Origin of the sequence: Flavobacterium suzhouense, assembly GCF_042684765.1 — a bacterium.
GTDB lineage: Bacteria > Bacteroidota > Bacteroidia > Flavobacteriales > Flavobacteriaceae > Flavobacterium > Flavobacterium suzhouense.
Genome location: NZ_JBHUMD010000026.1, coordinates 115344 through 173014, shown reverse-complemented (window position 1 = coordinate 173014; position 57671 = coordinate 115344). Strand labels below are relative to the sequence as shown.

44 protein-coding genes and 1 tRNA gene (2 of these 45 cut by a window edge) are annotated in these 57671 nt (G+C 40.3%); 17 read left to right on the top strand and 28 right to left on the bottom strand.

Going from position 1 to position 57671, the window contains the following annotated elements; genetic code table 11:
• Window positions 1–207, top strand: the 3' portion of a protein-coding gene (locus ACFSR3_RS11540; protein ID WP_379821123.1) for a mechanosensitive ion channel family protein. 870 nt of this gene lie to the left of the window's left edge; 207 of the gene's 1077 nt are visible here — the last part of the coding sequence; the start codon falls outside the window, past its left edge; it ends in the stop codon at window positions 205–207.
• 5 nt (window positions 208–212) lie between these two features.
• Here ACFSR3_RS11540 and ACFSR3_RS11535 read toward each other — a convergent pair whose 3' ends face one another.
• From ACFSR3_RS11535 to ACFSR3_RS11500, 8 genes are all read right to left on the bottom strand, one after another.
• Window positions 213–1451, bottom strand: coding sequence for a cation:proton antiporter (locus tag ACFSR3_RS11535; RefSeq protein WP_379821122.1), 1239 nt, complete (start codon window positions 1449–1451; stop codon window positions 213–215).
• Window positions 1452–1610: 159 nt separating this feature from the next.
• The gene (locus tag ACFSR3_RS11530) at window positions 1611–3122 is read right to left on the bottom strand and encodes a right-handed parallel beta-helix repeat-containing protein (protein ID WP_379821121.1); all 1512 of its coding nucleotides are present in this window, start codon (window positions 3120–3122) and stop codon (window positions 1611–1613) included.
• 202 nt (window positions 3123–3324) lie between these two features.
• Complete coding sequence (locus ACFSR3_RS11525) at window positions 3325–11448, bottom strand: LamG-like jellyroll fold domain-containing protein (protein ID WP_379821120.1); 8124 nt, start codon at window positions 11446–11448, stop codon at window positions 3325–3327.
• Between the two features lie 342 nt (window positions 11449–11790).
• Window positions 11791–13764 carry a cytochrome-c peroxidase gene (locus ACFSR3_RS11520; RefSeq protein ID WP_379821119.1) on the bottom strand — a complete coding sequence of 658 codons (1974 nt, stop codon included), beginning with the start codon at window positions 13762–13764 and terminating at the stop codon, window positions 11791–11793.
• A gap of 208 nt (window positions 13765–13972) precedes the next feature.
• Window positions 13973–15367, bottom strand: a complete 1395-nt coding sequence (locus ACFSR3_RS11515) for a TolC family protein (protein ID WP_379821118.1) — start codon at window positions 15365–15367, stop codon at window positions 13973–13975.
• Window positions 15367–16719 (bottom strand): HlyD family secretion protein, encoded by a 1353-nt coding sequence (locus tag ACFSR3_RS11510; RefSeq protein ID WP_379821117.1) that lies wholly within the window; start codon window positions 16717–16719, stop codon window positions 15367–15369. The genes ACFSR3_RS11515 and ACFSR3_RS11510 overlap by 1 nt, the downstream gene beginning before the upstream one ends.
• 5 nt (window positions 16720–16724) lie before the next feature.
• The gene (locus ACFSR3_RS11505; RefSeq protein ID WP_379821116.1) at window positions 16725–18380 is read right to left on the bottom strand and encodes a peptidase domain-containing ABC transporter; all 1656 of its coding nucleotides are present in this window, start codon (window positions 18378–18380) and stop codon (window positions 16725–16727) included.
• 93 nt (window positions 18381–18473) lie between these two features.
• A complete protein-coding gene (locus ACFSR3_RS11500; RefSeq protein ID WP_379821115.1) occupies window positions 18474–18938 on the bottom strand; it encodes a hypothetical protein in 465 nt (154 codons plus the stop codon).
• 327 nt (window positions 18939–19265) lie between these two features.
• Between ACFSR3_RS11500 and ACFSR3_RS11495 the strand changes: the two genes are divergently transcribed.
• The 14 genes from ACFSR3_RS11495 to ACFSR3_RS11430 all read left to right on the top strand — a co-directional run bounded on the left by ACFSR3_RS11495 (window position 19266) and on the right by ACFSR3_RS11430 (window position 38072).
• On the top strand, window positions 19266–20489 hold the full coding sequence (locus tag ACFSR3_RS11495) for a DUF4856 domain-containing protein (protein ID WP_379821114.1): 1224 nt from the start codon (window positions 19266–19268) through the stop codon (window positions 20487–20489).
• Between the two features lie 66 nt (window positions 20490–20555).
• Window positions 20556–21668 (top strand): imelysin family protein, encoded by a 1113-nt coding sequence (locus ACFSR3_RS11490; RefSeq protein WP_379821113.1) that lies wholly within the window; start codon window positions 20556–20558, stop codon window positions 21666–21668.
• A gap of 138 nt (window positions 21669–21806) precedes the next feature.
• Complete coding sequence (locus ACFSR3_RS11485) at window positions 21807–24278, top strand: TonB-dependent receptor domain-containing protein (protein WP_379821112.1); 2472 nt, start codon at window positions 21807–21809, stop codon at window positions 24276–24278.
• Between the two features lie 57 nt (window positions 24279–24335).
• Window positions 24336–25703: an HTTM domain-containing protein gene (locus ACFSR3_RS11480; RefSeq protein WP_379821111.1), complete on the top strand. Its 1368-nt coding sequence runs from the start codon at window positions 24336–24338 to the stop codon at window positions 25701–25703.
• A gap of 331 nt (window positions 25704–26034) precedes the next feature.
• On the top strand, window positions 26035–27051 hold the full coding sequence (locus tag ACFSR3_RS11475) for an alpha/beta fold hydrolase (RefSeq protein WP_379821110.1): 1017 nt from the start codon (window positions 26035–26037) through the stop codon (window positions 27049–27051).
• A 64-nt stretch (window positions 27052–27115) separates the two neighbouring features.
• Window positions 27116–28507 (top strand): alginate export family protein, encoded by a 1392-nt coding sequence (locus ACFSR3_RS11470; RefSeq protein ID WP_379821109.1) that lies wholly within the window; start codon window positions 27116–27118, stop codon window positions 28505–28507.
• A 137-nt stretch (window positions 28508–28644) separates the two neighbouring features.
• The gene (locus ACFSR3_RS11465) at window positions 28645–29115 is read left to right on the top strand and encodes a Dps family protein (protein ID WP_379821108.1); all 471 of its coding nucleotides are present in this window, start codon (window positions 28645–28647) and stop codon (window positions 29113–29115) included.
• A gap of 102 nt (window positions 29116–29217) precedes the next feature.
• Window positions 29218–31413, top strand: coding sequence for a tetratricopeptide repeat-containing sensor histidine kinase (locus tag ACFSR3_RS11460; RefSeq protein ID WP_379821106.1), 2196 nt, complete (start codon window positions 29218–29220; stop codon window positions 31411–31413).
• Between the two features lie 11 nt (window positions 31414–31424).
• Window positions 31425–32795: a sigma-54-dependent transcriptional regulator gene (locus ACFSR3_RS11455; protein WP_379821105.1), complete on the top strand. Its 1371-nt coding sequence runs from the start codon at window positions 31425–31427 to the stop codon at window positions 32793–32795.
• Window positions 32796–32812: 17 nt separating this feature from the next.
• Window positions 32813–33109, top strand: coding sequence for a GNAT family N-acetyltransferase (locus ACFSR3_RS11450; RefSeq protein WP_379821104.1), 297 nt, complete (start codon window positions 32813–32815; stop codon window positions 33107–33109).
• 46 nt (window positions 33110–33155) lie between these two features.
• Window positions 33156–34697: a sigma-54 interaction domain-containing protein gene (locus tag ACFSR3_RS11445; RefSeq protein WP_379821103.1), complete on the top strand. Its 1542-nt coding sequence runs from the start codon at window positions 33156–33158 to the stop codon at window positions 34695–34697.
• 347 nt (window positions 34698–35044) lie between these two features.
• Window positions 35045–35734 carry a hydrolase gene (locus ACFSR3_RS11440; protein WP_379821102.1) on the top strand — a complete coding sequence of 230 codons (690 nt, stop codon included), beginning with the start codon at window positions 35045–35047 and terminating at the stop codon, window positions 35732–35734.
• Window positions 35735–35827: 93 nt separating this feature from the next.
• Window positions 35828–37633 (top strand): amidohydrolase, encoded by a 1806-nt coding sequence (locus tag ACFSR3_RS11435; protein ID WP_379821101.1) that lies wholly within the window; start codon window positions 35828–35830, stop codon window positions 37631–37633.
• 4 nt (window positions 37634–37637) lie between these two features.
• Entirely contained in the window at window positions 37638–38072 is a 435-nt protein-coding gene (locus ACFSR3_RS11430) for a DoxX family protein (protein ID WP_379821100.1), read from the top strand.
• A gap of 210 nt (window positions 38073–38282) precedes the next feature.
• On the opposite strand, the gene ACFSR3_RS11425 is transcribed toward ACFSR3_RS11430, so the two are convergent.
• Window positions 38283–38795, bottom strand: a complete 513-nt coding sequence (locus ACFSR3_RS11425) for an adenine phosphoribosyltransferase (protein ID WP_379821098.1) — start codon at window positions 38793–38795, stop codon at window positions 38283–38285.
• Window positions 38796–38908: 113 nt separating this feature from the next.
• On the opposite strand from ACFSR3_RS11425, the gene ACFSR3_RS11420 reads away from it, so the two are divergent.
• Window positions 38909–38982: transfer RNA gene (locus ACFSR3_RS11420), tRNA-Arg, on the top strand.
• On the opposite strand, the gene ACFSR3_RS11415 is transcribed toward ACFSR3_RS11420, so the two are convergent.
• The 17 genes from ACFSR3_RS11415 to ACFSR3_RS11335 form a co-directional block, all read right to left on the bottom strand.
• On the bottom strand, window positions 38948–40498 hold the full coding sequence (locus ACFSR3_RS11415) for a recombinase family protein (RefSeq protein ID WP_379821096.1): 1551 nt from the start codon (window positions 40496–40498) through the stop codon (window positions 38948–38950). The two genes, ACFSR3_RS11420 and ACFSR3_RS11415, sit on opposite strands and share 35 nt — an antisense overlap.
• A gap of 501 nt (window positions 40499–40999) precedes the next feature.
• Window positions 41000–41797 (bottom strand): hypothetical protein, encoded by a 798-nt coding sequence (locus ACFSR3_RS11410; protein WP_379821095.1) that lies wholly within the window; start codon window positions 41795–41797, stop codon window positions 41000–41002.
• A gap of 15 nt (window positions 41798–41812) precedes the next feature.
• Window positions 41813–42640 (bottom strand): conjugative transposon protein TraN, encoded by an 828-nt coding sequence (traN, locus tag ACFSR3_RS11405; protein ID WP_379821094.1) that lies wholly within the window; start codon window positions 42638–42640, stop codon window positions 41813–41815.
• A 16-nt stretch (window positions 42641–42656) separates the two neighbouring features.
• Entirely contained in the window at window positions 42657–43907 is a 1251-nt protein-coding gene (gene traM, locus ACFSR3_RS11400) for a conjugative transposon protein TraM (protein ID WP_379821093.1), read from the bottom strand.
• Window positions 43894–44367: a hypothetical protein gene (locus ACFSR3_RS11395; protein WP_379821092.1), complete on the bottom strand. Its 474-nt coding sequence runs from the start codon at window positions 44365–44367 to the stop codon at window positions 43894–43896. The genes traM and ACFSR3_RS11395 overlap by 14 nt, the downstream gene beginning before the upstream one ends.
• Before the next feature lie 2 nt (window positions 44368–44369).
• On the bottom strand, window positions 44370–44993 hold the full coding sequence (traK, locus tag ACFSR3_RS11390) for a conjugative transposon protein TraK (RefSeq protein WP_379821091.1): 624 nt from the start codon (window positions 44991–44993) through the stop codon (window positions 44370–44372).
• A complete protein-coding gene (traJ, locus tag ACFSR3_RS11385; RefSeq protein WP_379821090.1) occupies window positions 44990–46159 on the bottom strand; it encodes a conjugative transposon protein TraJ in 1170 nt (389 codons plus the stop codon). The genes traK and traJ overlap by 4 nt, the downstream gene beginning before the upstream one ends.
• Window positions 46160–46202: 43 nt before the next feature.
• Window positions 46203–46838: a TerB family tellurite resistance protein gene (locus ACFSR3_RS11380; protein WP_379821089.1), complete on the bottom strand. Its 636-nt coding sequence runs from the start codon at window positions 46836–46838 to the stop codon at window positions 46203–46205.
• 2 nt (window positions 46839–46840) lie between these two features.
• Entirely contained in the window at window positions 46841–47452 is a 612-nt protein-coding gene (locus ACFSR3_RS11375; protein ID WP_379821088.1) for a hypothetical protein, read from the bottom strand.
• A gap of 12 nt (window positions 47453–47464) precedes the next feature.
• On the bottom strand, window positions 47465–48145 hold the full coding sequence (locus tag ACFSR3_RS11370; protein WP_379821087.1) for a conjugal transfer protein TraI: 681 nt from the start codon (window positions 48143–48145) through the stop codon (window positions 47465–47467).
• 6 nt (window positions 48146–48151) lie between these two features.
• Window positions 48152–50620 carry a TraG family conjugative transposon ATPase gene (locus ACFSR3_RS11365; protein ID WP_379821086.1) on the bottom strand — a complete coding sequence of 823 codons (2469 nt, stop codon included), beginning with the start codon at window positions 50618–50620 and terminating at the stop codon, window positions 48152–48154.
• A 6-nt stretch (window positions 50621–50626) separates the two neighbouring features.
• Window positions 50627–50941 (bottom strand): DUF4133 domain-containing protein, encoded by a 315-nt coding sequence (locus ACFSR3_RS11360; protein WP_379821085.1) that lies wholly within the window; start codon window positions 50939–50941, stop codon window positions 50627–50629.
• 2 nt (window positions 50942–50943) lie between these two features.
• The gene (locus ACFSR3_RS11355) at window positions 50944–51258 is read right to left on the bottom strand and encodes a DUF4134 domain-containing protein (protein ID WP_379821084.1); all 315 of its coding nucleotides are present in this window, start codon (window positions 51256–51258) and stop codon (window positions 50944–50946) included.
• 114 nt (window positions 51259–51372) lie between these two features.
• On the bottom strand, window positions 51373–51852 hold the full coding sequence (locus ACFSR3_RS11350; RefSeq protein ID WP_379821083.1) for a hypothetical protein: 480 nt from the start codon (window positions 51850–51852) through the stop codon (window positions 51373–51375).
• A gap of 134 nt (window positions 51853–51986) precedes the next feature.
• Window positions 51987–52676, bottom strand: coding sequence for a hypothetical protein (locus tag ACFSR3_RS11345; protein WP_379821082.1), 690 nt, complete (start codon window positions 52674–52676; stop codon window positions 51987–51989).
• A 2-nt stretch (window positions 52677–52678) separates the two neighbouring features.
• The gene (locus tag ACFSR3_RS11340) at window positions 52679–53533 is read right to left on the bottom strand and encodes an AraC family transcriptional regulator (protein WP_379821081.1); all 855 of its coding nucleotides are present in this window, start codon (window positions 53531–53533) and stop codon (window positions 52679–52681) included.
• Between the two features lie 50 nt (window positions 53534–53583).
• Window positions 53584–54294, bottom strand: coding sequence for a hypothetical protein (locus ACFSR3_RS11335; RefSeq protein ID WP_379821080.1), 711 nt, complete (start codon window positions 54292–54294; stop codon window positions 53584–53586).
• 303 nt (window positions 54295–54597) lie between these two features.
• On the opposite strand from ACFSR3_RS11335, the gene ACFSR3_RS11330 reads away from it, so the two are divergent.
• Window positions 54598–56253: a helix-turn-helix domain-containing protein gene (locus ACFSR3_RS11330; protein WP_379821079.1), complete on the top strand. Its 1656-nt coding sequence runs from the start codon at window positions 54598–54600 to the stop codon at window positions 56251–56253.
• A gap of 32 nt (window positions 56254–56285) precedes the next feature.
• Here ACFSR3_RS11330 and ACFSR3_RS11325 read toward each other — a convergent pair whose 3' ends face one another.
• On the bottom strand, window positions 56286–57536 hold the full coding sequence (locus ACFSR3_RS11325) for a putative phage abortive infection protein (RefSeq protein ID WP_379821077.1): 1251 nt from the start codon (window positions 57534–57536) through the stop codon (window positions 56286–56288).
• A gap of 12 nt (window positions 57537–57548) precedes the next feature.
• A protein-coding gene (locus ACFSR3_RS11320; protein ID WP_379821076.1) for an SIR2 family protein crosses the window boundary here: on the bottom strand, window positions 57549–57671 show its end. 1434 nt of this gene lie beyond the right edge of the window; 123 of the gene's 1557 nt are visible here — the last part of the coding sequence; its start codon lies beyond the right edge, outside the window; the stop codon is at window positions 57549–57551.

Below are 57671 nucleotides of genomic sequence, written 5' to 3'. Positions count from 1 at the left end.
TTTTCGGGCTTTGGTGACTTTAGCCTTAATTTTGAATTCGTTTATTATGTCGAAGCACCGGATTATAATGTGTATATGGATAGTCAACAGGAAATATTCCTGAACATATTTAAGTCATTCGAAAAAGAAGGTGTTGAATTTGCATATCCTACCCAGACAATTCAAATTGACGGACTTCAAAAAGAAAATGTCTTAAAAAAATCCTGAGAGCATTATTTTTCGCTCAGTCTCTTTGCCAGTTTACCAACGGTTAATCCTTGTAAAAGAATACTGAACACCACACAGAAGTAAGTTGCTATAACAAGCATATCCTTAGCTTCTCCGGCCGGAAGTGAAAGTACTAATGCTATAGACAGGCCTCCTCGCAGCCCACCCCAAATAATAATTTTGGTCTCATTGTTGGTAAACTGTATCAGCCTTTTAAAGGTTAAAGCAGGGATCCAGATTACAATAACCCTTGCAATGAGAACAACTAAAACAGCTAATAAACCTATTAAAATATGTGCAGTTGTAAAATCGATAAATACAAGTACAAAACCAATACTGATGAATAATACCGCATTTAATATTACATCAATCAGTTCCCAAAATTTATGCACATATTCCTGGGTTCTGTCACTCATGGATGCTTCCCTTTTATAGTTGCCTACCAATAACCCCATAACAACCATTGCTAATGCGCCGGACAAATGGAAATAATTGCTCAGGGCATAACCGGACATTACAAAAGCAATAGTCAGAAGCACTTCTGTTTCATAATTATCAATGCTCTTTAAGAGATAGTGTAATGCATAACCAAGCGCAAGCCCAAACAGCATTCCTCCTACAGCTTCCTGCAGGAATAAAACACCGAAATGCCCAAAATCAATATGATCGTTTCCTAGTTTTAACGTTTCAAAAAGTGCCACAAAAATCACCACACCTATTCCATCATTGAATAATGATTCACCCACAATGGTTGATTCTACCTTTTTCGACACATTAGCTTTTGTCAAAATGCCAAGCACAGCTATAGGATCCGTTGGTGATATTAAGGCACCGAAAATAAAACAATGCAGCAAATCTATCTGGGCATCCAGTAATCCTGATACCCAAAAAATTGCACCACCAATAAGAAGCGTTGAAAAAACTACACCAAGAACTGCAAAAAAAGTTATAGGTCTGAGCTGGAGTCGTATGTCTGTCCATCGGGTATGCAGTGAACCTGCAAAAAGCAAAAAGCCCAGCATTACGTCCAGTATCACATTGCTTAATTCTATCTGTGCCAGATAAGCTCTCGTTTCCAGATAACGCCCCGAATCCCACCATCGTTCACTTAAAATCACCAAAGACAGAATAGTAGACAAGAAAAATAGCCCTATAACAAAAGGCATTTTAATAAAACGGTGATTGATATAAGCAAATGCTGCAGAAAGACTTATCAGCGCTACAAGTATAAGATAGATATTCATTGAATATAGTTAAGTTTGGTAGTACAATATACGATAGAGTTACTTTAAATTCTTATACCAATAAAAATTTTAGATAACTATACTTAAATTACACAAATTTGACGAGTCCTAAAATAGGCAGAATATTTTAGGACTTGTCAGATACTATATTAATGTAAATTAAAGACTTACTACAGGTATAAAATCATTATTAGAAGCATTGTTGCTTATTATCATAGGGCTTGTCATATCGGGTGGTAATTCAGAGCAATTATTCATGCTAAAAATCCTTTTTGCGCCAGGCTGCTGCAATACATTTATATCACAATTTTCTGTAGTCCAGTTTTCCCATTTTCCATCGATATGATTCCAGGTGTCAAACCCAACCTGACAAGATATCGCTCCACAGTTTAGATATACAGTGTCTTTTGCATACATATCTACAAAAGGTTTTCGAGGATCCGGTGCCCATCCAAACCCTATTCCGTAACCATATTTATCATAATTATTGGTTGGGTTTCTATTCTCGTCAAATACCAAAACATTATTGGCAACACAAGATTCAAAAGTAATATTGTTGCCGCCGGCACTAAAACCGCAACTCTGCTTATCCTGCGGAACTATTGCGAATATATTTTCGACTACACTAAATTTTACAGTTATATTATTACCATAAACTTCTAATCCCGTTGCTTTTGCTCCGGTATTAACAGGAGCATCTCCGTCTAGTATACCTGTAGCCCTAAAAGCAGTAACAGTAACATCATTTGAATCAAAAATAGACATCCCATGACAATCATCACAACATCCTCTTAAATTGGTGGCGGTACAATTTTCATAATGAAGATTAGAACAGGCAGTAGGTAAAAATCCTAAAACAGTATGCCCGAAAGTGGTAGTTTTTCCTAATGGATTGGCTTGATAATGGGATCTGAATTCAGACGAATGGCAATTAAACGTTGTAACCTTCTTACATCCTTCGACATAACTAAAACCTGTTACAGTTCCATCAAGATTAACCAGATTATTTACATAATTATTAGATATTGTAGCATTTGTCGAAGCAAATAACTGTATCCCTGCATAGGCAGGCGATGTAACCTTTACACCAGTAACGGTACAACGGGTAATATTAACGTAGTTAGAAAATTCAACATAAATACCTGAAGCTGTTACCAGCGGATCTGTCCCAAAATAAGTATATTCAGATCCTTTAACTGTTACATTTACGATATTTAAATTGCTGGTTAAACCTACACTAATACCGTGAAGTGACATATTAACCAACTCACCATTCTGAATTGTAATATTATTGCAACCTTCAAGAGAGCCTGCATTTATTCCAACAATTTCAGCAGTATGATCTAAAGATACTGCGGTAATCTTATGTCCGTTTAAATCTAAGACTACATCGCTACATGTAATGTTAATAGCTATACTTTTTTCATTTGTCCCGGGAAGCCAAATTATATCTTGTGTAAGATAATAAGTCCCGGGTGTATTAATTTTTATTCCGTTGGAAGGAATAGTATTGATATCATTTGTAAGCTGGATTTCTGCTCCTTCTCCAAACAAATGATAAATTATCTTTTTTGCCTTAGCATCAAATTTCTTTATAATTTTTTCAAGAATGACCTCTTCACGGTGTATACCATTAAAAATCTTCTTTACAATAGTTTCTGGATTTGTCATATTTTAAGTTTTTAGTTGTGGTATAAATCTGCTAACCAAAATAAGCCTGAAAAACATTTCTCAACTCAAAACGGTTAGTATGTAAAACTAAAAAAACGTTCCAAGGCCTGTCTGCGTAGTATTACCTGTTTTTACATAAAAAAAGAGCCGGCATTACTGCCGGCCCTCTCATTCAAAAAAACAAATTTCCTAAACTAAACTATTATTGCTTTTTCAGTAGTTTGTAAGTTCCTGTTTTATCACCCACGTGTACGCGGACAACAAACACCTGCTCACCTGCTACTCCTGAAAGGTTAAGTTCAACTTTTTGGTTTCCTGCTATTGACTGGCCTTTGGTTTCAGACACTTTTCTGCCTGTAATATCAAATACCTCAACAATAACATCATTACAAGCTTCATTGTTAACTTCAATAGTAACAGCACCATCAGTAGGGTTAGGATACATTGTTACCATACCTTTAAGTGGGTTTGGTGTATCAGTTCCAAGTACTTCTTCAACAAGTATGTAATCTGCTTTATCAGCAGCAGCACTTGTACCAGCAATATTAGAAGTAATTAAACTTACATTGTATGTACCCGGAGCATTATACGTTACAGTAGGTGAAGCTTCTGTAGAAGTAGCCGGCTCACCACCTTCAAACGTCCATGTCCATGATGTTGGGTTGTTTGTACTAAGGTCAGTAAATGTTACTGTTTCACCTTCCTGTATTGTAGTTACGTTAGCTGTAAAATCTGCGACAGGAGTATGCGCTCCAAGATCTCTATCTAATGAGAACACCACTGTAGCCGAAGCGTTAAATGTAACATTACCAAATGTAGCATCTTGCTGAGCAGCGTTATTTCCGTTTGGATGCTGTACAGAGAAGAAACCATATTTAAAATCTGGTGTAAAGTTAAGTCCTGTAGGCTCTGCACCCGCCGGCATAGAAGCAAACAGTTTAATATTAGGATGGCTTTGCTCATGATCCGGACGAATAACCCAGATATAATTAAGACCACCGTCCTGAAGTACCCAAAGGTTACCTTTATCATCAAAAGTAAGGTTATCATTTCCATCTGCCCATGGTTCACTCATAGTACCATTTGCAGTTTCAATATTATAATTCTTACCTCCGGCAAATACTTCAAACTGACTGATAGTATCTCCATTGTCCTTAAATCTGTAAACTCGGCTTTTGCCTTTAGATGTAAAATAGATCATACCGTTAAGCGGGCTAATCTCGCAATCTTCAACACCGTTAAAGTTAGTACCTCCAAGAGTTGAAGCTACCGTATTAAGGTTGTTACGATCTGCTTTAGTAGTATTAGGTACCTGTACCCATGTAGCTGTAGCTGAACTTGGCTCATCATCAGATAACGGAAGATCAAGCTTAAGTACATAAACCTTACCTGCGCTAAGATCGCCAGGTGTGTCGGCAACGAATTTATAAACACAATGTGTTCCTCCATCCTCACCATAGTAAGCAGTTCTTTGATCGGCAGCAATAACTACGTTCTCGTGGTTCATTCTACCCATAGCCCATAGTTTCTCCTGATAACCGTTTCCGTGCTCTTTAACCTGAGCCGTTTCCGGATCAATTTCTATTAGCCATCCAAGATCCTGATAGCCATCGCCATTTGCATCACCTGAAGCAGTATCCTCTTCACTGGTTACAATAGTACCCCACGGAGTTACACCACCCGAACAGTTTCTTGAAGTTGTTACAAGGTTACTGTTGTATAAATCAACCGCTCTTGAATTATCTACAACCCACAGATCCTGAGTTTCATCAAGATGAAGATTAAGCATAGACACACCACCCGGAGTATTTTCCTGGTTAACTGATAGGTATCCGTTAGTACTACTTCCATTGATACCAATATAAGCAGCAAAGTCATGGTTTCCAGGAACGTTACCGCCTCCTGTCATATAAGGAGTTCCTTCTTTAAATATCAGCTGGAAACGGTGATCTTCAGAAATTATAAGGTGATTTTGCTGAGCAGTTGGCGCAATAGATGTAAAACAGCCAATATGTGGCTCATCACAACTTACCGTAAGATCTTCTGTATTCTGAACATAAAGGTCAAAACCTATATCAGAACTTGACTGATCTCGATTGTGCATCTCGACAGATATTCTATTTACACCATCAACAAATGCTGTCTTAGCAACCTGATAAACGTAGTAACGTTTTTCATCTGCACCATCTATAGTGTTTACAGAGTGTGTTAGATAATCAATAGTACCTGCAGGCATATTTTCTCTTATAACTTCTGTACCGTTTACATAAACAACAGCACCATCATCTCTCCTTAATCCAAAGTTTACCATATCAGTAAGTTCAGAAAGATTAATCTGGATATCTCTTGAGAAATAAGTTGTAATGTATTTATTAGCTGAATCAGAACCAAAAGACACTACAGTTTTCATAGGATCACCATAGCCAAGAGGTGCAATTCCTTTTTTCCATTCTATATTATCAAACGTAAGAGCTGTCCACTCTGTTCCCTGATTTGTACCATTATCCAGATAAGTCCATTCAGAACCTTTAGGTAACGGATAAGCAGCAGGTGCCAATGGTGGCAGGTTAAAGTCTACCGCCATATCAAATCCAAGGTCAGAACTGTTAGCTGCCGCCTGGTGAAGCTCTACAGCAATAACATTCTCTCCTGTTTGTAACAAATTATCAGTAGTAAATTCATAGAATGTAGTTTCTGCAGCATCATTTACAGCAGCAAGTGCTAATGTAGAAGATGTAATTTCTCCCTGAGGCATATTGTCTCTGAAAGCTTCAACTCCATTTACATATACAACTACACCATCATCTCTAAGCACTTTAAATTTAAGAGTTCCTATTGCTGAAGCATCTTCAACATTAAATGTATGTCTTAAATATGTAGTGATGTGTTTGTTTTGTGCATCTGCACCATAACTAAGTGTAGTATTTTGGTTAGGGTCACCATACCCAAGAATACCGTTACCAAATAACCATGCCGAATCATCATACGCATTAGTTCTCCAGTCAGTTCCAAGGTCAGCACCGCTATCGTTATATTTCCATATGCTTTGTGCAGCAATTGGGAAACTACCAACCGGATATTCCGGCTCGTTTTTCCATGCAAGGTATACAGGAGTACCGTCAAGTGGCATTTCGCCAAAAGTAACAATATTACCAATTTTAGTACCTGTGGCAGCTATTTCCAAAGCTTCAGCCGGATTCCCTTTTAATAAGAAATAGGTTTGGGCAATAAGCTGAACATCATTAAGATTTGTAAAAATCTTAGAAAGATCTGCTTTAGGAGAACCCTGATCCATATAAAGCGAAGCCATTTTCCAAGGTGTGCTCAGGTAAAGTGTATCATTAGCCGTTTCATTAAGAATATGAAGCACTTCTCCACCAATCTGTTTACCTATAACAACGTTATTTTCTTTGCTTGTAATAACATCAGCAAGGAAAAGACCATTCCTGTCATCATTCTTAACACTCCAGTTACCGGTAACTTTATTTCGGAACGGAGCCTCCATATCTCTTACCGGAGCCGTAGCAGGAATAATGTGTGCATTAGTATAAGCTACCTCAACCTGTTGTGAACCGCTATTTACGATAAAACCGTTATCATCGTGATTAAAGGTATAGTTATAAGGCAGGTTAGCTGTAGCTACAGGCATTGTAAGATACATATCCTCACGTATCTCTTCGATAGTCTTGGCTTTAGTCCATATCCTGAACTCATCAATTGTGCTTCTCGTAGGCGAGTTATTAGCCACGTTTTTACCTAATGCAAGGTTATTTGCATTTGGCGTAAACTGGGTTACAGGCATACTGCTCATCAATTCACCATTAATGTAGAATTTGAATTCTCCATTCGGTGTATAAGTAACAGCAGCGTGATTCCACTCATTAACAGCCCATACCTTTGTAGAGTTAAGGCTGTTCCAGCCTCCAGCAGCACCTTTACCCATAATAGTTTGAAGAGTCTGGTTACCAAGGAATTCCATTTCCCAACCAAAGTTACCACCTGTAAGACTCGTGAAACCTACAAGTTTTGTATTTGCTCCGGCTGTTTGTGTTAAACGACCCCAAAGCTCAATTGTAAACGGACCTGAAAGTGCCTGATTAACTCCTTCTTTAGGGATAAGCACTTCGTGTCCCTGACCTAATTCAAGAGTACCTCCCTGCTGTGCAATAACCGAATTTACATCCGTTTCAAAAGCAAGGTAATAGTTACCAGAAGTAAGAGCTACGTTTTCAAAATCAATTTTACCATCTACAGATACTCCTGTAGCTACCGTTTGATAGTTACTTTCCGGATCACCTTTTATCAGCATAAACTGCTCGGCAAGGTTATCTATCTGTGTAGGATTCGCAAATATTTTAGAAAGATCAGCCTGTAGTGTGGCCGTTTCAAGGCTAAGAGCATTAAGGTTCCATCCTCCTTTTACATAAGACGTATTTTCAACAGTTCCTAATGGCAATACAGTACTATCTGTATTACGACCTGCTATAAGGTTAGATGAGAAACTGTCAATATCAGCTTTAACATATAAACCGTTATCAGTTTCGTTTTTAATACTCCAGTTACCTGTCACTTTAGGGAAAGCCTCTGTAAGATCGGCAACAGGGCTTGTCGCATCAATAATTTGTGCACTTGTGTAAGTTACATCATTAACCTGAGTACCAGTATTATCAATTATTCCGTTATCCTCCTGATCGAAAGTAAGGTTATAAACAAGATTATTATCTGTTGTTTTGATGCCATAGTGCATCTGTGCCTTAATTTCTTCAGCAGTTTTAACTTTATTCCAAATACGGAATTCATCCATTTTAGAAATAGTTTGACTATTGTAGTTTATACTTTTTCCAATGGCAAAATCCCAGTTAGTATTAGTTACAAATCCAGTGTAAGCGTTCGTTGCTTTTAGCTCACCGTTAAGATAAAGTTTGATGTTCTCTCCCGGTTTAGCAGTAACAGCAACGTGGTTCCACTCGCCCACTATAAGCTGGGTACCTGAATTAATACTGTTCCAGTTGTTCGTGTTTGTACCAAATACAGCAGATACACTGTTGTTATCCGGCATTTCAATTGAAAGTCCGGTAGTATTATTATTAACCCTGCCATGGTTAGATACTAATGGCGTGTTACTACCCGGATCCTGTGTCATGTTTACCCAGAACTCTAAAGTAAACTCACCTGATAAAGTAGGATTGATATCAGCTTTTGGTATAGTAACAACGTGACCGCCTGTTAATGATAGTGCTCCACCCCTGCCTAAGCTAAAGGTTGCTATATCCCATCCAAGGAAATACTCACCTTCAGTAAGGTTTGCATTGTGGAAAGTAACATTTTGTCCGTCAAAATCACCTTCGCTAACGTCTAGATAAGATGTATCACTTTCTTTCTTAAGAAGGTAATATTTACCGGCCACATTAGCAACCGAATCAAATTTAGTTGCAAGAACCTCTGAAAGATTCATTTTTACTGAAGCAAAAGGAGTGCTTACAGGATCAATTTTCCAACCACCTTTAGCATAAGAAAGTGTAGAACTTCCCGGAACTGCATCAAGAGTAGCATCATTCTTTTTACCCACAACTACATTACTTGCATAGTTAGTAATGTTATCAGGCATTGAAAGACCAGCAGCGTTCATTGCGTTGTTTTTACTCCATTTACCTTTTACTGTAGTTTGGTAATCAGCCGGCATAACAGCTACCGGCGAAGTCGCAGGAGCAAGTGTACCACCGTTAAGTGTAACAACATGAGGAACACTCCCTTTACTTGTAATAGTATTTGCACCTTCTGTTGTAGGGGCAAAATCATAATACAATGCAAGGTTTTCTTCTGTACCTTCAAGAGCATAATGCATTGTTTGCTTAATTTCTTCTGGTGTAAGTGCTTTTTGCCAGATGCGTAGCTCATCAAGTTCAGCCTGAACAGCACCTGTATATGCCGGACTGTAACCAAGACCAAGACCCCAACTGTTACCCACGTATTGCGTAAAGTTAGTTTGCGCTACAAATTCACCGTTTACATAATATTTAAGCTGACCATTATTAACAGCGGTAACTGTTACCTGATTCCACTCTCCTACATTCCATGCAGCACCCTGCTCAGAAATAGTGTTCCATCCGGAACCATTATTACCAATAACGACATTAAGCTTATTACTATCCGGGAATTCAAAAGATATACCTGTAGAGTTACCATTTACCCTTCCGTTACTTGCAAGCATTTTAAAGTTAGTACCCGGATCACCGTTAAGCTTAGCCCAAAACTGTATTGTAAAGTTGTTAGCTAATAAAGGATTAATTACCGATCCCGGAATTGCCATTTGCGGAGCGCCAGCTACTTTAAGTACTTCACCGCGTGTAGTTTCAAAATCAGCCTCAGTAAGAATAGCCTCATCAGAGATAATTCTTCCGTAAAGAACCAATTTATCAAGGGCACCAATGAACTTTTTACCTTCAAAGTTATTACCCACTTTTAATTCAGATGCAGATGCAACCGGAGAGATTACGTTAGTCCATGACTGGATAACAAAACCATTGTAGTATAGAGACAGTTTTCTCCTAACATTATCATATTTCCACACAATATAAGCCCATGTATGTGGCAGTAGGCTGTACTGACTTGTATAAGTTGTATTAGTTGCATGGTCTTTATACGTTAATTTACCATTAGCATCCAACCCAAAAGAAACACCTGTTTCGGCAGCCCCGTTAGAAAGTATTGTAGAACCGTTAGACTGGAAAGCTTCTGGTTTTACCCAAAATGCAAGACTGAACGGACGATCATGGAAATTAAGAGAAAGTGCATTTGGAATACTTACCGAAGTATTTTGCCCAAAACTTACTGCTTCATTAGTTACACCTTCCCTGTCACTTACATAAGCTACATCTGTTGCAGTAATAACATGATTGTAAGTCGATGCATCAGTAATAGAATTACTCATGTCTAACTGAAGTTTAAGTGCATCAGCATTCTGACTTGTAAGCATGTCTTCGTGTATGATTGTCTCAAAATATGGAACCCCGGTAGGACCCACATATTCAACTTTCATTCTACGATCATCTTCTGCTCCAAAAACATTAATTCTCAAATACGTTTGCTTTACACCTGTCATCAGGTAGTCGCTACCGTAGTTTACATTGTGCTGACCGTTACCTATGTCAGAGTTAAGGTTACCAGACAAGATATCATAAAGTGGATACTTAACATCACTACCTTCACGTATCATGAACTTTTGCTCATGGATATCAGCACTTAGGGATAACACACCGTTGATATTATTATCTCGGATGTAGTTTACAAGTTCTGCAGATTGTGTTGTCGCGCAAAAGTTTCTTCCACCACAGTTACGTTCAAATGATGGTGTACCGTTAATAAGCACTTTAAATTTAGCTGTAGAAGCTAAAAGTGCACCTTTAAGCCACGCCATCTGGTCAGGACCAAGGTGAGCCAGGGTACCATCACGGTAGCTACGGTTATCAAGTAAGAAATACTCAACATCTTTGTACTTGTACGAAGAGAAAAGCCCGGGACCTTCAGGAGTACTATTGTATTCCGGGTTAGGCCACCAGTCTTTAAATATCTCTTTCATTTCGCCTAACGTTGGCATTGTTTTGTTAAACTCGTTAGGACCAGTGTCATGATTATCAGTAATAGCCAGCTGAGGCATAGCCTTAGTCAGGTTATCATGAAAATCCCTGTAGAACATGTAACGTGCAAACGCCATGTCTTTGTTTGCCCAGTCATCAACTCCATCAGGACACTGCCCCATAGCATGCTGAAGACCTAAAAGGTATACGGCATCACCTAACCATACCATCATGTCGCTACCTTCCTGCGCCATAACGTTAAACATGTTCGGGTCACCGTTAATATGTGTCGCAGACTCCGGTATGTCTATACAACGTGAAAGGTCGTATATTCTACCACAGCCGCCAGAAAGAAACTCAAAATCATCTATGATCTCCTGTTCATTTCTGATAGTTGCCACTCTGTTTGAAGCAACACCATTTACCATTACCTTAGCAGTATAATTACCGCCAGGCAACAGGTTAGTGTACTCAAAAGAGCGTAGGTTATACCCTAAACGGGTATCAGAATTGTAAGCCGTCCCGGTTAGAAGAGTGCCCGGTGCAGCATTTTCAGACATGGAAATGGACAAAGCATTTCCGGAGCCTGTGTTGTTTTTGGTAAGCACCCATACCCTTACCTTATTGTTATAAGGCGGGCTCATCATGGGGCCATACACAATTGAATCTCCAGGAATGATCTGAGCCTGCAGGCTATAGCTCACCCCAAGGAAAAACAATAAACTTAGAAAGAGAAAATTCTTTTTCATGTTTGGCATTTGTGAAAAATTAATGATTATTAAAGCGCCAAAAGTAGCGCTGCCAAATGCCCGCAATCCCATAAAGCATTTTAAGGTTGCATTACCCAAAAATGATAATTAAGGGAATTTTATGTTAAGGTAACTTTGAGGAAATAAAGAAAAATTCTACCTCAAACTATAACTAACTACAGTATACTTAAAATTATTATAGTCGAAAAACTATAAGTTTAGAAAATTCACAGTTTTAATTAAAAATATATAAAAATATAAGTTTTAATATTAAATTAACCTAAAACTGCTCTATTACCTCAAGCTTAAGAAGAGTAAGATTTTACTTAACATTAATAATTATTACTGCTTAGAATAAGTAGTTCCGGGATTATCAGTTAGCGACTCCATAAAAGCAATAAGAGCAGCAATTTCCTTTTTAGAAAGATTAAGATGATCAGCAGGAAGCGTCTGATTTGGCACCTCATATATTAGACCAAGGCCAGCTGCACCTCCTTTATTATAAAAACCAATAACCTCTTCGAGTGTATTATATGCTCCATTATGAAAGTAAGGAGCCGTCAGTTTTACATTACGCACTGTCATGGTTTTAAAAGATCCCCTGTATATCTCTTCATTATCTTCAGTAATCATATTGCCTATTCTTCCAAAATCCTGGTCAACGTCAAGTGTATTTGGTTTTGCTAACACACCAAGCACTTCACTTTCATTCTCATGGTACAATGGCGGTACAAGTCCGCTAAAAGTAGGCGCATAATGGCAGGTTGCACATGCTGCTTTACCGGTAAAAAGATTAAAGCCGAGTTTAACCTGTGCAGAAATATCTTTTACCTCACCACGCGCATAGCGATCAAAGCTGCTGTTAAATGATCTAATTGACGCTACATAAGACGATAAGGCTGCCGAGAAACGATAGCGATTAATCTCAGTATTTGTCCCAAAGGCTTTTTCAAATAAAACTCTATAGATAGTATTGTTACCTAACTTTTTGATGAGTTCGGGAAAGTTTGTATTAAATTCCATATGGTTTTCTATAACGTGCTCAGCCTGCTCTTCAAGATCAACAGCTCTGAGATCATAAAAATATCTATCAGAGAAAACTGCATTAATCAATGATGGCGAATTACGCAACACACTTTTTCCTTCTACACTCGCTAATGATTTAGCAACACCATCTGAAAAAGCCATTTCAGGACGATGACACGATGCACAACTCATTTTTTCATTATTACTCAACGATGTATCGTAAAATAGTTGTTTCCCTAAATTACGTAATGCTTCACTGTCATCCGATTCTTTAAGTAAGGTATAATAGTATGGATTAAGAAAATCTTCAGCAAATATCCCTTTGCTGTATGCATTCCATGAAGATGTTTCACCGCTAATTTCCTGTGTACTCTTTATATGTAGATTTATCTGCATTTTTCGAAAAGAATCATATAACGGATTAATATGTTCCATTAAAAAAGTAAGCCTGTCAAAACTGTCAAAGTCATGGTTTTTTTCCAGGTAAGTGACAGCAGTTTTTATATTCAGTTCCAATTGCTGCCTTTCTGCTTCAGGTAGCCTTTGCAATAATGGCTTTAAAACCTCCTGCATACCCCTTAGTGAAGCCGCAGCTTCCTCCATCGCATTAAGTGACCCAGGTGTATCAAACCCGGTAACCCCCATTGTAAAAACACGAACAAGCTCTAATCGTACGGCTTCCATAATTTCATGCTCATAGAAGTAGTTACGTTTTTTTACGGCTTCAACCAACGTTGCATAGGTATCTTTCAGTCCGGCAGTCAGTTTTACAACCTCTCCGGCATCAACATCACCATCGGCAAAAACAGTTTCATCAAGTACCTGTAGGCCAACAGGAGCTACTACTCTTTGCGCTCCGCGATAATGATCCGTGTTCAGATGATCTATAGGTAGGGTTTTGCTATATGCTTCAGGACTGATGCCGTAATAATTATTAGTATTGAATTCTTCCTTTACAGGATATGGATCCAGGTGATGTAAAGGAGCACCATTTATATAAGACTTTATATGTTTCGGAAAATAGTATTCTAAAACACCCTCTGTTCTTTTAAAAGCTAACCTTGTTTTTATTAACTGTTGTCTTAACTGCTTTAGCGTACCATCGCCTTGTCTGTATAAAACAGCTACATTATTTAAACTAATGATTTCTTGGTTTAATAAATCTGTTTGAGATACAATTATATTCCGAAAATGATCTGAATAGTATTCACACTGAGTATGGTGAAATGATGGAAAAAACCAAGCAATTATAACACAAATCAGTATAGGAAAAGAAAGCTTAAGACTCATTAGTATTTAGATAAGAATTGCAAACTTATACTGATTGGTAGTGCAAAATGTTATCTCTATATTAAAGAATAATTAACTCATACTTTTCAGCAAAAGTCAATAACGCTTTTATTTGTTTAAATAGAAGTTACATTAATAAAAAACACCCGCCGTAAATGGCAGGTGTTTGTTTATGAGTTCAAACTCTTAAGTTCATTAACTAAGGGGCTTAATCAGGATTAGCCATAATCCTGAAAAGCTCAGCATTGGATGTAAAATATTGATAATCCAAACCTATTTGCGATAGTTTGGCGTTAACCAGATTGTTCTCCCTTGAATTGATAAGGAACATCGAACTTTCTCCAAATGAGAAAAGTTTTTCTTCTGAATTCAATAGCGCGGTATAATTGGCAACTAGTGTATCAATTACATCCTTTTGCTTTTTTAGTGATTCTATTTCAAGTTGCTGCGATTTAATCTTGTTTTTTAGCTCCAGTCTTTGCTGGCTTAAATCGAACTCCATATCTTTAATCTTCAGTTTGGCCAACTTAAGATTTCCCCGTTCTTTTCTAAGGAATACAGGCACGCTGAAATTAAAATTGAATTTGTAGTCATCTGCATTAAAACTGCTCAGATAGTCAGGCTCAGAAATATAATTATATCCCAAATTCAGCTTCGGCAATAGCATATTAGCCTTTAATTTTCTGTTTATTTCAAGCATTGATAGTTTTGTTTCCATTGCCTGAATCTTTGGATGAAAATCAAGTACATCAGATTTTTCCATTAATGCACTTGTCTGTAGCGTTGTCTCTAATGTTTTTACAAGATCCTGCTCCGGTATTATATTAGCTTCAAGTTCAACCGGAACATTCTCAATCCATAAAAAATTAGATAACTTTAGTTTAGCCTTTCCCAATTTTAAGTTTGCATTTTCCAGATTCAGCTCACGGCTTTTTACTGTTATTCCGGCTTCTATACTGTCTATTGCCGGCGAATCACCCAGTTCAATTAATTGCTGTACCCCTTTAAAGCGGGTTTTAGCAAACTCCATGTAATCTTTATACAGTTGCGCTTCAGAATAACTTCGTTTCCATTCAAAATAGGCTTCACTCGCTTTATATAAAACTTCAATGGCTTTAAGCTTACGTTCTGCATCACCTAACTTTAACATCAATTTTCCTTCCCTTACATCTGCCATACGCTGATTTATAAATAATCCCTGTCCTAATGGCACATTGATACCCAAAGATGTTAACCCCGCTTCAGGCGTACGGTTTTGAGGATTTATATATTGCCCTGAAGTATCATCAAAACCGGCTTTAAATTCTATCCCATACCATGTAGGGATTTTGAAGCTACTATTAAGCAGCGAATAATATTCTGTTCCTTTAAACTCTTTTTTATCATAATCCATCTCTATTTTAGGATCAAAACCACCCCTGGCCGCCATTAAAGTTGCTTCGGCCTTGCTAACTTCAATCCCTGCCTGTTTTAATAGCGGATGGTACTTTTTTACATATCCTAAAAATTCGCTATAGCTTAGCTCGTCTGAATTCAGTTCCTGAGCATAAACGGGGATAAAAACTATCGAGAACAGAAAAAATAATATAAAACCTTTCTTCATTACTTCTTTTCTTTATTATCATCTGCCTTAGCATTGGCCTTGTAAAAATTTGGCGGAAAGCCATTAAGATTACGCCATATTTCATACCAAACCGGAACTGTTTCTAAAAGCGCAATGCTTTGTGCACCTGCACCTATGCTTAGCTCTTTTGGCCACTTATTATCTTTACCTGAAGGGGCAATAAGCACCCTGTATTTTCCATTGGGGCTGATAAAGTTTTCTATAGCCACAACGCGTCCGCCAAAAGTTCCGTATGATAAACCCGGCCAGCCTGAGAATACTACTCTGGGCCATCCATCAAACCAAACCCTTACTTCAGCTCCCCTGTGTACCAACGGCAAGTCTATTGGGTCTACAAATGTCTCAACAGCAATGTCGTATCCTGCCGGCATTATGCTAACTACAGATGTACCTTCTTTAATAGTCTCACCCAATCCGGCCAATAAAGCACGGTTAACATAACCGCTTTGGGGTGCAGTGATATAGTAAAGTCCACTTCTTATATTATAATTTACATACTGATTGTGCAGCTTATTAACCTGTGCTTCAGTATCATATTGTGTACTTAAAGCTGTAAACTTATCACTACGCGATTTAGATATCTTTTCAGCATATTCAGCATTAATACGGTTAATTTCAACATTAGCATTTATATACTCATTTTTACTGCTTAAAAGTTTATTTTCCTGTGTTATTATATAAGCTTCAGCTTCCTGCAGTTTTAACCTTTTTTGCTCTACATCGGTAAGAGGCTTTAAGCCTTCCTTATTCAATGCTGTAGAACGATTGAACTGTGTTTGAGCAATTTTCAACTGAGTCTTTATTGCTTCAAGATCCATACTGTCACTCTTTATCTTAAGTTGAGCCTGCTTTATTTTATTTTGTGCCTGCTGTAACTTAAGCTGTCTTTCTTTAGCAAGGGACAGCGCCTGTACTTCCAGGGAATTCACTTTGTCTCCATAAGAATCCAGTGCCATTTTTTTGGCATCTACCTGCTGTTTTGTATTAGAAACCAGGTTTGGGTCAAAGTAATCTTCTTTTATTTCAGAGATAAAAAGTATAGTATCCCCTTTATTCACATAATCTCCCTCCTTTACGTACCATTTTTCAATTCTACCGGCAATAGCATTATGAACTGTCTGTGGCCTTTGATCCGGCTTAAGAGTAGTTACCGATCCGGAACCCGATATATTTTGTGTCCATGGCAGGAAAAGGCATCCAACTATAAACAAGAGAAAACCCACTATAATCCTGTTAAGAAATTTATACTCAGGCCTGCGCGCTACCTTAGAAATTGAGGAATAATCACACGGAGTTATCAGTACATGATTATCTTTAGATATATTAAGCATAGTGTTTACAGTTTAATGTCGTTAATTATTTTTCCTTCATCCATTGTAATCATACGGCTGCTTCCCTCTCTCCATATCTTGTTTTTTGAAGCTACGATTACTGTCCAGTCATTTTCATCAGACAATAAAAAGTCAACTACCTTTCGTGAAGTTACTTCGTCCATCTTATTTATAGGATTTTCCAGAAAAAGAATATTTGGCTTATTTACAATGCTCCTTGCTAAAAGGATTTTTTGCACATCAGAATCAGAGAGCTGTCCACCTCCGGGATGTATATGTGTTTCCAGTCCATTAGAAAAAGTCTTAATATGAGGCGTAAGATGTACATTATCAAGAGCCCATTTTAAATCATCATTGTTAACACCTTTACTTCCAAAAAGTATATTATCACGAATAGTGCCGTCAAAAAGAGTATCTGCCTGTAAAAAAGTACCGGCCTGAGCCCTGTAATTATCCTCATCAAGACGGTTCATGTAATTATCAGTTATATATACACTACCGCTTTCAGGCTCAATAAGACCTGCAAGAAGTCTAAGCAAAGAACTTTTGCCTGCACCATTACTACCCGTAAGTATAATTTTTTCTCCCTGTGATATCTTGAGATTAATATTTTTAAGCGACTTTTTGTCAGAGTCAGGATATTTATAACCTACTCCTTCAGTTTCAATATTAATTCCATTTTCACCCTTGTTGGCTATTTTTGGGACACAAGAAATTTCCATATCAGTAACCTGAGCAATTTTTTCTACAGAAGTAAGTACATCATAAAAAGAATCAAGACCGAAAATTATTTTCTCAACAGAGTTGATCAATAGGACGATAACAATTTCTGCAGCAACAAACTGACCAATATTCATCTGATGATGAATAACCAAAAAACCACCAACTGACAGAAGAGCAGCGGTAACAAGTATTTTAAAAATTACAAGATGTACATATTGCTTTTTCATTACCTGAAAATGTTTTTCCCGATAATCTATATAGTCAGATACATACTTGTCATTTCTGCTAAGAGCATAGTCAAAACCATTCTTTTTTCTAAAGCTTTCACGGTTGCGTGCTATTTCCTGAAGCCATGCCGCTACCTTATACTTAAACTTAGATTCGTTTAAACTTGTATCTAAACCATCTGTATACGAAAACTTAAATATTATGTACAGAATAACAATAAAAAACAAACCTATCACCATAAAAAAGGAATGATAAAGCGTTAACAGTATGATTCCAAAACCTACCTGCAAAAAAGCTGTAGAAAAATCAAGGAGCAATTTTGCCGTACCTTTTTGAACCATAAGCGTATCAAAAAATCTATTAGCTTTTTCAGGAGCAAAGTTTGAATACATTTCTTTGAACTTAATAAGAGGCATCTTATACGCAAATTCAAATGAAGATCTAACAAATATCCGCTGTTGAAGATTTTCAACAATGCGTAATTGCATAATTGTCAAAACTCCACCAAAACCAACACCAATAGTAACCAAAATAACAAGTATTATCCAGGATACACTTAACTGCCCGCTTTGAATAAAATTAATGATAGCCTGTATGCCAAGTGGCAATGATAAATTAACCAGACCTGCAAAGGCCGCGTAAAAAATTATTTGATATACATCACGCTTATCTAGTTTAAGCAGATTGTAAAATCGTTGAAATGGAGTCATAAATCAATTTATAAATAGAATAATATTTGGGAGCAAGCCCATAAATATGAGTATACCAAAACTTTAAACATTATAAAGTTCTGAAAAAAGTATTTATAAAATAAACTCCGGAGGAGGTAAATGTATTTTTGTATAGAAATTAGGTAAAATTACCAGATTATAATTATGAGTTTTTTTATCACCTTCATTAATAGAATAATTACAAGGCAAAGCAGTATAAACCGGAACCAGATAATCAGCAAGTTGAAACCCCTTTGTACTTTTGTCAGTTTTAGTTTTGCTGGTTTCATAATCTTCCATTTCTTCTAACAAAGTATCAGGTTTTAAAAGTTTTTTAAGTATGTGACAGGTTTTACCTATTAAACAATGGCTTTCAGTATTATTAGCAATGATACCATCCAGACTGGCTGATATGTTGATACTATTCAATAAAAAATAGCCAATCAGCACCATACGAAGGCACTTTCCAAATACACCATTTTTTATTTTTTTCAACATAGCACTCCTAAAGCAAAAGATGTACCAAAAAACACGAAAAATGCCTGCAAACACTAACATTAGAAAGATTTAATGTACAGATTAGAAATTCTAATCTTGAAGCATTAAATTTTTAAAGATTTTACTTATAAAATATTTAATCAAGATTGTAAATACTTTATCATTGACTACTATTAAGTTAAGTTAACACATACAATCAGTCAATGAAAACTTTACTCCTTCCCTATCAATAAATGACTTTTTTTCTATTTAAATCGAAATAAAATCGACAATAAATAACTAAAAGACAGCACTTTAAAATTATTTAGATTTATTTTAAATAACCTTTTGGATTTCAAAAAACCTTTATATATTTGCACTCCAAACTTAATTAATCTAAATAAGACAATGAGATTCAAATCAATCTTTTTTTATGTTTTGCCTGTTGCAGCATCACTAGCACTAACATCATGTTCAGATGACGATTCGTCATCAAATGAACCGTCATACAACATTCCTTCCACCTATACTTTTGAAAGAGACGGACAAAGTACTGTAGACTTTTCAGGACAGACTACCAGACTAAAAATGCTATTGGAATTTGATGCATATTCTAAAAATAAAGCAGGTTTTCCAACATTTGATAACAATCTGGTTTTAAACATGTTTTCAAATACAAATAATCCATTTTCTGAAGAAGCACTTAACACTTCCGGTAAGCAGTTAAGAGATAAAACAGCTGCATCTGCTGATTATTTTGCTTCAAACTCTGTAGAAGCTGCTGAAATTAAAGCTTCTTTCGACGGATTGTTTACAGAAATGGGACAAGCTGCGGCTAATTATGCTACAACAGCTACTCCGGGTACAGCTGGTTCTATTGAAGATGGAAAAAGACTTGTAAACGGTAAAGGGCTTGAGCCTAACCAGGCAATAATCAAAGGTCTTATGGGTGCTTGCTTTATGGATCAGGCATTAAATAATTACTTAAGTATAACCGTTCTGGATGAAACTAAACTTGCTAACGATGCAGGTACTTTAGAGGCCGGAAAAAATTATACTACCATGGAGCATAAATGGGATGAGGCTTATGGTTACATCTTTGGTTACCAAACAACAAATACTGACGGTACAACAAAAGTATATTTTTGGGAAAGCTACCTGAACACTGTTAACGGTAACCCTTTCTTTGAAGGTATAACTGACAACATTAAAAATGCATTCATTAAAGGTAGAGCAGCTATCGTAAATAAAGATTATACTACCAGAAATGCTCAAATCGCAATTATAAAGGAAAACCTTTCTAAAGTTGGGGCAGTTAGAGCTGTTTACTACTTAAACGAAGGTAAAGCTTTACTATCAGGAGATAACACACAGACTGTTAAAGGTTTCCACGCACTTTCTGAAGCATATGGGTTTATAACCGGATTACGCTACACTAATAATCCGGCAAAAAACACATCATACTTTACAGCACAGGAAGTAAAAAACATTCAGGAAACCCTTTTAGGAGGAACTGATGGTTTTTGGGATGCTAACTATACTTCTCAAAAAGCTACAGAATTAATGGAGACAATTGCTCAAAGATTTGGCTTTACAGTTGAACAAGCAATCCACGAAGGTGGTAGCCACTAATAAATTATGAGGGCAGCTAATGCCCTCTTTTTTCTTTTTAAAATTTCAACACTTAATACGACTTTCATGAAAAAACTGATTCTGTTTTTTTCTTTTACAATTCTTCTTACTTCATGTTCATCTGATTCTTCTCAGGGACAATCTGATCAATATGACAGAGGTACAATGCTACAAAACTGGGCTAATAATTTAATTGTACCTGCAATTCAAAATTATGACCAAAAATTAGCATCTCTAAAAACAGCTACAGTAAACTTTACTTCAGAACCTACAACATCAGGACTTGAAGATTTGAGATCAGCATGGTTTGAAGCGTATAAAGCATATCAATATTCGGCTATGTATAATATTGGAAAAGCCGAAGAATTACAGTTCACAAAGTTCTGTAACACTTACCCTACCAACACTACTCTGATTACAACCAAAATCGGTAATGGTGATGTAAACCTTGAAGGCCCGGGAAATGATGTGGCGCAAGGATTTCCTGCTCTAGATTATTTACTTTTCGGTCTTTCCGATACTGATGTTCTGTCATTTTATACTGAAAATGCTCTTGCCAATAACTACAAGAGCTACCTGACTGCAGTTGTTGATAAGCTTATAAATCTGAATAGTGCAGTACTTAATGACTGGAATGGTAGCTTTAAAAATACTTTTATCTCAAAAACAGATAACTCAGCCACAGGAAGCGTAAATAAAATGGTTAATGCCTATGTGCAATATTTTGAAAGAGACGTTAGAACCGGAAAAGTAGGTATACCTGCAGGCCGCTTTTCTACAGCTCCACTTCCTGAAAAGGTTGAAGGTTTCTACAGTAAAGTATATTCCAGAGAACTCCTTCTGAATGGGTTGCAAGCTAGTTGGGACTTCTTTAATGGAAAACATTTTAACGCAACTACTAAAGGCCCTTCTCTGGTCTCTTATCTTGATTTTTTAAAAACACAAGGATACGGATCAGACTCAGAAACACCTCTTAGTGAGGTTATGGATAATCAATATTCTCAAGCCTATACAGCTATAATGGATATGCAGGAGAATCTTTATCAACAAGTACTAACCGATAATAACAAGATGCTTACAGCATACGATAAAATGCAACGTAATGTTACATACATGAAAACAGATATGATGTCTGCAATGAGCATATCAGTTGATTATGTTGATACCGATGGTGATTAATACACAAGAATACACACTATAATCAAAAAAACGTATAAGCTGTCAGATATTGGCAGCTTTTCGTATTATTTTTGCCACCTGTTTGCGGACCTTCCTCTTAAAAGTAAAATTTATAAAGTCCGCATAAACTCTATAAAAATGAAACTGAAGGATTTTTGCCTGTACTTTATTTTTTTATTTTCAACTACAGTTTGTATTGCCCAATACAATTTGTCAGGAAAAGTAATTAATCAAAATACAAATCAACCCATACCTCAAGCTGAGGTATACAATCGTACCACAGATAAGCTTATTAAAACAGATGATAAGGGTGAATTTGTATTTACAAATCTTAAGCCTGGAAAATATACGCTTGAATTCTTATCCGATCAATTTGATATTGCTACAATTGAAGTTGCAATCGCGTCTTCCAGTCAGCAAATTACAGTGCAAATGAAACCGTTACTGATACAACTATCAGAAGTTATTATTGAAGACAGACGTAATGAGGTACTGGGACTTACAAGACTGAAAGATATTGAAGGAACTTCAATATATGCAGGCAAAAAAACAGAAGTAGTTGTACTTAATAAACAAATGGGAAATATGGCTGCCAATAATGCCCGACAGGTATTTTCTCAGGTTGTAGGTTTAAACATTTATGAAAGTAATGATGGTGGACTTCAGCTAAACATAGGAGGAAGAGGCCTGGATCCTAACCGTTCAGCCTATTTTAATGTTCGCCAGAATAATTATGACATTAGTGCTGACATATTGGGTTATCCGGAAAGTTATTACACACCTCCTGCCGAAGGTCTTGACCGTATTGAGGTAGTAAGAGGAGCAGCCTCACTACAATATGGTCCTCAGTTTGGTGGATTAGTAAACTTTAAAATGAAAACACCGGTAAGCAACAAAAAAATGGAAGTGACAACACGCCAGACTTTTGGATCTTATAACTTTATAACCAATTTTACAAGTCTTAGCGGTACAGTAGACAAATTCAGTTATTATACCTACTACAATTATAAACAAGGTGACGGATTCCAACCTAATTCTGAATTTAAGTCCCATAATTATTTTGGAAATTTTAATTATCAATTTACTGAAAGAACCAGTCTTAGCTTAGATTATACCTACTTCACTTACCTGGCAAAACAACCGGGAGGCCTTAGCGACACAATGTTTGAAGAAAATCCTATGCAGAGTAACCGCAAAAGGAACTGGTTTGAAGTTAACTGGAATCTTATGACGCTTAAATTTAAACACAAGTTTAACTCATCAACCGACTTAAGCTTTAATTTGTTTGGTCTTTATGCTCAACGAAATACAGTCGGCTACAGATCAAACAGGGTATCAGATGCCGATACACCAGGCACGGTACGTGATCTTATTACAGGAAAATTCTCAAACTGGGGCTTTGAAACTAAACTATTACATCGCTATAATTTCTTTGGCAATAAAAATGCTTTTGTGTTGGGAGCCAAATACTATGATGCACATAATACTGCCAAACAAGGTCCGGGAAGTTCAGGTAGTGATGCTAACTTTAATTACGCAACAGATGAGTTTCCTTATTACAAGAATCAATCAGATTACACCTATCCCAATAAAAATATAGCTTTATTCGGAGAAAATATTTTTAAAATAACTCCAAAGTTTACAATAACTCCCGGTGTACGATTCGAATATATTGACACCAAAGCTATTGGTTCATACAGAACAATAAACCTTGACTTTGCAGGTAATGTTATACTGGATGAGACAACAAATGAAAACAAAAATCTTAGCCGCTCTTTTGTACTACTGGGAACAGGGCTAAGCTATAAACCTGTTGACGGCCTGGAATTTTATACTAACTTTTCGCAAAATTACCGATCGATAACTTTTAACGACTTACGAATTATAGAACCCTCCTATGTAATAGACAAGAATCTTAGTGATGAGAAAGGTTATACTTTTGATGGAGGAATAAGAGGAAAAATATCAAACAAGATTAACTATGATATAAGCGCTTTTGGGCTTGCTTATAATGACAGGATTGGACAGATAATAACCCGATATAACGAAATTTTCCCTGAATCTGAGGATGAAAGACCTGTAAAATACAGAACAAATGTTGGTGATGCTTTTATGTACGGACTTGAGTTTTTCACTAATGTTAGCCTGCAAAAAACTTTCTTTAATGAACAGAATGAAAATTACAACTGGAATATCTTTGTAAATGCAGCCTTTACAAAATCAAAATATACAAAATCAAGATTATCAGGAATAGTTGGTAATGAAGTTGAATTTATTCCACTTGTTAACTTAAAGACGGGAATGTCTTTTGGCTATAAGAAATTTATGTCTAACCTGCAGTTAACTTACTTGAGTGATCAATATACCGACGCAACAAATGCTCCGTTAGACGTTAAAAATCAAAACGGAATTATTGGTCAAATCCCTTCATACCATATAATGGACCTTTCTTTCTCTTATATCTTTACAAAATCGATTAAGCTGGAAACCGGTATAAATAATTTAACCGATAATAAATATTTTACGAGAAGAGCTACCGGATATCCCGGTCCCGGAATTATTCCTTCTGCACCAAGAACATATTATGCAACGTTGCAATTACAGTTTTAAAAACCGATAAGTCAATAATAAGCTAACACTGTTACGCCGAAATTAAATCTTACTAAAATGGTTTACCGTATCAAAGAATATCTTAATTCATATACAAATGCCTCAACACTGGCTTTTTTCAGGCTTGTATTTGGATTTATGATGCTATTGGGGCTTGTACGTTTTGCATTAAATGGCTGGATCGATAAATTTTATATTCAGCCGGGGTTTCATTTTACTTACTATGGATTTAGCTGGATAAAGCCCATCGGGGTATATACTTATCTGATATTCATAATTTGTGCACTTGCGGCCATTGGTATTAGTATAGGTTATAGATACAGAATATCAGCCATAATTTTCTTTCTAAGTTTTACTTATATAGAACTGATGGATAAGACAACCTATCTTAACCATTATTATTTCGTATCGGTTATAAGCTTTGTGATGATATTCCTTCCGGCAGGCAATTACTTTTCTGTAGATGCCTACAGGAATCCAGTACGGTCATTTGGACAAATACCACGATGGACTATTGACATTTTAAAGCTTTTACTGGCTATGGTTTATTTCTATGCCGGTCTTGCAAAACTAAACTCCGATTGGCTTGTTAATGCAATGCCTTTAAAAATATGGCTTACAGCTCATGCTAACTTACCCATTATTGGTCCTTTAATGTTGAAAAGCTGGGTACACTACACCTTTAGCTGGTTTGGAGCAATATATGATCTCTTTATCGTATTTCTTCTTATAAACAGAAGAACAAGACTATTAGGTTTTATATTGGTACTCTCTTTTCATTTAATGACTTCGTTATTGTTTCCTATCGGTATGTTTCCATATATTATGATAGTTTGTTCACTGATTTTTTTCAGTAACAATTTGCATACGAACGTCCTTAAATTTCTATCCAAAATTTTTAAATTACCTGCAAAGCTAGCAGAAACCCAACAGATTTATGCTCCCCGTTTCAGGTCACTTTATCGCTTGAGCCTTTATCTCTTGGGAATTTTTCTTGTAATTCAGTTATCATTTCCTTTCAGGTATATTTTATATCCGGGGGAATTATTTTGGACCGAAGAAGGATTTCGATTTTCATGGAGAGTTATGCTCATGGAAAAAGCCGGCTCCGCACAGTTTAAAATTACAGACAGGAAAACAGGAAAAAGCATTTATGTAAATAATGAGGATTACCTAACACGATTTCAGGAAAAGCAAATGGCGTTTCAACCGGATTTTATACTGGAATATGCTCATTTTTTACATGACCATTATGAATCGCTGGGAATGTATGATCCCATTGTAAATGTTGAATGTTATGTTGCCCTCAACGGACGATTGAGTACCCTTTATATTAATCCTGAAACAGACCTTTCACATATACCGGAATCATTTGAACATAAAGAATGGATACTTCCTTTTAAAGGCTCAATATGGGGGCTTTAAAACAGCTTGATCATAATTAAATTCAGTATAAAGAGCGGCTATCTTAAAAGGTAGCCGCTCTTTTTCTTTATCCAGATAAAGTACTGAAATATAAAACACTAACATCTTAGGAGTAAGCTACATTCCAATAATAAACATCAACATTTTTTCACGAAATATCGTAATTAAAAAATTTAGTTTAAAATATAAATATTTAATAATCAAGAAGTTATTTAAAAAGTATGATTTTAGATAAATAGTTATATGGAAGGCAAATTGCAGTTGTTTGTAATAACATAAACAACATCTGACAAATCCTTACATATTAATCAACAACTAAATCTTTTTAATTATGAAAACTAAATCAAATCTCTCTGGAGTCTTCAATTTTAAGACAAAAGCCTTTACTATTTTACTATCCTGTTTTTTATTACTTTCTATCATTTCCTGTAGTAAAAAAGCAGAAACGGCAACTGAGGAAAATACAAATGCAATAGTAACCGATACTATACAAGTTGCACCTGCAAATCCACCTGAGAACTTTAAGCATGAAACAGCTACGGTAAATGGTATTAAGATACATTATGTAATAGGTGGAAAAGGCGAACCGCTTGTATTGGTACATGGTTTTGGACAAAACTGGTATATGTGGAACAGATTACTGCCGGAACTGTCAAAACATTTTACAGTAATCGCTCCCGATTTAAGAGGTGTCGGAGAATCCGGTAAACCCGAAGGAGGTTATGATAAAAAAACAATGGCATCAGACATCCATGAACTTGTAAATCAACTGGGATATAAAAAGATAAATCTGGCCGGTCATGATATAGGGCTTATGGTTGCCTATGCCTATGTTGCCCAATATGAAGACAGCGTAAACAAAGTAGCGATTATGGATGCCCTTTTACCGGGAGTTGAGCCGGTTTGGTCGTCGGTTTCTGCATCGGCATGGTGGTTTGGCTTTTTTGCATGGCCAGCTTCAGGTGACATCGTGAAAGGTAAAGAAAAAGAATTCCTAACCAATTTCTGGCCTGTAGTAGGTCATGTAAAAGAACCTTTTACACCAGAAGAAACTACAGAATTTATCAGGGCTTATGCTGTTCCGGGCGGAACCACAGCCGCTTTTAAATGGTTTGGTGCATTCCCTCAGGATGGAAAAGACAATCTTATATTCATGAAGAAAAAAATAAAAACACCTTTATTAGCCATGGGTGGAGAGTATTTTGCAGCCGCTTTCCTAAAAGATCATTCCAAATTAGTAGCCGAAAATGTAACCGAGTCAAAAATTGCAAACTCAGGACACTGGCTGGTTCAGGAAAATACTGCACAGGTACAAAAAGACTTACTTGACTTTTTCTTAAGTAAATAAATATAGCCTCCGGATTAGATTAAGAGGTATTCGGCTTCAATACAAGAATCTTAAAAAGATTATCATGAAAAATAAAAACATCACCCTAATACTTTTAAGCATCCTTGCTTTCACGATTATACAGCAAAGCTATGCACAATCCTATCCGGAGTTTAAATCCATGCGATTTGAAGAAGACTATTCTGTTTTGGCTAATGATACAATTAAAAAAGACTGGTACAGAGAGGCAAAGTACATCCCCCTCACCTCTTCAGGAAAAACATTTCTAAGCTTTGGTGGAGAGGTTCGGTATCAATATTTCTACATTAAGAATGAAAAATGGGGAGATGAACCTAAAGATGCTGATGGTTATATACTTAACCGTTTATTATTACATAGCGATTTTCATGCCGGGCGACACTTTAGAGCTTTTGTACAATTCCAAAGCAGTAATGCCAGTGGCAGATTAGATCCGAGCCCGGTTGATAGTAATCCACTCGAAATACATCAGGCTTTTGTTGATTTGAATGTATTTTCAGAGAAAGACCGACAATTGATTTTTAGAACGGGAAGACAGGAATTTAGTTATGGTTCCCAACGCCTTGTAGCATTACGTGATGGCCCTAACAACCGACAATCTTTTGATGCTGTAAAAGCGATAGCCGGTTTTAAAAATTATCACGCCGATCTTTTCTACAGCCATTATGTAGTAGCTGAAGATGGAATTTTTGATGACTACTCAAATAAGGAAAAACAGTTTTGGGGAAGCTATTTGGTTATTAATAAGATACCTTTAATAAAGAATATCGATTTCTATTATTTAGGATACAAAAGGGCAAAAGCTCATTTTGATGATGCTAACGGAAAAGAACTTAGACATTCATTAGGAACCCGTATTTGGGGGAAATATGACAACTGGCGTTATGATGCTGAAGCAGTTTATCAGTTTGGAACTGTAGATGTAAAAGACATAAAAGCCTGGACTGTTACCTTAAATACAGGTTATAGAATCACATCAGTCGTTTTACATCCGGAAATCGGTTTAAAAGTTGAAACGATAAGTGGCGATAAAACAAAAAACGATAACAATTTAGAAACTTTTAACCCATTATTTCCAAGGGGGGCTTATTTTGGACTAGCCTCCGTAATAGGTCCTTCTAACCTTGTTGATTTACATCCTTCCCTAAACTTTGAACTTACCAAAAATCTTAATTGGGTACTGGATTATGATATGTTCTGGCGGTATAGCAGCCAGGATGGCATTTATGGACCAAATACAATTATGGTTTATCCGGGAGATTCAAGCACCGATAAACAAATAGGTGAGCAATTTGAAAGCGAAATCACATTCCAGCCAAATAAATATTTGTATTTCCGTGTTGAGGCAACCTGGTTTAAAGCCGGAGATTTTCTTAAGGCTGCAGGTACCGGAAAAGATATGTTGTTTACCGGAGCAACAATGCAAATTAAATTTTAATCCAGATATTACAAAAACTGTTCATAAATTTACGATATATCGTAATTACGAACTTTACTCAAACAGCTCTAACCTCTAATTATAAACATTTTACACTTTTGGTAACATTATGGCATATAGTATAAAAAATTACAAACATGGAAACTAAGATTGGAATAACTACCGAAAATAGAAATACAGGAGTCCAAAAACTTTGCAAATTGCTTGCAGATGAATATGTACTCTATACAAAAACAAGGAATGCTCACTGGAATGTGGAAGGATATGACTTTTATAACAAACACCTGTTCTTTGAACAACAATATGGTGAGCTGGACGAAATCATAGACAGCGTTGCAGAGAGAATAAGAACTTTAGGCCATTATGCACCTGCTACATTGAAAGATTTCCTGAATCTTACCCAACTTACAGAAACTAAAAGTGAAGCTAATGATAGTATTGGCTTCATTAAAGAACTGCTGATTGATCACGAAAGCATTATTATGTTCCTGAGAGAAAATATAGATTTTTATACTGATCTTAAAGATTATGGTACCAGTGATTTCATAACCGGTTTAATGGAAACTCATGAGAAGATGGCATGGATGCTAAGGTCACATATAAAATAGTCTTGTAAAAATATTCTGAAAAACAAGAATGTGCTTATATTCGGGGTAACAAACCATCATAGTAAAAGTAAAATGATTTTTAGGCGCTTACATAAAATAATATTGTTAATTGTCTTTTTTACGGCAGTTAGCATTCATGCGCAATCAACTGAAGATAAAGTTAAGTTTTCAAAAACTATATCCCGACTGCACTTTGAAAAAGATGAAACCAAAAAAGCTGAAAATCTTCTTTGGACTGCAAACTACTGCCTGGACAGACCGGGAAACTACAAAAAAGATCTTGACAGCGCAGCATTGCTCAATAGGCAATCACTTAAAATCAGTAAACAACTTAACCTTAAAAGCAATATTGCACAAAGCATGCTTCTGGATGGAAAGATTGCAAAGGAAAGAGGCAATGCTACACTGGCAGGAAAGCTAAAACAAAAGGCACTTGATTATGCTATTGCTCAAGATCTAAAAAAAGATATGGCTGAGGCCTATACTTCTATAGGATTAGATTATGATGGCAGTAATCTTGAAAGAAATACCGGAGATCTTTTAAAGGCAGCTTCGCTATACCGGGAATTAGGGTCATTTAAAGAAGAAGCCGAAACCTTTACAAATCTTTCAATCATATATAATTCGGCCTATCAGCCTGCAACATCTATAAAGTATGCCTCACAAGCTATAAAGATCAAAAAGAGCATTAAAGAGAATAACTTCTTTTCAGAATATACAATGCTTGCCTTAAACCTGAGGATACAAGGCAAATATAATACTGCGTTATCTTATGCTCTGGCTGCAGAAAAAATAATAGATAAGGCCAGTGATAAACAATGGCAAACTGTTTTAATCAATCTTATAGGCACTATATATTCTGAATTAAAATATCACGATAAATCAGTTGAATATTATAAAAAGGCAATTACCCTCGCTAAAGAAAATAAAGATGTTGAAGGGGTGACTTCTATAACCATTAATACCGTTAGGGGATTATATAGCAGGGGCAAATACAATGAAGCCCTTGAAATATTAAATAATGGTGCTAAATATTCTCCCAACGACTATTGTAATATTGAATACCCTTCCCTTTACATACTGCTATATTGTGAACTAAAAAAATATGAAAAAGCCAAGCCGTATTTTGAGCAATTGCTGAAATGCAGCGAACAGCAAAACAATAATCATCTGGCAGTTGAAAAAATGTATTATGCAATGATACACTACCTGCTTAAAACAGGTCAGGCACAAAAAGCATATACCTACATTGATGAGCTGAAAAAACTATCAGTTGTAAATGATGATTTGTATAATCGTTCACAGTTAGAAAGAACTCACTTTGAAGTTGACTCGGCCAACGGAAACTTTAAAGACGCCATCCAGCACCTTAAAAATTTCAAAAGGCTTAATGATTCCATCTTCAACATAAACAGTTCTAAACAATATGCTGATTTACAGCTTAAATATGAAACTGAAAAAAAAGACGAAAATATTAAGCTGCTCACGCATAAAAATGAGCTTCAGGAAGTAAAAATCAAAACTGAGAAAGTAATACGCTATATATTTATAGGAAGCCTGATAGTACTATGCATAATCTTAGGATTATTATATAGCAGATATTGCATGAAACGTAAAACAAACGCAATACTCGAAGCAAAGCAGGAAGAGATAAACACACAGAACAGAAAGTTACAGCGTCTTGTAGATGAGAAAGAATGGCTTGTAAAGGAAATTCATCATAGAGTAAAAAACAACCTTCAGATTGTTATAAGCCTTCTAAATACACAATCTGCCTATCTGGATAATGATGATGCTCTGGAAGCCATACAAAACAGCCAGCACAGGATGCATGCCATGTCACTGATCCATCAAAAATTATATCAGACAGATAATCTTTCCAGTATCAACATGTCATGGTATATAAAAGAACTGGCAGAATACCTAAAAGACAGTTTTGATGATGACGATAAAATTAAATTCAAGCTTAAATTATCAGAAATAGAACTGGATGTTGCACAGGCAGTACCGCTGGGACTTATTTTGAACGAAGCGATAAGTAATGCCATTAAATATGCATTCCCCGAGCACAAAGGAATAATCAATATACTTTTTGAAGAAAAGGATGAGCATTACCTCTTGAGGATTGAAGATAATGGCATTGGACTTCCCGAAAATTTTGAATCGAACGAAAGCGATTCGTTAGGAATGAATCTTATGATGGGTCTTGCCGAACAGTTAGACGGCACATTTAGCATAGAATCTGATAAAGGTGTAATAATAACAATTAACTTTATAAAAAGAGAGACTACTTTATAGCCTAAATGATGATGGAAAATAAAGAAAAAATACTGATAGTTGAAGACGAATTCATTGTAGCCAACGACCTTAAAATGATATTGAAAAAAGGCGGTTACAATGTGGTAGGTATTGCCTCTTCGGCTGCTCAGGCCAGAACTATGATTGCTGCTAAAAAACCTGACTGGGTACTTCTCGATATTATACTTAAAGGAAGTGAAACCGGCATAGATCTGGCAAAAGAGTTAAATGGATCAAAAACCCCATTTCTTTTCATATCGGCAAATACCAATCAGTCTACCCTTGAAGCTGTAAAAAAGACACAACCTTATGGTTTTATGGTAAAACCCTTCAGGGAAAAAGACCTGTTGGTAATGCTGGACATTGCCCGATACAGATATGCACTGGAACATCAGGTAAGTGCTCCTTTGACTGATACAAACAGGCAAGCTTCAGCCTTTAATGGCATCATTGGTAACAGTCAGTCACTTAAAGAAATACTTAATCGCATAAATATAGTTGCCCCTACAGAAACTTCTGTCCTTATTACAGGTGAAAGCGGTACCGGAAAAGAAAGAGTTGCCCATGCGATTCATGAGCATTCGGACAGAAAAAATAAACCCATAGTAGTGGTAAACTGTGCTGCTTTGCCATTATCGCTTGTAGAATCAGAACTCTTTGGATATGAAAAAGGCGCATTTACAGGTGCTAACTCCCGTAAAATAGGAAAGTTTGAACAAGCAGATGGCGGCACTTTATTTTTAGATGAGATAGGCGAACTTCCTTTGGATGCACAGGTTAAATTACTCCGCGTACTACAGGAAAAAGAGATTGAACGCATTGGTGGTGAACAGACCATAAAAATTGATGTTCGTATTGTTGCTGCAACCAATCGTAGCCTGGAGCGCGAAGTAGCTGAAGGACGATTCAGACTGGATTTGTACTACAGGCTAAATGTTTTTCCTGTTGAATTGCCACCGCTTCGTGAAAGAAAAGAAGACATACCCCAACTTGCCATGCATTTCCTTCAAAAATTTAATGCAGCCGCTAACAGGGATATTAAAACCTTTAATCCTAAGGTTCTTGAACAGATGGCACAGTATAACTGGCCCGGAAACATACGTGAGCTTGAGCATTTAATAGAGCGTAGCACTCTTTTAGCGTTTGGAGATGAAATAAGTGAAATAAACCTGCCTTCCAATACGGCAATAAACATACTTCCTTCAGAAACCGGAGTATTGCAATCGCTGGAAGATATGGAACGTAATCATATAATGCAGACATTACAAGCTTGTGGCGGTAAAGTATTTGGTCCGGGTGGAGCTGCCGAAATACTTAAAATACCTCCTACTACCCTATATTCAAAAATGAAAAAATTAGGTATACAGCAGGAACATTATTAATATAAAAAACACTTATCATGACCGAGATAAAATTAGAAATAGATGAAAAAAAACACGGAGCCTTCAATCTGTATGAAGACAATACCAAAATTGGAGAAATGGTGATAAGCCTTCGTGATGATAAACTAACAGTATATCATACTGAAATTGACAGCTCAACTGAAGGTAAAGGATATGCAAAACTGCTTTTGCAGGAAATGGTAAGCTACAGCCGAAATAATAATTTAAAGGTAATTACGCTTTGTCCTTATGTTCATGCTCAATTTAAAAGGCATCCTGAAGAATATGCCGATATATGGCTAAAACAGGAATAACGGTAAATTTATACCTTAGCATATTATAACCAGAAGCCAGGTCATTATGAGCTACAATGAAATAATCGCACGTATACAGCAAAGAGAACAGGAACAATCTTTGATTATTTCCATGAGTGAGATCCTGGCATCTGTAAGCACCAGGAAAGAGTTTCATGATGTGATCATTAACAACCTAAAAAACGCTTTTGGGTTCAATCATTTTAGTATTTGTATTGAAGATGAAAAGTCTAAGGATTTTTATCTTCAATATCATATACTCCCTTCAGAATATTCGAAATTATCATCTGCAGCGTTTAAAGATAGTTCCGGCATTTTCAATGAGGTTTTAAGTTCAGCCGAACCTGTTTTTATGACAAAAACTGAATTTGCAAAAATAACCGGACTTCCCTCCTTTCTTAAAGATACTTATGAAGGGCAAACACAAAGTATAATAGCATTATCAATAATTACAAAACGATACAAAGCGGTTGCTTTTATTGGCTTTGGAAAGAATTCTACTCCCGAAAGAAATACATTTCGTGTTTTTAAGTCACTGTCACCTCAATTAGGAATCACGCTTACTAATATATTACTTCTTGAAAACATTATACCTTCCAATTCGGTAATTGAAGAAGATGCTCAAAATGTATCGGAAATACCCGGAGATTTAGGTATTATTGGCAATAGCGAGCCTATGCAAAAAGTAAGGAGCCTGATTAAACTGGTTAGCAACACCGATAGTGGTGTCCTTATATTAGGTGAAAGCGGAACAGGTAAAGAGCTTGTTGCTAAAGCTATACATGAAAACTCAGAAAGATCAAAAAAGCATCTTATAAAAGTAAACTGTGCTGCCATACCTAAAAATCTTTTGGAAAGTGAATTGTTTGGCCACGAAAAAGGTAGTTTTACAGGAGCCATAGCGCAAAAGAAAGGTAAATTTGAACAGGCACATAAAGGAACATTGTTCTTGGATGAAGTAGGAGAAATGCCATTAGAGCTTCAGGTAAAATTATTACGTGCCCTACAGGAGAAAGAAATACAACGCATAGGCAGCAACGGTCATATTAATGTAGATGCTCGTATAATAGCGGCTACAAACAGAGATTTACAGGAAGAAGTAAAGAAAGGAAACTTCAGAGCCGACCTGTTTTACAGGCTAAATGTATTTCCTATTGAAGTACCTGCCTTAAGAGAACGCACTGATGATATTCCCGATCTGGCTAAATTCTTTGTTCAGCGTTATGCACTAAAGAATAAAAAAGCATTAAAAAATATTGCCGTAAAAGCACTGAATACCATAAAAGTATACCATTGGCCAGGTAATGTACGTGAACTGGAACATGCTATGGAAAGAGCTTTCCTTTTAGCTCCCGATAAAACCATAAAAGAAATCCAGATCAGTACCAGCAAGCAAATTGAAACCGGATCGGACATAAAGCCATGGTATGAATTTGAAAAAGAGTATATACTAACGATACTCAAATTTACCAAAGGAAAGATATCGGGTCCCAATGGTGCAGCGGCATTATTAGATTTACCTCCCACAACACTTAATTCTAAAATGGAAAGACTTGGAATTAAAAAAAGACATTACTTAACGAAGTAATATCTAAAACATAAAAAGATTCAATAAAGGGAACTCTAAGGTTCCCTTTTTCTATATCTATTATCCAATAATCGGTTACTCTATTTCGTGAAGCCTGAACAAATTACGTTATGTCGTAAATAAAAATCACTACACTTATTATAAAATATTGAAATTCAATATTTTATAATAAAGGATTCGATTTTGAAATATATGGCTACAGGAACAGAAAACATCCGGATAGTTTTCTTGTCTTAGTTCAATGTACAGGATTTAGTGATATCGCAATTTTGTCCTGTAAGATTGTAACAACGAAAAACAATTTATAAAAATCAATAATCATTTTAATCACTAATTCTTAAAACATCATGAAAAATTTAGTTTTAACCTTAGCATTAGCTCTAACAACATTAACAGGTTTTGCTCAAAAACCAGGAGCAACATTATTAAGCCCTACTAACCATGCCTTAGTACTGGTAGATCATGAAAGCCAGATGGCATTTGCTGTAGGAAGTACTCCAATAGATCAATTACGTAATAACACTGCACTTGTGGCAGGAGCGTCTAAAATTTTTAAGGTTGCTACAGTAGTAACTACAGTTGCCGAAAAATCGTTTAGCGGACCGGTATTCAGAGAAATTGAGGAATTCTATCCAAAAGCAACTTCAGGTTATATTGACCGTACTACCATGAATACCTGGGAAGATGTAAATGCACACAAAGCCATTGTAGGCAAAAACAAAAAGAAATTAGTTTTTGCAGGATTATGGACAAGTGTATGTATCGTTGGACCGGCATTATCAGCTATCGAAGAGGGATATGACGTTTATGTAATAACAGATGCAAGCGCCGATGTTTCTAAAGAAGCTCACGAAATGGCAGTTACAAGAATGGTACAGGCAGGTGCTCACCCAATGACTTCATTACAATATTTACTCGAACTGCAACGCGACTGGGCTCGCCAGGAAACTTATGTAGCAGTTACAAATCTTGTTAAACAATATGGTGGTGCTTATGGTGTAGGCGTTCAATACGCACACGATATGCTAAAACACTAATTATAAATTTAGGTTTTGCTTGGTTAAAGTTGGGCTATGCCCTAAGGCACAGCCCTCTTTTTTCTTTCCAAATTAATCCAATCTATACCCATCATGAAAACTATTACTAAATATTTACCAATCCTTTTTCTATTAATTGTCATTAATGGTTATGCCCAAAAAGCTGATCTGATTGTGTTCAATGCCAAAATACATACGCTGGACAACAACAATACAATTACTGAAGCTATTGCAGTTAGCAATGGAAAAATCATTAAGACAGGAAGTAGCAACGATTTGCTTAAGCTCAAAACAAAAACTACTACTGTTATAGACGCCAAAGGAGGTACAATTATCCCGGGACTTTTTGATTCGCATATGCACATCATACGAGGTGGCCGCTTTTATAATACAGAACTTCGCTGGGATGGTGTGCGTTCCTTAAAAAGAGCACTGGCAATGCTAAGAGAGCAGGCTCAAAGAACACCACAAGGCCAGTGGGTTCGCGTAGTTGGTGGCTGGAATGCATATCAGTTTGAGGAAAAAAGGCTTCCTACACTAGATGAGATTAACGAAGCTACGGGGAATGTTCCTACATTTATATTACATCTTTACGGACATGCTTATCTGAACAAAGCCGGAATAGCAGCTCTGAAAATAGATGCCACTACACCTAATCCAAATGCGGGATTAATAGAAAAAGATATTTACGGCAATCCTACTGGTATGCTTGTAGCTGAACCTAATGCTTTTATCCTCTACTCTACCTTATCTAAATTACCGGAATTAACTACCGAAGAAAAAATAAACTCAACCAAACAGTTCATGAGTGAAATGAACAGATTGGGTGTTACCGCTATTATGGACGCCGGTGGAGGATTTCAAAACTATCCCGATGATTATGGCATTACCGGCAAACTATGCGAAGAAAATGCATTAACCGTACGTATGCCTTACTATCTCTTTGCTCAGAAAGCAGGAAATGAATTAGCTGACTACACCAAATGGATAAGTTCTGTTGAAATTGGAGATGGCTGTGATGTACCTTCAGATGGAGTTAAAAAATTTGGCAAAATGCCAAAAATGGAATACCACGTACAGGGAGGCGGTGAAAACCTTGTAATGAGCGCGGGCGACTTTGAGAATTTCGATAAGCCGAGACCTGAACTGAGCCCGGCTATGGAAGGTCAGCTTAAAGCTGTTCTTTCTTTATTGATAAAAAACAGATGGCCTTTCAGAATCCATGCTACATACAACGAAAGTATAAGCCGCTTTCTTAATGTAATTGAAGAAATAGATAATGAAATACCTCTAAATGGGCTTTTATGGTTCTTCGATCACGCTGAAACGGTTTCTACTGAAAACCTTCAAAGGATAAAAGCCTTAAACGGTGGTATAGCAATACAACACCGCATGGCATATCAGGGAGAAGCATTCATCAAAAGATATGGCAAACAAGCGGCAGCCAATACTGTACCATTAAAGAAGATGATGGAAATGGGAATTAAAGTCGGTATGGGTACAGACGGTACCCGTGTAGCGAGTTATAACCCGTGGGTAGGAATTTACTGGCTTACAACAGGCAAAACGCTTGGTGGATTAAAATATATGAATGAAGAAAATATACTGGACAGAACTACTGCGCTTAAATTATTCACTCAGGGTAGCGCACAATTAATCAATCTGGACAGCGACAGGGGCATGCTTAAGAAAAATTACCTTGCCGATTTCACAATATTATCTGACGATTATTTCTCTGTTCCGGAAAATACTATTCTGAACATGGAAGCGAAGCTAACTGTTGTAAATGGTAAAGTAGTATATGCAAATGACGAGTATCGAGCGTATGCAGTCCCTCAGCCAAAAGCAATACCAGAATGGAGCCCGGTAAATTATTTTGGAGGATACCAAAAAAACTAAAAACATGAAAAAGCTATTCATAAAACTGCTATCGTCAGATATGAAAAATCCTGTGTATAATTTTGCCATTCTACTGTTCAGAATTGGTATTGCAGCACAACTTATCGTAGTTCATGGACTAAAAAAAATTGGGATTGGTGTAACTTCTGTTGAAGTTATACCTAACCCATTTGGTTTTCCTGACACAATGAACAATTTTATTGCCATTATGGCTAATGTGTATTTGCCATTCTTTATAATTATTGGATTATTTACAAGAGCGGCAGCCCTTCCTGCTATGATGGTAACAGCAACAGGTTACTTTATTGTTCACGCTAATGATGTCAATACAATAAAAGATATTCCTTATATGTATACAATATCATTACTTACAATTATCTTTTTAGGATCGGGAAAATATTCATTAGACTACTATATTTCTAAATCATTAAATGTGTAATTTTAATATACTCTTAAAGGCTGCCCATACAAGGCAGCCTTTTCTTATATTTGATGTACCAAACACCAGTTTTATGTTTAAGATACTTGCCAAACTTAATAAGTGGCTACTGCCAAATTACACAAAAGAGCACTTGGACCTTAGCAAAGCAACAAAATTACAAAAGGCAATTATAGCCTGGAAGTACTTTGTAACAACACGAGCTTTGGATTAATACACTAAAGGCGCATACACCTCTCTATTACCTAACTTTTCTCTACCGTTAAGAAAAGAAAGCTCCATAAGGAAATTACACTGTACAATTTCACCTCCAAGCTTTTCTACGAGTTCGCATACTGCAGCTGCTGTACCTCCGGTTGCCAATACATCATCATGGATGAGAATCCTATCCCCCGGCTTTATAGCATCAGTATGCACTTCAAGAGTATCAGTACCATATTCAAGCTCATATGATGCCGAAACTGTCGCAAATGGTAATTTCTTAGGTTTACGAACAGGAACAAAACCCGCATTAAGCTCGTAAGCTAATAGCGTTGCAAAAAAGAAACCTCTACTCTCTACTCCTACCACTTTATCAATTTTACGGTCTCGAAGATTGTTAAGAAGCAAAGCCATACATTCACGGACAGCTTTAGGATTATTTAGCAATGGTGTTATATCTTTAAACATTACTCCCTCTTTCGGAAAATCCTGAACGTCACGTATATACTGATTAAGCGTCATTTTTTTGTATTTTTTTATTCATTTAAGCTTGCAAGTTACGCATTATTGCCTATATTTGCACCCGCAATGAGGATGATAAATATCACGAATATTTAAATCTAAAAAAGCAAAAAGGCCTCGTGGCGCAACTGAATAGCGCATCTGATTACGGCTCAGAAGGTTACTGGTTTGAATCCAGTCGAGGTCACTACTCGGGACAAAAGATTAAAATCATCTTTTGTCCCATTTTTTTTAACTTCTAATTCATTGTTTACCAGGTAAATACATCGCATAATTTCATTGACTCGGGCGGTTTGGAAATCATTTCCACGAAATGTGAAATTTTCGGGATAAATTAAACCGATCAGGTCACGTGATTCCACAAGATTGCTTTTTTCATAGGTCGTACCTAAGCGAATTAGATTGTCAACACCTTGATTCATAAGACTTTCTATATTCGAACGGTCATCATTTGTCTCTGCCAATTGCGATTCGAGTTTTTGGATAATTGTACTGTACTCGTTCTTCATGAGATTGTAGTCTTCTACATCGATCTTTTCGGTCACCAAAAGATTACGGGCAACACTAAGTTTTTTTTCATACTCGGATATTTGCGTAAGAATTTTTTGCTTCTCACTGGCCACAAAACCCGTATGCTCGCGATATGCTTCCAATAAAACAGCTGAGTAAAGTTTCTTTATCTGTGGAAGCGGCTTGTACTTATTAAGCACTTCAATAAACTTTTCATTGGCAAATTCGGAGTTAATGCGGTATTTACATTGCTTGTCACAGTGATAGTAATAGTAATACTTGTGCCGCCCCTTACATTTGCTTCCTGTTAACTTACGGCCACACTGAGGGCACATAATAAAGCCCCGTAAGGGGAAATTTTCGGCTGTCAAAGCCTTAGGCCTATAGGTTCGGGATTTGCCGTCCAGAACGTCTTGTACGCGATAAAACAGTCCCTCGCTTATAATGGGTTCATGCTGCCCTTCAACCCAGACCTCCTTTTCATCCTTATATTTTGGAACTACAATTTTTCCACAGTAAAGAGGGTTTCTTAGAATAACCCAAAAGTTACTTTTATGGATATTCATCCCCTTATCCTTGGCCATCTGATAGATTGACTCGGTACTGAATGCCTCCCTCGCAATTTGCTCAAAGGCCCAGACCAAAATTGTAGCCTGTTCAGGAACCGGGGCGATATACTTTTTACCGTCTTCAGCAACCTTATTAGCGTAGCCGTACGGCGCCATTCCCATGTGACGCCCTTCCTTCTTGCCTCTTCGCAGTCCGTGAAAAGTATTCAGCGCTCGCCTGTCGTTTTCCACTTCAGGCGCTGCAAGGTAAAAAGCAAGCATCATTTTATTCTCCGGTATCGAAAGGTCAAGTGGCTGTTCGATAGCTTGTGGATCAACACCAAGTTTACGAAGAAGATTTATCATTTGATAGGCATCTCCTGCATTTCTGCTAAACCTGTCCCATTTTAAAAAAAGCAAAAGGTCTACCTTATTTTTATTTTTTTTCAGGTCGACTAAAAGTTTCTTCCATTTTGGCCTGTTAAATGTCTTAGCAGAGTGATCTTCATAGATTACGTTTCGCACCTGTATATTATTTATACCACAATATTTTCGAAGCATTTCTTCCTGGTTGCGCTGGGAATAACCTTTTTCAGCCTGCTCGTCTGTACTGACGCGTACGTATAAATCTGCTATCTTGTTCATAATCCTTCCTTTAAATGGTTCGATACGGCTATATTAGCTAATTTCCTTAAAAAAAACAATATGCGCATCGCTTGATCTAAAGATACATCAAGCCCTTCCGATCTCAAAATCTGTCTGGCTTTCTCAGGGGTCAGTTTTGAATTGCTAAAATCCGTTTTCATTTCCATCGCAATACTATTTAGCAAAAAAAAGCCCCTTTCGGGGCTACATAACACTATTCGACTCCAAGAAAGAAATCTTACTGGCTAGGTTCTTTTTCTTGGAGGGCTCGTACTTCAAGTAGCCATAGGCATTAAGGTCCTGCATACAGCGGCTGTAGGTTTTCAGGCTGGATATCCGGGCTATTTTCATGATCTCATAGCTGTAGGCCCGATAGGGATTAATATGACCCCTGTCAGCGCTGTACTGCACCAAGGCGGCAAAAACCCCGATGTGGGTGCTGCTGATACGGTAATCGTTCTGGCTGCCTCGCAGGAATACTGACAGGGGATTCATACTCAGTTACATGGATTGTGCCTTACGGCGTTGTTTCTTTTCTTGCGCCTCTTCGGCTGCGTCCTCGTCAGCGCCCTTGGCGGATTGCCCGCGACCCTGTTTGGCCGACTGCCCTTGTTTCTCGCCCTGCTGCTGCTCTTTGCCTTGGCGCATGTCCAGCCTGTTTTTGTCCGCATCGTAAACATTGACCGTCTTAAACTGCGGATTGGCTTCCAGGTACTGTTTTACCTCCTGACCGTCCCTGATAAAGGTAGCCGACTGCAGATTCCCCTTTTTCAGGGAATTCATCAGGTCTTCCTTATGGCTGGGATTTTCCAGCTCTTTTATGGGATGTTTGCCCACTGCAGCCTCAAGGTCATAGCCGTAGTTCTCATGGTAGTGGTTCAGCCTGAAGTTGCCGTTGTTGTCGGTATCTTTGAAATCCAAAGAAACCCACGCGTTATACACTTCCCCTTCCCTACTGGTCAGGTCCTTGTTCACTGCCCTTCCTTCCATAAGGTTGTAGGCTTCCTTCAGGGTGATGTTGTTGCCTTTATTGATGTAAAAGGTCTGCTCCAGGGATTCCGGCCTGCCCTCCTTCTGAAGGCTGACCTTATAGGAATTGAAAAAATACAGGTCGGTCTGTTCCGATTTCCTGAAACTCAGTTCCGCACTCACCTTATCCTCTCCGTAAGAGGCATCATGCTTCAGGCTGAAAGTGGGTTGCTGCTTTTCCATCTGCTGCTTCAGTTCACCCTCCAGGGCTTCCCCGAAGCCGGTGTATTTTACCTGGTCTTTCAGGTAATCATAATTACGTTCGTTCATAATACATCATTTTAGTTATTCATTAAAAGTCGGAAGCGGTACCACCTGCGTTGCCTTGCGGTTGCGCAGCTTCAGCTGCAGGTGCCTGCCACCCGATGCCTCGGTCAGTGCCACAAACAGGTTCTTTTTATCCGGTATGGTGAACTTGGGCAGTACCACCACAAAGGTCTTCAGGGCATTGGGCGGTACCTTTTCTGTAGGCTCCCATACCGTTATCGGGGTGATCTCAATGTCCTGCGAAGCAGTGCGCCTGCTCCTTTTCTGGTCACGGATCAGAAAGCGAAGCTTGTCTATGGTATAGCTGATATTGGTAGCGTTCTCTATGGTGATCCTGTAAAAGAAATACTCCTCTTCCACAAACATACCGGTAACCGACAGGGTTATGCCGTTATCGCTTTCATTTAGTCGGATACGGTGCCGGTCATGATAGGCTTTGGAAGCCAGGGCATCAAGCAGTGCGGCATTGTCCGTATGCTCCGCGACAACCTCTCCTGTGCCCTTGCCCGTAAAGTCATAGGCGCTGTAGTAGGGACAGGCTTCGTAGTACACAAGGAAATTATACAGTTTCCCTTCCGCGGTGACCACCGTCAGATTGGACGACAGGAATTCTTCCTGCACCGCCTTAATCTGCAAAATATTCTCAAGCCCTTTTGGTTTTTGGGCCAGTATGTCCCTACTGCCCCTGTCCACGCTCAGGATACGGTACGGAAACAAAAGGCTGGTAGTCTGCTGTTCGGAAATGCCGATTTCCCTATTAGCCGGCAGGGCCGAACCGCTGTACTGTGCCCAGAGGCTAATAGGTAGCAGCATCAGCACACATCTTAAAATAAACGTTGTCTTCATAGTCTGATTATTTGGATTACTCGTCTTGTTTTTCATCTTTGAGCAGGATACGGTAGCCTTTTTTAAGGGTCACTTTCACCAGCTTCACTTTCTTGCTGAAGAGCCCCTTGGCCGCTTCAATACCGGCACCTGCTGCCTGGGCACTCCACGAATCACTCAGGGTGGTAACCCCGAGGGTCTGCATGGAGCGGTCTGCCGAGGCTTTGGCGACATCCCTGTTGATGGCTCCGGGTATGTAAATGCCCCCAAGCCCGTCCAGGTCGTATACGGCAAGCTCCACCGGGAATAAGGAATTGCCGTGTCGGATGCTTTGTATCTCGATGGTAAGGCGCTCTCCTTTCAGGGAGGCGGTACCCACCACAAAAGTGCCTTTTGGGATCACCTGACCGTTAATGTAGATTTCCTGGGCCAGTTCCATTTTAACCGTAGCGCCGTTGACCACAGTCTGTGTCTCGGCAATGACCGCCGATACCGCATTGTCCTGAAAGGTTTCCGTGGTCACTTCATCAAGGCCGTAGAAACCGGTATGGACAGTGGTGGGTGCAAAGGCCACTTTATGTGACTGTTGTGGTGCTATGCTGGATACCACCTCCTCGTCCCGTTCTGTGGTAATGCCATAGACCCTGCCCCTGTTGCTTTTGGACTGCTCACGCAGTTTCTGCTGCACGCGCTCAGGATACTGTATATCCAAAATACTTTCCAGCATACCTCCTATCTGTGCCAGTTCGGGGTCCGGCTCCGATGCCGTTTCCATGGATTGCAACATGTCCTCCAATGCCCTGCTCTGGCTGTTAGCGGCTACAGGTAGCTTAAAAGCGGTTTCAGCAGGTGGTATTCTTTTGGCTTCGGGAGTTGTACTGACAGCACGTTGTAGTGCTTCCAGACGCTCGTAGACTTTTTTCTCTTGGGGGCTCTGGAAATTGCTTATGGAGAGCCCACTGCGCCTGCCGGTACCGTTAACCGAATCGGTCATTTCGTTAAGGGTGTCATACGAGTAGTTCGGATCCTTTTTCCTCAGGTCATTGATCTTGCTGGAATCCTGTGCGGCCCTGTCATAATACTGCATCTTATCGAAGGATGCTTCATCTTCCAGGTTGGCAGCAGGCAGCTTCAGGTTAAAGCCGCGTTTGGGCTGTCCCTCAGCAGTGGTCGGTGCTCCCCCTCCCATAGCCCAGAAGAAGAGCGTGGTAAAGGGAAGCAGTAAAAGCGGCAGGAGCCAGAGGATTTTTCTTTTCCTGCGCATCGGTGCGGGTTCATTGTTTTTCATCAGAATCGTGTTTTTGAGTTGCGATTAATTGTTCGGCTATACTGATGCTGTCCAGCAGTCCCGGCCGGGCCTGCAGCAAACTGTCGCGGGTCTTTCGTCCGGATGCGGATTGTGAAAGGCTGTCCCAGTAGTGCTGGAAGGCAGCAAGCCTTTCCTGCAGCACCGAATCATCAGGCGCCACTTTGGGACTGCTGATCCGCGGGGCGGCAACACTACGGATAGCCTCCGGTTTTGCTGTAAAGCCTATTATATTACCAAGGCCTCCGAAGAACATCAGTGCACAAAAGCCTGCGGATAAGGACATAAAAAGGCCTAAGGACAGGTACTGCATTTTTCGGGAAAGCCGCGCTGCCTTGGCTTCCATCCATTCCACCCACGCCAGTTGCGTCCGAAGCCACAACGCGTGCATGTGCTGCGGCAGGCTAGGCCTGTCTGTTTTATTTCGATTTTTATCGTTCATGGCTAGTAACGGTTTTCGGTTCCGATATCTTTATTGTCGAGCGTACGCCAACGCTCGATCAGGAAACCGTGCGGGTTGTTGTCGCTACGCGATACATTCCTCAGGTTACCCTCGGTAATCAGGTTCCGCTTGAGTATACTGGTTGGCCTTACGATCTGCTGCTTGGCATAGCAGCGGAAGTAATAGGGATAATTTTCGACTCTCACCACGATACTGTCCATGGTGATGCCCTGGCTGATGTTCCCCGAGATGATACCGGAGTAGTACCCGCCTTCCTTAAGGTCGTCGTACACCCGTTTTGCCGAGTTGTCGGCCAGATACAGCGCCTTTGCCACGTTCTCACGGATGACCTTGTCGTCCGGGTCAAGGGTAAAGAAATAATGATGGAAATTGCGCACGTGGTCGCGCGCTTCCACCGCGATGTTGTCCCTGCGGTCCGAGGCATAGGCTTCAATGGCCTTGCCATTGGCCAGCACATAGATCTTGTCCTGCAGGCGGTGTACCGTCGTGTAGCTCTGGTAGAGGGCGAAGACACTCACCAGCGCACTCGCTGCCACTACGACCATTGTAAAGGTCTTCACATGGCGGAAGGCGGTTTCGAGATTGTCAATTTTTGTGAACATCATGATTCTTTGCCTTTTACTTTATCTTTCATATAATTGTCGTTATCGAAATAGGGGCCGCTGCTGCCATGGCCGGAATAACTCCCCGACATCCTCCCTACTGCATCCCCAAGCCCGTCGGCTGCCATACCGGCTCCCATGGAAGCGGTACGTGCTGCGGCCGTGGCGGTACCTCCGAAAATACTGGTTACCTTCTGTCCAAAAGCCCCGCCTCCACCGGCGTGTACAATGTAATTAGCAACCGAGGGTACGGTAAAGTACCCGATGATACCGATGATCATAAAGACCAGGTAGGCAATATCGGTCCTGCTGAAAAAGGTATCCCCGTACTCATTGACCTGTGCGATGTCGACCTGTAACATCTTTTCCTGTATCTTGCCGATGATACCTCCAAAAATGTTGGCTACGGGCAGCCACAGGAATACGTTGATATAGCGGGCCAGCCAAACGGTCAGGGTATGCTGGAAGCCGTCAAAGACAGCCAACCCGAATACCAGTGGTCCCAATATGGCAAGGACGATCAGTTGAAACGTACGCAGGGTATCGATGCACAGGGCGGCAGCCTCAAAAAGGACACGCAGTACCTCACTCATCCATTCCTTGACCGAATTCCTGAAATTGTAGGAAGCCTTGGCCATGGCGAATTTGATGTCGTTGCCGATGCTCTCGATCAGCCCTTCCCCCGATCCGGAATCCTCCTCGTGGGTATATTTGTACCAGCGTTCCCGGTCCCCGCTACCGTCTTCCCCAACATACATCTGCCAGGCATCCGTGGTCTTGATGGCTTCCTCCTTCTGGCGTAACAGTTCCTCGATAGCGGCATTGGAATTCTCCACCATGGTACCGGTAGCGGTGACTGCGGGTTTCATAATGCCGTTGATGATGGCGATGACCAGCGGAAAGGAAATGATGCAGAAACCGATCACAAAGGGACGGAACAGCGGATAGAAATCGATGGGCTCCGCATTGGCCAGGTGCCGCCATACCCTTGAGGCGATGTAGAACAGGGCCGCAAAACCGGCAATACCCTGTGATATCCCGATAAGGTCGCTGCACAGGGGCATCATCTCATCGTACAGTTGGTCCAGCACGTCGTGAAGGCCATTCATCTCCTCTGCCATGGACTGGCTGTAGCCTACAGCGGGAAGTAACAGCATTACTGCTGCCATGCCCCATAATTTTTTTTGAGATTTAATAACCATAACAATCAGTTCAAGGGTTGGTTTGGGTCAATAGTCTAAGGGCTTCCACATCATGGGCTTCCCTGCCGCGTTGCAGAGCGAGTATCCCTGTCTGCGAATTGAAATCCCTTACGAAAAGGCATTTTTCCTGCACCGAGAGATAGATCCTGTCGATGGCCGCGAGGCGTTCCTCATCCGACATGCGCAGCTCCCCGGCGGTCAGTACCGCCGTCAGCTCTTCCAGATCGCGCAGGCTCTCCCGAAAGATGCGGTCGTATACCTGCGTGAAATACTCAAGTTCCTCAGGGGCAAAAAGCCCGCTGGACTGCAGTTTGTTGCGGTGGCGGCCCGAATTTCCGACCAGTTCCACCTGGTAATCGATAATCTCCCCCACCCTTTTATAATTGCGTACCGCAGGGCTGACCTGCAGCAGTGCATCCAAAAAGGTCTTGTGCAAGTCGAAATTCCCTTGGGTCAGGTCCTTTACAGTGTTGTACCCCTTGGTCAGTATCTCATAACCTTCCTTCATGTCTTTGAGTATGGCCCTGAACTGTGCCAGTTTTTCGATATTCAGTGCGAGCTGCTTGAGTTCCTGTACCTGGGCGTTGCCCTGGACGGTAATTAAAAACATCAAGCCGGCAAACAGTAGTTTTCTAAGTACTTTCATAGTTATGGATTTAGGTTATACAGGCGTTCACTCTGTTGTATGTTTCGGGCTTCGCGTGCCCTACCGTTTACCAGCAGTAGGCACTGATCGTAAAAGTCACGGGCAAAGCGGTAGCGGTCTTCCGTATTGGCATACAGCACGTCAATACGGTCAATGCGCTCGGCATCATGAGCCGTATAGCCGGTTTGGGACAGCACGGCCTCCAGCTCCTCAAGGTCATCAGCACAGCCCTCCAGCACGCGCGTGATCACCCTTCGGATATAGTCTTTCTCATTCCCGTAGAAAAGGGCATCGTCAAGCTGGCCGGAGAGTTTTTCCTGTAGCTCGGTAATACGGGCGTTCATCGTGACAATGGCACCTGCTTTGGGATAGTCCTGCACAAATGGGCTTACATTATCCAGCCCCTCAAAAAACAGATTGTGCAGGTTCAGCTCGCCGTCCTTCAGCTCTCCGATAAAATTTAACCCGTCACGGGCGATACGGTAGCCTTTTTTCAGGTAGTTGCCGTAGGTCTTAAGGGCTGCAATCTGCTGCAGCATGACCCGATCACGACCAGACTGGGCTGACAATACAAAGGACAACAGCAGGATGATTGTAGTTAATAGTGTTTTCATCGCGGTATTGTTTTAGTGTACACTGCCGTACAACCTACGCAACTGCTCCACGTCTTTTGAGGACTTGGCACGTTGCAGGCTCAGAAGCACATTCTGCCCGTTAAAGCGACTCAGGTCGTCGTAGTTGCGGTCAATCTGGTCCGCTGCCTCATTGATGAGTTCCAGGCGCTGGGCATCACTCATGCTGGTGGTATAGGATTCGATAATCATAAAGATCATCTCCATGTTGGAAAGGCTCTCGGCAAGGATGCCGCCGTATACTTCCTCCATGTAGTCGAGTTCGTCCGCGGTAAAATGCGCGTCCTGTTGGAAGAGCTGCCAGGCACGCTGGTATTCCGAGAGCAGGCGGGCCTGCTTGTCGGTAATGTCGCGGATGCGCTGGTACTGGGTGATAATGGACTTGACCGCCTTGAGCTCATCGTAATACTCCTGGTACAGTTCCTTCTGTTTTTTGGTCCAGTCGGAGATCTCATCCAGTTTTACCTTCGAAAGGGTATTCTCTATTTCCTTTTGGGCGTTCTGCAGCCAGATGGTCTTGTTCTGCAGTTTCTGGATTTTAAGGTCCATTGCCTTAATCGCTTTTACCACTGCGGCGCGGATGATGCCAAAAATGGGCGGCGCGGCGGTCGCCGGCCGTGCCTCGATACTACTGAGCAGCAGCAGGCAGACCATTAATTTTGCAATTGTTTTCATAGCGTTTCATTTAGGTTTATTCTCGTGTAGTTCCTGCACTAAGGCTGCGATACCCCTGCGCACATCCCCACCGAAGCGGGCGGCGTATTGCTGCACCTTAACCTTTTCGCTTTCCTCGGTGGTATAGGCATAATATTCCTCCAGGGATACCTCAGTGCGGTACACCTTGGAAAGTACCCCGCCAAGGGAGATAAACACCTCTTTGTAATGCTTATCGGGATCATTGGCCTTATTGACCGAGAGCACCAGTGCCTTTTCCTTTTCGGTCAGTCCCAGCAGTTCCTGTATCTGGTCAAACTTGTTCTGGTACTTACGCTGGTCCAGCAATATCTTGCAATCACTGTTGTTGATAATTGCCTGCTTGACCACGGGGGAAGAAATGATGTCCTCCACTTCCTGGGTCACCACAATAGCCTCCCCAAAGAATTTACGCACCGTCTTAAAAAGGTACTTGATGTATTCGGCCATGCCTTCACGGGCAATTGCTTTCCACGCCTCCTCAATCAGTATCATCTTTCGTATCCCTTTCAGCTTGCGCATCTTGCTGATGAACACCTCCATGATGATGATGGTCACCACTGGGAATAGTATGGGATGGTCCTTGATGTTGTCCAGTTCAAAAACGATAAAGCGTTCCTGCAACAGTTCCAGGTTGGCTGTAGCATTCAGCAGGTAATCGAATTCACCGCCCCGGTAGTAAGGGCGCAGCACATACAGGAAATTCCCGATATCAAAGTCGCGTTCCTTGACCTTATCCTGCTGTAATACAGCGGTAAAATCATCCCGAAGGAATTCGTAAAAGGAATCAAAGCCGGGGAACAGCGCCGTATTAGCCTCCAGTTTCTCGTAATACAGCTGCAGCGCATTGGAAAGTGCCACATACTCGCTGCGGCGGAAAGTCTCCGTATCCTTTTTCCACAAGGCCAGCAGCAGGGTCTTGATACTTTCCTTCTTCTCAGTATCCAGCCGGTCGCCTTCCCCTATATAAAAAGGATTGAACCGGATGGGGTTGTGCTCCTCATAAGTAAAATAGTATCCGCCTACCATATCACAAAGCCCCTTGTAACTGTGACCCACATCTACCAGAACCACATGGGTACCCTGCTGGTAGTAGCTGCGTACCATATGGTTGGTAAAAAAGGATTTGCCGCTGCCGGAAGGACCGAGTATGAACTTGTTGCGGTTGGTACAGATGCCCATTTTCATGGGCTCATCACTGATATCCACATGCACGGGGCGCCCGGTCAGGCGGTCACCCAGGCGGATGCCCATCGGGCTGGTAGAACTGCGGTAGCCGGTTTCCAGATTCAGAAAACAGGAGGCTTGTTCGGCAAAGCTGTCAAAGGTGTCGTTCATGGGAAAGTCCGCCGCATTGCCCGGCAGCCCTGCCCACCAGATCTGTGGCGCCCCCACGGTCTCCTGCTTGGCAGCGGCATCCATTTGGGCAAGGGCTGATGACACCTTATTTTTCAGGTCGTTCAGTTCCTCTTTCCTGTCAGTCCAGACCAGCACATTAAAATGTGCCTTTACCGGGAGGCGCTGTTTGCTGATCGCTTCGTTCAGGAAATCATTGGTGGCATCCCGGGCAATCAGGTTCTCACGGCTGTAGGCCGAAAGGGATTGCAGGCGCAGCCTTTTGCTTTCCATGCGCTGCAGGGTTTTGGCACCATCCTCAAAGAACAGGTATTGACTGTACAGGTGGTTGCACGAAAGCAGTTGCCCCAGCGGCGAGGCAAACCCCACACTGAAGGGCGTACGGTCGGTCGAATAGCGGTCATAGGTGATCCTGGGGCCACAGAGTGAGGGCAGGTTGGCAGCCTCCCCCAAGGTGTACAACTGGGAATATTTCCCGTTGATCAGAAGGCCGTCATCAAAGGCGACATCACCATACAGGTATTCGCCCTTGCTCTTGCTCAGGGTACAATACTGTTCCAGAAGCCCCACCCTGTGGGCTTCGCTGTAGATATCGGTATCTCCTAATGGCAACATTTTGACAAAACCGCTGTCCTGCAATATCCTTTGGAACTGCCCGCAGGCATCCCTGAAATCCTGCAGGGCCTGTGCCCCCAGTGTCTCTTTGGGAAGGAGCGCAGGGCGCGTAAGGCTGGAAAACAGCGAGGTCGCATTTTTCCTGCCTACCGGTTTTTTGGTAAGGTACAGGTAACAGCTGTGGTCCAGGAACGGGCGCTCGTTAAAGAAGCGCTCGCTGCTGCGATCCAGAAAACTCTCCTTTGTAAAATCCGGGGTATGCCCGCTGTGTATGAACCAGTCCTGTTTGCACAGTACGGTATGCCTGGGCAACACGCGGAAGGCTTTCAGCCATGCCTGGTGGAAGGCCTCGTACTCCGGATCCGATAAGGTAAAGAGCTCCGGCAGTTCCACACGGAACCCCAGGGTAGCATCGCCCTGTTTGGATATGATGATGCCCTGCCGCACATCCAGAAGCGGCAGCAGCTGTTCGATTGTTTTCTCCATGACATATTATTTGGATTGCATAAACGCCTTTCGGCTGTAGCATTTGAGCGTTTTGGGCAGCTGTTTCCGGGCCAGGGCTTTCATCATGCCATGCTCACCGTATTTTCGGCTCATTGCATAGATTTTGACGACCAGTACGGTGCCCAGTATCCCGATCAGCCCCACACAGATAAGTGAGGGAACACCAACGATAAAGAGGGCAGCAAAGACAATCATAAGAAGGATGACGCCCCCGCCAAGGTACCAGATGTACTGCGCTTTAAGCCCTTTGAATTCAATACTCTGGTTGATACCCTTATTGACTTTGTACAGGCTGCCCATGGTCAGATCCCGAAAAAGGATTGGATGACTGTGGCAACTACGACCAGAAAGACACAGCTGCCAAACCATGAGGCGGCTACTTTACCGGTATCGGGGTCACCCGCGTTCCATTTCTGATAGACCTTTACCGCGCCGATCAGCCCCAATATGGCGCCAACGGCATACATAAGGTCAGTGCCCGCATCAAAATAGCTCCTCACCTGCTGGTTGGCCTCGTTGATACCGGCGACTCCGTCCTGTGCAAAAGAAGCATATGGGAATCCCAGCACCACAAGCAATACACACAGCGGTAGTGTCCTGTTGATATATGTTTTCATAACAGAATATTTTTAGTGGAAAATAAGCGAAGGCCATCCGCCGTTGCCATCCCCTCCTTTCTGTCACCTCCTCTTACTGCTGCGGGACGAACGGGGGCATAGCCTTCGCTATGATTATGCTTTCTGCCAAAGGGTTTCGGCCAGTGTTTCATTCATAAAGGTGAAACCGTGCTGCTGGCTTTCCGTGGCTATGAACTCGTTGATTGAGGGGCGGAAGGTCGATTGGCCCAGGAGGGGATAATCGTTGACGATGGCTTTTAGGCCGTTTGTTACGGTCTGCTGGTCTGCCTTGCTCTCAAAAGCCTCTATAAGGCTTTTCTTGACACGGTCTACCAGTTCCTCGATAATCTCATAATCGGTAACCGGCTGTGGGAACTCCCCTGCTGGGGTCAGGTTGCCACCGCCCTCCATAATGGCGGATCTGGCATTGGGTTCTGCCGGACCAGCGTTGCCCATGGAATGGAAAGGTGCACCTGCACCGGCGGCGGCCCTGATCTGCGGAAAGTAAAATTTCAGCAGCAGGATGGTGTAGTAGATAAAAAGTGCGGCGGCTGTAACCCTCAGGTAGGCAGCCCATGTAATTTCGGTAAACATAAGCGTTGTTTTTTTCGTTCAACATTCATCATCTTCATTGCGGCAACACCGCTAAACTCATTTTACAGTACCGAAATTACATGTCGGGATTGGCCTGTAAAAGAACAACTTTCACTTGTGCCCCAAGTTGTTCCTCAGTAGTCCTTAATTTTCCGTATCATGTTTTCCAGGGCATTGATGCACGCTGCCCGGTCCGGTTCCTCGGGATTGTAGGCCTTACTTCGGATGGCATCTGCGGAGAGCTCATTGCGCTGGGCAGTGGCCAGGTGCGGGATTATAGCTTTGAAGACGGCATTCATCGAGCGGGCTTTAAGCACCTGGGCCTCATCGGCAGCCCGTAGCATAAGGGCGAGCTGGTCGCCGGAAAGGTTGCAGTATATTTTCATCCGGTCATTGGACGGTTTAAATTGAACTGAAGGCATTGCAGGCAAATCTTCAGTAGCTGGCGACAGGTAATGGGAATACCGCTGCTCAATAAACGTAAGTAAAGTACTAAGGGAGCTCACGATACGCTCCTCCAGTTCCGTAAACGGGTCAGCGCCGGCAGCAGACTCCCCCTTTAGATAGCCCATAGCCTGTTCTTTCAGGTGGGTCAGGGCAGTATGGTATTTTTGGACGAGGTGGCGTACCTGGTTATCTTTATAAAGGGCAAATACCTTATCGTTGAGCTCCTGCTCCACCTGCTGGCTTTCCACGGAAACCTTCTCCAGCAAAAGGGCAATATCCTCCGTGCGCAGTTCCCTGCGGTACGGTCGTGCGGCATTAAGGGTGACCGAGATCAGGGCATCCAGCCATTCCAGTGAATAGGTGCGCGCGGTACTCATGGCTATCGGTTTTTTCGGTTACGGTAGGCTTCAGGGGTTAGCCCGGTGTGGTGGCGGAAAAAATTGACAAAGGCAGACGAGGAACCAAAATGAAGCGCCTCGGCAATACTGTAGACCGGTGCTTCGCTACCGTCCAATAGTTCCTCTGCCAGACGGACAAGGGCTTCCGAAATCAATATCTTTGGGCTCTTTCCTGTGAGCTGCCTGACGGTTTTGGTCAGGTTGCCCCGCGTCATGCAGAGGACATCAGCATAATAGCCAACGTCATGGTGCATGCCGGCCTGCTGTTCCACAAGGCGTAGAAAGGCGATGGTCAGTTGCTCTTTACGCTTGACAGCATTCGTGAACCGGGATCCAGTATGCTCCCGCAGCTCCAACAGACAGTTCAGCAGCAGGTTAAAAGTAAGGGTTGTAATAGTTTCGGCGTGTTGGGATGTGCCCTGCTTCTGGTGTTTCTCCAGCAATAACAGCAGCTGGCAGATGACCTGAAAGTGGAATTCATCGGCTTTGAGGCTATACAGTTCCTCTCGCTCCAGCAACACGGTAAGTGTAGTGTTGCGGGCAGTATAGAGTGTCTGTCTCAGGTAGGTTTCGGTAAAACGGACAAGCCAGACCCTTACCGTCTGTCCGCCTGCAGCTTTCATATAACTGTCCGGCGGTACTATACAAACATCCATCGCTACGGCTATTAAGTCCTGGGTGCCGCTGTTTACCTGAAGCTGTCCCTCGCTTACCACAATGATATGGTAACGGAAATACTGCACCCCATACAGGAAAGCCAGCACAAAAGCATCGCCCCGCAATTGCAGGCGGCGAACCTGAAGTCCGCTATCCCTTAAAGCTGTAATCAGTACCATGGCAGTAATTTTAAATAAAAAACCCGGAAGCGAACCTCCGGGAGCAACAGTCAGTTGTTATACAGATCGGTCACAAAGGACAGTAGTAAGGCCTGTGGGGATGATTCCAGTGCGCCGTTGGCAGTAGCAGCAAAGTGACCTGTCATCCACTCCCAGTCACGGTCCCTTTTTCTTTTTCGTCCGTCCTCATATACGGCGTTGCGCATTATGGAAGCCGCCATAAGCATGGCATGGCGTTCGGTTGCCGTAAGGTTAGGTGCGGCAATAATCAATGCCTCGGTCGCCATGATAGCCTGGCAGGCTTCCTGATAGGTGCCGTCATTGGCTTTGACCGCCGTCAGCTCGGCACCAAGTGCCACATACAGGTCTTTGGCAACAGTACTGTAACCTGATGAAAGATGGGAACGCAGGTCGGCTGTGTTGATATTCTGGTATGCCTGTACATCGGCGACGCTGATTGGATCGTAGGCCGAAAGGTCTTCCAGGGCGAGGAAATCGGCATTCGCCCAGGCAAGCGTCTCACACTGCTGTATCAGTAGCGGTATGGTGGCGGGTTTGGTATTTAAGAGTTCGTATTGCTGTAGCAGTTCGGCATAGAGGGTTCCGATAAAGTCCTCAGGGTTGGACGGGTTTGCCGGTAAGGCAGTCGCATTTTTATGCGAGAGGTCCGAAGCGGATAACTCCTGTTGTGCAGGTGCAATGCCATCAGGGCTGCAGCTGGCCAGTAGTAATACTAATGTAGTTGAAGCAAATACCTTCATGATGTAACGTTTAATGTTCCTGAATCAGTTATTCAGTTCCATTCGCCCGGGGAGCGGAACAAGGAAATTTTTGAGGTTCCCTTTCGCTTTTGAATTCAGGACAAATCTATTTTACATCACCAAGGGTCACAACTGTTTGGCTGTGCCATTCCGGTATGGCAGCTGTGGAATTCGGGAATTCCACAGCCTAAATTTATCGTATTGTTAAGTTTTTATTAACAAAGTTTAAAGTACATTTGAAAAGCAGTCTCCCAATGATATCGCATGCACCTTACTATAGCGTACCGCTATATCAAGAATGTTATGAAAATGAAAATCACGGGATTTGTTATAAGCCTTTTATTCTCAGTACTAGCCCTTGCCCAACAGCCATCGGAAAACCTTTCCTATGATGCTATGCTGCAACAGATCGATCTGTATCAGGGAACCCAAAAAGCCTGGCCCTATCTGGAAGACTACCTGCGTAAAGCCAAACAGGAAAATAATGCTCCCGAGATTGTTTTTGCCTACAGGGAAATGCTGCATGAGTGCCCCGAAAAACTCCGGCTGGTATACGCCGACAGCCTGATTGCCGCCGCCCGGCAATCCGGGGACAATGACCTTATCGGTGATGCCTACCTCACACGCGGTATTGTATACTACCAGCGCAACAGTCACCAGATGGCGCTCGACAATTACATAAGGGCGAACAGCTATTTAGTCGCTACCAAAGACGATTATTTGAAGAACAAGGTCAAATACAGTATCGCCCAAATCAAATACTACCTGGGCTATTACCACGAGGCCATTTCCCTTTTTAATGAATGTATTGCGTATTTCAAAAAAGAGGAACCCCTTCCCTACCTTAAGTCCCTGCACTGCCTGACGGTATGCTATACCTTTGTCGGCAACCTGGAAAAGGCAAAGGAGACCTGCCGGCTCGCACTGGCTGAAAGTGCTCGGCTGCGTATCAAGGACCTGCTTCCCTACCTGGAGAGCGCACAGGGAGTTATTGAGCTGGAAAAAAGTAACTACAGCGCTGCGGTAAAACACCTCACCTATGCCCTGCCCCAAATACAGAAAGACGGGGATTATGCCAATGAGTCGATTGCGCACTTTAACTTGGGGAAAGCCTATTGGGAATTAGGCAGCCTGGATTCGGCGGCGCTGCATTTTAAGAAAGTAGATACCATTTTCCTTACCAAAAAGTTCCTGCGTCCCGACCTCAGGCGCAGTTATGAATACCTCATAAAGTACTATAACCAGAAGGAGATGCCCAGCCAGGAGTTGGTATACGTAGACCGGCTCCTGCAGGCAGACAGCGTTTTGGGTAAGGAATTCCGGTACCTGATCAAGAAAGTATACAAGGAATACGACACTACCGAACTGCTATCCGAGAAAAAGCAGATACAGGGTCAACTGAAACACAGCCAGGGCCTTGGAATGGCTTTGAAAGCCACGGTAATCGTTCTTGTGCTTGGTTTCGGGTTATTGTTCTACAGGCACAAAACGCTGCGCAAACAGTACCGCAGGCGGTTTGAGGAATTATTAAAAAACGAACCTCTGGCAGCTACTGATACGCAATACCCTACCAACGACACGCTGGATATCAATCCGGTCATCGTCAATCACATCGTACGGCAGCTGGAAGGGTTCGAGCGCAGGCACGGTTTCCTGAAAAAGGACATTACAGCCACAAAGCTGGCAGAAACTTTTGACACTAACAGTAAGTACCTTTCAAAGGTAATTAATGTGCGCCGTGGCAAGAGTTTTATTAACTATATCAACGACTTACGGATTGATTACCTGGTCGCGCGTCTAAAGGCGGAACCGCAGATCCGTAAATACACCAACGGTGCACTGGCCGACGAGGCGGGCTTTAGCACAGCGCAGCACTTTGTGACCGCGTTCAAAAAGAAAACGGGAATGCCACCGGGTTATTTTGTGGAGGAGTACGAGAAAACGGAAGGGAAAAAGTAGAAGATTTAATATATGATGCCAAATTATTAATTCTATATAAGCACCGAGTATATCTCTACGTTTTCAAACAAAGAATCTGAAGTTTTCCTTCCTTTTTCAAACTTAAAGTTTCTGTTAGAAAAAATATCTTCAAGCTTAAAGTCATCAATCAAAAAATCAACTGGAATATTATGAATCATTCTTAAGTCCGTTAAAAATTTATTTTCATTATCTTCCCACTTAGTAGCGGTTTCAGAATACCAATTATAAAAAATTTGAAGTTGATCGTAGTTTGAAAGCACTCCTCGAAGGGTTCTTAAATAACCACGTTTTTGTTCATATGTAAGAGTATCAACATTATCAACAAATTTCACTATATTAAATATTTGTCTAAACAAAAGTGAGAGTTTAGTCTCGTGACCTTTAAAGGGCAAGTGATAAAGATTATAGGAGTAAATATCTGAGAACAGATAATAAATTCCTTTATAATCTGCAAAATCATCATGTAACTCACTTATCTTAAACCCCTTATCCAAAGCTTGACTTAGAAGTGACATTTGGTCTAAGATATGAATTTCACCGCTGATATCTTTTGATATACTTTTAAAATCAATTTTAAATGCCGTATAAATTTTAGAAATGACTTCTTCGACATCCAAAAGCTCTTTTTTCGATACGTTATGCTTTATAGAAAGTTTGTTGATATTTTTCAAAAATAATAATCTTCCTTTAAAAAAAATATAATACGATAATGATAGTATTGTCTTACTATCAGTCAATTTTGTAGTGTTTTTTACTAAAAAAAATATAAACTTTAGTTCCTTATCCAATTGATACATTACCTCCCTACCCTCATAATTTTTCTTACTTATTGCAGGAAGTGTAAGTTCAGTAATTTCCTGTCTCAAAATAGTTATTTTTAAATTGAGTTCAGTTTCAAATTTTTGAAGATCAAATTGCTTTCTAACTTCATCATTGGCTTTATACTGAACCCAAAATGCTAGAAAAGTCAGTAAAGTTGCCGGTACCGCGATAGCAGGATTTATTAAACCTCCTACTAAATCTCCTAAAGTGCCTAAATATTCAATATTTCCTTCTTCATTGACATTTGGATTTTCTATGAGATGATTAACAGTAGCAAGACTATAAATAATAATTGCCGAAGAGGCTAATATAATTCCTATTATAAAAAAATCTATCCTTCTATGATGTGTTAAAAAAACATATTTTGATACTAACTTATAGAATATTAAAACTATACATACAATAAAAATTAGTGAACATATAAAAGTTAAAATTATCATTGATATTGAATATTACTTGTATTTCTTGTAATCATATAGGGCAATTAACCTTCTATATTTTGAGTCTCCCTTATCTTCATCATAATTCCTTAAAAAAAGTTCTAAGTTTTCAAGGGGAATATTGTTATGCCAGAC

Excerpts from the sequence above, each read along its gene's own strand:
- ACFSR3_RS11500 (WP_379821115.1), bottom strand. The coding sequence starts at position 18,938 with ATGTTAGTGTTTGCAGGCATTTTTCGTGTTTTTTGGTACATCTTTTGC.
- ACFSR3_RS11525 (WP_379821120.1), bottom strand. The coding sequence starts at position 11,448 with ATGAAAAAGAATTTTCTCTTTCTAAGTTTATTGTTTTTCCTTGGGGTG.
- ACFSR3_RS11415 (WP_379821096.1), bottom strand. The coding sequence starts at position 40,498 with ATGAACAAGATAGCAGATTTATACGTACGCGTCAGTACAGACGAGCAG.
- ACFSR3_RS11335 (WP_379821080.1), bottom strand. The coding sequence starts at position 54,294 with ATGAAGGTATTTGCTTCAACTACATTAGTATTACTACTGGCCAGCTGC.
- ACFSR3_RS11515 (WP_379821118.1), bottom strand. The coding sequence starts at position 15,367 with ATGAAGAAAGGTTTTATATTATTTTTTCTGTTCTCGATAGTTTTTATC.
- ACFSR3_RS11455 (WP_379821105.1), top strand. The coding sequence starts at position 31,425 with ATGGAAAATAAAGAAAAAATACTGATAGTTGAAGACGAATTCATTGTA.
- ACFSR3_RS11475 (WP_379821110.1), top strand. The coding sequence starts at position 26,035 with ATGAAAACTAAATCAAATCTCTCTGGAGTCTTCAATTTTAAGACAAAA.
- traN (WP_379821094.1), bottom strand. The coding sequence starts at position 42,640 with ATGAAGACAACGTTTATTTTAAGATGTGTGCTGATGCTGCTACCTATT.
- ACFSR3_RS11440 (WP_379821102.1), top strand. The coding sequence starts at position 35,045 with ATGAAAAATTTAGTTTTAACCTTAGCATTAGCTCTAACAACATTAACA.
- ACFSR3_RS11360 (WP_379821085.1), bottom strand. The coding sequence starts at position 50,941 with ATGGGCAGCCTGTACAAAGTCAATAAGGGTATCAACCAGAGTATTGAA.
- ACFSR3_RS11430 (WP_379821100.1), top strand. The coding sequence starts at position 37,638 with ATGAAAAAGCTATTCATAAAACTGCTATCGTCAGATATGAAAAATCCT.
- ACFSR3_RS11535 (WP_379821122.1), bottom strand. The coding sequence starts at position 1,451 with ATGAATATCTATCTTATACTTGTAGCGCTGATAAGTCTTTCTGCAGCA.
- ACFSR3_RS11375 (WP_379821088.1), bottom strand. The coding sequence starts at position 47,452 with ATGAAAACACTATTAACTACAATCATCCTGCTGTTGTCCTTTGTATTG.
- ACFSR3_RS11380 (WP_379821089.1), bottom strand. The coding sequence starts at position 46,838 with ATGAAAGTACTTAGAAAACTACTGTTTGCCGGCTTGATGTTTTTAATT.
- ACFSR3_RS11425 (WP_379821098.1), bottom strand. The coding sequence starts at position 38,795 with ATGACGCTTAATCAGTATATACGTGACGTTCAGGATTTTCCGAAAGAG.
- traK (WP_379821091.1), bottom strand. The coding sequence starts at position 44,993 with ATGATGTTCACAAAAATTGACAATCTCGAAACCGCCTTCCGCCATGTG.
- ACFSR3_RS11520 (WP_379821119.1), bottom strand. The coding sequence starts at position 13,764 with ATGAGTCTTAAGCTTTCTTTTCCTATACTGATTTGTGTTATAATTGCT.
- ACFSR3_RS11510 (WP_379821117.1), bottom strand. The coding sequence starts at position 16,719 with ATGCTTAATATATCTAAAGATAATCATGTACTGATAACTCCGTGTGAT.
- ACFSR3_RS11365 (WP_379821086.1), bottom strand. The coding sequence starts at position 50,620 with ATGGAGAAAACAATCGAACAGCTGCTGCCGCTTCTGGATGTGCGGCAG.
- ACFSR3_RS11495 (WP_379821114.1), top strand. The coding sequence starts at position 19,266 with ATGAGATTCAAATCAATCTTTTTTTATGTTTTGCCTGTTGCAGCATCA.
- ACFSR3_RS11355 (WP_379821084.1), bottom strand. The coding sequence starts at position 51,258 with ATGAAAACATATATCAACAGGACACTACCGCTGTGTGTATTGCTTGTG.
- ACFSR3_RS11325 (WP_379821077.1), bottom strand. The coding sequence starts at position 57,536 with ATGATAATTTTAACTTTTATATGTTCACTAATTTTTATTGTATGTATA.
- ACFSR3_RS11350 (WP_379821083.1), bottom strand. The coding sequence starts at position 51,852 with ATGTTTACCGAAATTACATGGGCTGCCTACCTGAGGGTTACAGCCGCC.
- ACFSR3_RS11330 (WP_379821079.1), top strand. The coding sequence starts at position 54,598 with ATGAAAATGAAAATCACGGGATTTGTTATAAGCCTTTTATTCTCAGTA.
- ACFSR3_RS11450 (WP_379821104.1), top strand. The coding sequence starts at position 32,813 with ATGACCGAGATAAAATTAGAAATAGATGAAAAAAAACACGGAGCCTTC.
- ACFSR3_RS11410 (WP_379821095.1), bottom strand. The coding sequence starts at position 41,797 with ATGAACGAACGTAATTATGATTACCTGAAAGACCAGGTAAAATACACC.
- ACFSR3_RS11345 (WP_379821082.1), bottom strand. The coding sequence starts at position 52,676 with ATGAGTACCGCGCGCACCTATTCACTGGAATGGCTGGATGCCCTGATC.
- ACFSR3_RS11340 (WP_379821081.1), bottom strand. The coding sequence starts at position 53,533 with ATGGTACTGATTACAGCTTTAAGGGATAGCGGACTTCAGGTTCGCCGC.
- ACFSR3_RS11485 (WP_379821112.1), top strand. The coding sequence starts at position 21,807 with ATGAAACTGAAGGATTTTTGCCTGTACTTTATTTTTTTATTTTCAACT.
- ACFSR3_RS11435 (WP_379821101.1), top strand. The coding sequence starts at position 35,828 with ATGAAAACTATTACTAAATATTTACCAATCCTTTTTCTATTAATTGTC.
- ACFSR3_RS11530 (WP_379821121.1), bottom strand. The coding sequence starts at position 3,122 with ATGACAAATCCAGAAACTATTGTAAAGAAGATTTTTAATGGTATACAC.
- ACFSR3_RS11470 (WP_379821109.1), top strand. The coding sequence starts at position 27,116 with ATGAAAAATAAAAACATCACCCTAATACTTTTAAGCATCCTTGCTTTC.
- traM (WP_379821093.1), bottom strand. The coding sequence starts at position 43,907 with ATGAAAAACAATGAACCCGCACCGATGCGCAGGAAAAGAAAAATCCTC.
- ACFSR3_RS11445 (WP_379821103.1), top strand. The coding sequence starts at position 33,156 with ATGAGCTACAATGAAATAATCGCACGTATACAGCAAAGAGAACAGGAA.
- ACFSR3_RS11465 (WP_379821108.1), top strand. The coding sequence starts at position 28,645 with ATGGAAACTAAGATTGGAATAACTACCGAAAATAGAAATACAGGAGTC.
- ACFSR3_RS11370 (WP_379821087.1), bottom strand. The coding sequence starts at position 48,145 with ATGAAAACAATTGCAAAATTAATGGTCTGCCTGCTGCTGCTCAGTAGT.
- ACFSR3_RS11490 (WP_379821113.1), top strand. The coding sequence starts at position 20,556 with ATGAAAAAACTGATTCTGTTTTTTTCTTTTACAATTCTTCTTACTTCA.
- traJ (WP_379821090.1), bottom strand. The coding sequence starts at position 46,159 with ATGGCAGCAGTAATGCTGTTACTTCCCGCTGTAGGCTACAGCCAGTCC.
- ACFSR3_RS11505 (WP_379821116.1), bottom strand. The coding sequence starts at position 18,380 with ATGACTCCATTTCAACGATTTTACAATCTGCTTAAACTAGATAAGCGT.
- ACFSR3_RS11395 (WP_379821092.1), bottom strand. The coding sequence starts at position 44,367 with ATGAACGATAAAAATCGAAATAAAACAGACAGGCCTAGCCTGCCGCAG.
- ACFSR3_RS11480 (WP_379821111.1), top strand. The coding sequence starts at position 24,336 with ATGGTTTACCGTATCAAAGAATATCTTAATTCATATACAAATGCCTCA.